The sequence below is a fragment of the Desulfosporosinus metallidurans genome, from assembly GCF_001936615.1.
GTDB classification, from domain to species: domain Bacteria; phylum Bacillota; class Desulfitobacteriia; order Desulfitobacteriales; family Desulfitobacteriaceae; genus Desulfosporosinus; species Desulfosporosinus metallidurans.
The window spans coordinates 1-57,671 of the sequence record NZ_MLBF01000011.1 but is presented as its reverse complement, the minus strand read 5'-3'; the positions used below and the strand labels follow the sequence as shown (position 1 = coordinate 57,671).

Sequence of the window (57,671 nt, the reverse complement as noted above, 5' to 3'; positions counted from 1 at the left end):
CATTGAGGTGGTGAGAGTTAGATTGACCATGGCCATCAGTTTTTCGTACTTTTGCTGTTCAACAAAGTACGCTTTGATCAGGGGATATTTATTCATAAGACGAATTTTAAGATCGAGAAGTGCTAAGGATTCTTTTTCGGGTATAACTTTACTGAGCATTTGAGTGGTTACAAGTCCGCGTTCTTTTTCTTGGTATTGGCCAAAGGCCTCTTGGCTTAGGGGATCGGCCATAATGGCTGTTTCAGCTGCTTTTAAGGCCTGAATTTCGGGGGTTTGGGACAGGGCTTCCCCCAATTCGCGAGCCTTGTCAATGTAACTCATAAGGTGACCTCCTTTTTTCCTTATACAAATTATGCTCTAAAGGGCGCACTGGTGTATGATATGGTCATCGGATGAAGAAGGAAAGTCGTGGATGGTGTAGAATATTTATAAATGAAAGGGGGGATTCTTATGCGTACGTATCGTTTGCTAATTCGTTTGATTCAAGTTGCTTCTGCACTTGCTTTTATTGTACTGATCGCTGGTTTTCTGGGATTATGGGGGCAAGGCGGCAAAGTACCTGAGACAGGAACTGGGGGAAATACTCAAGGAACGTCTGCGTCCTCTAATTTAACCCAACCATTGAGCAATCCGAAGATTGTCGCCTTAGGAGATTCATTTACCCTAGGATATCCCTTGGACCCTGCGCATTCTTGGACTCAGCGGACGGCGGAAGTTCTCCAAGTCTCTGTGGTTAATAAGGGGAAAGTTAGGCAGACGGCCAAAGACCTTTTGTCTCGCTTTGACGCGGATGTGGTGGCTGAGAAACCAGGTCGGGTCATTATCTTTGCAGGAATTGGAGATGGGATACAGGGGGTAGCTCTCAAAGAAGTTCAAACCAATATCCAAGCGATGGTCGAAAAGGCGAAATCGAATCACATTGTTCCAGTGCTGGCTCTGCCGATCGGGTACCCTGGGGCACAACAAAACATTAAAGAAACTAGGGATTGGGAGGTAGGTTATGCCAAAAAGGAAGCTATCCTGACCTTGGATTTTTCTTCGGTGTTGTTTGATGCAAATGGGAAATATTTAAGTGGGTTATCCGGAGATGGAAAGTACCCAAATGCTAAAGGGTATGAAACCATGGGGGATTATGCTGCGCGAGTACTTAAGTGAACATTAGTAGAGAGTTGACAATGGCTAGTGAATAGTGGCTAATAGATTAGAATGTGATCGAGTCGTGCGAAAATGATTTAGCCCATAGCAAAGGGGATACTGAAAATTCGGTATCCCCTTTGCTATGGGCCAGTTGTTGTTGGGGCTAAGTTGTGTCTTGGACGGTTTAAGCAGGGAGCAGAAGACTGATTAACGTAAAGAGGATAAAGCCGACAGTCCCTCCGAGCAAGGCGTAGTGCGGGTGCCGTTCACGGGAGAGGGGGATGAGCTCGGCAAAGACGAGAAACGTCATGGCACCTGCTGCAAAGGACAGAAAGAAGGCTAGGGAGTTTTGCACACTTTCGAGGGCGAAGAGCCCCAGTAAGGCGCCAAGAGGGGTGAAAAGGGCGATTCCGATGTTGAGTAGAAGGATCTTCCAACGACGAATTTTGGCCATTTTTAAGGGTGCTGCTGTGGCCATTCCTTCAGGGAGATTGTGTAACGCTATGGCTATGGCTATAAGGAAACCGAGGCTGGGGGCAGTTTCTTGGCTAACGGCTATGGCCATGCCTTCCGGGATATCATGTAAGGCGATCCCAGCTGCGATGAGAAGTCCGGTTCTCTTGAGACGTTGACGTCGAGAGAGGGGAAGGGTGTTCGAGGAAGTATTGAGACGTTGGTCGGCAAGGAACATGAAGAGAAGGCCCAGGGCAAACCCAACTCCCACTTGAAGTGGCGGCCCAATCTTCCAGGCACTCGGAAGCAGATCGACGCTCACGACCGCCAGCATTACCCCTCCGGATCCGGCCAGGAGGGAGGCAAGGACTCGTTCTTGTGGTTTTCCAAACAAGAGGACAAGTAGGCTACCAAGCGTTGTGGCCAATCCGGCAATTGTACTAATCCAGATGATTTCGAACATGTCGTGCATGAGGGTCTCCTTTCTATAAACTACCGATATCCATATCTATGCTCGAAGGAACCCTTTATACAAAAAAGACTTGGGATAACTCATGCAAATTTTAAGGTCTTCTGTACTATTTTTGGGGACAAAGCATAGGTTTAAAGTGAGAATAAGCAGGGCTGGATGGGAATAAATCTGGGGAAGGGGCTAGGATTATGAAAATGCGGATGTGGAACAGTTTACTCATGGGGGTTGCTCTCTTCAGCCTAATTTTTCTTGCAGGCTGTGGAACACTGGAGACGTTGGTGAATAAGGATGGAAACACGACTTTAGGCAATTTTATTGGTGGAGATAAAACCGCTCTCCCAGCGGCGACATCAGCGTCAACAGGAGAAACAGCGGCAACCTCTGCGGATCCCATGGTGATTTCACTGTACTTTGCGGATTCAACAGGAAAGTATCTCATAAAAGAAGAACGCATGTTGCCGAAAACGGTGAGTTTGGCGAGAGAAACAGTGACTCAGTGGCTAAAAGGTCCCGCAGTTGTTAAAGGGACGAGTGCTCAGGCCCCTGTTTCCACGGCGACAGTGCTCTTGGGTATTGCCATTAAAGATAACGTTGCCATCGTAGATTTAAGTAAAGAATTTCTGCAACCCAATTCCAAGGTTTCTCCCGAAGTCGCTCTGTATGGACTTGTCAACACATTGACCCAGTTTTCGACCATCAAGCAAGTTCAAATTCGGATCGAAGGAAAACCCCTGACCAAGTATGGGACGATCGATGCTACAAAGCTGGTTAATAAAGCAAGTCTGATTAAAGGGGCCACTTCCACGAACCCAATCTTCCCAAGCTCGGGCACAGGAAGTAGTACGGGAAATAGTAGCACAGGAAATAGCAGTACTGCACTTCCCAATTCCCCAAGCTCCATTAACCTCTTCAATTACCCACCTAGTTCTACTTAACGTGCGTCAGTTTTTTGCCCTTTCGTACACTATTCGTTTGTGGCCAAGGCAAACGTGTCACGAGTAAAGCTCAACAGTCAGTATACCTGGCAGTTGGGCTTTTTTAATGCTTGGACGTGGAACTATAATGTACCCAGGGAGTTGAATGCAAGTCAGCGAATAGCAATGCAGCGTGTACATTTTTATGCTAAAATAGATCTACAAAGAAAATAAGGAAGGAGGCTAGAGGATGCCACCAACCGAAGAATTGAAAAAACAGTTGGAGGAGACCTTAAGGCGCGCCAATACTATCTTGTTTAAGCGTGGTCGATCGATTCTTAATGGTATGGAAATTTCGGCACTTCAGTTCAGTGCACTCTTAAGCATTCGAGAATTTGGACCCATGACGATGGGGGAGTTGAGCAAACATCTTTTTACCGCGTGCAGTACGGCGACAGATCTGGCAGATCGAATGGAACGTGTGGGGTTAGTCCAACGAATTCGAGATGACAAAGATCGGAGGCTGGTCAGGCTGCACTTATTGACGAGAGGGACTGAAGCCCTTGACGCGGTGATTGCAGAACGTCAAAGCTTTGTTGGCGAGGTTCTTAAGGAGTATACGATGGATGAATACGAGGAATTGTTGCGTAGTTTGGAACTGTTGGCACAGAGAATGGAATTAAAATAATTAATATGCCCCCACTTAGGATATCTTAAGTGAGGGTATTCTTTTATTATGTAATCTCCACAAAATCTTGAGGATTTTCCCAAATGCATCTCAAACGTAAGCGGTATACTGAATTATAAATTATAAATTATAAATTATAAATTATAATTCGAACGGGACTCTTTTCGTTGTTTTTATAAAAGTTAATGAGAGATTACAAAAGAAGGGATAGAAGACGATGAAAATCATCTTAGTCGATGATGAACCGGAAATTCTAACTCTCGTTAGAGATTACCTCTCACGGGAGGGATTTAATGTTCTTACGGCGGTCAATGGAAACGAAGGTATGGAGCTGATTGACCGGGAAAAGCCAGACCTAGTGCTGCTGGACTGGATGCTGCCGGGAATGAGCGGGTTAGAAATGTGTAAACACTTGCGTGAGACGAGTACGATTCCGATTATTATGCTCACTGCAAAATCAGAGGAAATCGACCGAGTCCTTGGTCTGGAGTTCGGGGCGGATGATTATATTGTCAAGCCGTTTAGTCTGCGGGAACTGGCTGCGCGAATCAAAACCGTGCTACGGCGTTCCGCCGGGACAGTTCAGGAGACTAATTCTTCAATTCTAATTCGTGGGGAACTGAGCATTGACAGCACAAGCCACAAAGTGGCAAAACGAGGGCAGGAAATTTTTTTAACCCCGACTGAATTTAACATTCTCCATTTGCTCGCGACTCGACCGGGAACGGTCTATAGCCGTCTTCAACTTTTGCGTCAAGCTATGGGAGAAGAATACCTCTACTATGAACGTTCTATTGACACCCATGTGTCTAATTTGCGCAAGAAAATTGAGGACAACCCGAGTGAGCCAAAATATGTAGAAACCGTATTTGGCGTAGGGTATCGGTTCGGAGAAGGGCTATGACGTTGCGGCGCAAGTTTATTTTGGCACTTATCGGAATGGTTTTTTTCATGGCGATTGTCTTTACCTCCATCGCCTTAACGTCAACCCAAGCTTTATTGAGCCATGCTGAATCCTACGTGCAGCAGGCCTTTGGCGAGCGCTTGAGTCAGCTCGTGAGTGTATACTATGAAAACCACGGTGGCTGGGGTGGGGTTCAAGACTATATTTCGAAAGTCCTTGAACCGGACCAGAAATTAGGTCGCCCTCCCCATGACTCCCAACGTTTTTTGGTATTTGATCAAGAAGACAAAGTTGTGGCAGATCCCTCAAATAAAGATCTTGGCAAGCAGTTAACACAGTTTCCATCAGACAATAAGATCTCAAAACAGTGGCAGGGGATTAAGGTAAAAGGGCAAATAGTAGGGCATTATTGGCAAGAGCAACGTCCTAGTGTTATGGATGGTCGATTGGCAAAAACTATTGGGACCTCGATTATTCAGGCTATGCTCATTGGGTTGATTCTGACGTCCTTGGTGGCGTTAGTCTTGGGACTCTTGTTAACAAGTCATTTCACGGAACCTTTAAATCGTCTCATGGAGGCCGTGCGGAAGGTAGGAAAAGGGGATCTTTCTTCACGGGTCGAGGTGGAGGGAAAAGGGGATATTGCGCTCTTAGCCCAAGATTTTAACCGCATGACCGAACAATTGACTCGCAATGAGGAAGTGAGACGCAATATGGTCGCCGATATTGCCCACGAATTGCGCACTCCATTGGCGGTTATCCTCGGAAAACTGGAATCAATTCAGGAAGGGGTGCTCCCTTCCACTCCGGAGACCATTCTTCCAATTCAGGATGAGACGTTACGACTGATCCGCCTGGTGCGAGATCTTCAGCAGTTAAGTCTTGCGGAAGCCGGTAAATTGCCGATGAATTTAAAGCCCGTCAATCTCAGACAGATTGTGGAGAAAATCACAGAGCAATTTGCGATTGAGTTCGAAGAACGGGGGCTTCATATCGAAGTGATTGGGGATGTACCTGAGGTGATTGGGGACCCAGATCGGTTAACCCAGGTTTTTGTAAATTTAATTGGGAATGCTCTCTTGCATACTCCTGCCGGCGGATCTCTGAGCGTGTTGTTGGCGGAGGCAGAAAGGCCTCTAGAAGACGCCCTGATCGATGATGAGACTAGGCGCCGTTTGCGGGATGTCTTCCGGCGCAAAGGGGAAAAAGCCGAAGAAGCGAATCGCAATCGCAGAGACGATAACGGTCCAAGCGAAGTGCGATCTGACGGTTGGGTGCAAGTAACGGTGGTGGATTCTGGAGAAGGAATTCCCGAGGAAGAACTTGATCATATTTTTGATCGTTTTTATCGTGTCGATAAAGCGCGAGAACGGGAAAGCGGTGGAACGGGCTTAGGGCTTGCGATTGCCAAGGAGTTTATCCAGGCCCATGGGGGTTCGATTCAAGTGAAAAGTAAACCTGGTGTGGGAAGCTGTTTCTGGATTTCATTGCCGATAAAACCAAATGCCAGTACGAAAGGGAATACCTTAACAATATCTTAAGGAGTCCTTCGCTGTTTGATCATAATCCTGTGATAGTCTTAGTGAGGAATTATTTCAAAGATTGTGATGAGTATTTCATTTTTAAGGATCAAAAGGGGAGAAAAGGAGCACGAGTATGAACAAAAAATGGGTCACCATCGGGGTCATAGGCGTTTTGGTTTTAGGGGGCGGTTATTGGGGGTATAAAAAGTTTACGACAAAGCCTGTGGTTGCCACTAATATCACCGCGAAAGCAAAAATGGGAGATGTCAATAAAGTGATCACCGCGACTGGAACGGTTAGCTTCCCTCATTCGATTCCGCTGACCTTCCCTAGTCTGGGACGCGTGGTGGAACTCAATATCCAGCCTGGTGATACCGTGAAAGCTGGGCAAGTTCTTGCTAAGATCGACGACACGAAACTTCAGACGGCCGTATTGCAACAGCAGGCCAACTTAACGTCCGCTCAAGCTAAACTGCAAACTCTTGAAGAAGGGTACAATGATCAAACGCGTGCTCAGGCGCAGGCATCCTTGGCAAGCGCGCAACAGGCCGTGGCTACTTCGCAGCAGAATGTAACCACAGCCGAGCAGAATGCGCAACCTAGCTATTTAGCTAACCAAGTTTTGCTGGCTAAACAGACAGTTAATCAGGCTAGTGATGCTTTGGCCAAAGCGCAACAGAGCGGAAATACGGCCTCCATACAACCCGCCCAGAGTACGCTAAACCAGGCTCTAATAGCCTTAACCAATGCTGAGAATGCCCAGAATGGTGGAGCTGCTCAAGCCTTAGCTTCGGCCCAGGCCCAAAGTCGTTCTGCTCAGGCCAATTTAACGGCGGCCCAATATCAAGTGGCTCAGCAAGCTCAGGGCCCAAAATCAGGAGACATTCAATCGGCTCAAGCCAGTATTGCCATAGCGCAGGCCCAGCTCGCCAGCGCACAAACGGATTTAGCGAATGCTACGATCATAGCCCCAACAGATGCAGTGGTTGTCACCTCACCACTACAACTTTACGAATACACAACACTGGCCTCAATCATTACTCTCACTCCAGTAGCAAGTAATCTTCAAGTTGATGCCTCAATTGATCAAGCGGATATTTCACAGATCAAAGCAGGACAGAAAGTGGATATTACCCTCGATGCCTATCCAGATGAACACAGCAGCGGAACTGTGACCTTGGTGGCACTTCAAGGGACGACTGCTTCGAATGTTACAACGTTTAAAGTTACCGTGACGGTAGATAAAGCCAGCGATAAGCTTCGTTCAGGCATGAATGCTAATATTAACATTGTTGTGGCGGAGGCTAAGAATGTCTTAACGGTTCCCAGTGAAGCCATCAAAACCAGAGGAACTAAAAAAGAAGTTACAGTGCCCGTGGCAACAGGTGCTAACAGTACAACAAGTGCCAATACTACCAATAAAGTGGATCAGGCTGCCCAATCGAGCACTAAAACAAACTCTGGCAGTGGAAAGACTGCGGCCAATGTTCAATATGTTCCAGTGGAAATCGGTTTGGATGATGGAACAAATGTAGAAATCAAAAGTGGTTTAAAAGAAGGGCAAGAAGTGGTCATCGGAACTCGTTCCTCCACCACGACGACTAAATCTACTTCGGGATTTAGTTTGGGCGGCGGGAACAGAGGATCTGGTGGTGGGAATGCAGGTGGTCCTCCTAACTGAGTTTAGGATAGAGAATTATAGCAATTCGGCGAATACGTCAGGAGGGATGCCATTTGATAGATCTCAAAGGGATCAAAAAGATATATTCTAACGGTGATATTCAAGTTGCGGCTTTAAATGGGGTGGACCTTCATGTGGGAGCAAATGAGTTTGTCGCCATTATGGGTCCTTCCGGGTCAGGCAAGTCATCGATGATGAATATTTTGGGGTGTTTAGATACCCCAACTGAGGGCGAATATTATCTCGACGGAACGGATGTGGCAAAGGCCAGCGGGGATGAATTATCCGTGATTCGTAACCGCAAGATTGGATTTGTTTTTCAAGGCTTTAATCTGCTTCCTCGGACCACGGCGTTAGAAAATGTGGAACTTCCTATGCTTTATGCAGGGGTGGGGGGGAAAGAAAGGCGGACTCGAGCGATCGCCGCATTGGAATCCGTTGGCCTTGGCGGGCGGATCCATCACCGTCCTAAAGAACTTTCGGGTGGGCAGCAACAGCGGGTAGCCATTGCACGCGCGCTTGTCACAGCCCCTTCGATTATCTTGGCGGATGAGCCCACTGGGAATCTTGACAGTCGGTCTAGTGAAGAGGTCATGGCGATCTTTCAGCACTTGCACGCCTCGGGAAACACGATTATTATTGTCACTCACGAACCGGATATTGCAGAGTTTACCGAGAGGATTGTACGTTTCCGTGACGGCCATATTGAAAAGGATGAAATGGTTGAAAGTCCACGTAAGGCCCAAGCACAGGTCCTGGAGGAGGGGGTAGCAAAGTGAATATATTTGAAAGTATCCGGGTCTCTCTCCGGGCCTTGCGTGCCAATAAACTGCGGTCAGTATTGACTATGCTCGGGATAATTATCGGAGTGGCAGCTGTCATAGCCATGGTTGGGATCGGAAATGGAGCAACCGCTTCGATCACTTCCCAAATCCAGGGCATGGGCTCAAACCTTCTTACAATTAGCTCGGGTCAATCCAATTCCGGCGGGGTCAAGGGTGGGGTCGGTAGCTTAACCACCCTTAGTATGACGGATGTATCTAAGATTCAGATAGGAGCTGCTGTGAAAGCAGTTGCCCCTGTTTCGGGTACCAATGCCCAAGTGGTCTTGGGTTCTGGAAATACTTCGACAAGTATAACAGGAACGACAGAGGGCTATGAAACGATTAAAAATGTCACAATGGCCCGGGGCCGTTATCTCACAAAGGAAGATGTTAGCAGCGGTGCAAGAGTCGCTGTCCTTGGCCCGACCGTTGTGGAAAATCTTTTAGGGGACGCCAATGCTTCTATCATTGGAGATATTATTAAAATTAACAACGTTCCCTTTCAGGTCATTGGTGTGACAACGGCCACAGGGTCAACTGGCTTTCAGAGCAGTGACGATATGATTACAGCACCCATCACAACGGTTCAGGCTCGCTTGATGGGGAAAAAGACGTTGCGTAATATTCTGGTCTCGGCTACGTCAGCGGACATGATGCAAACAGCCCAAGATGAGATTACAGCAGCTTTGCATAAAGCTCATAAAATCCAGACTGGCAAAGCGGATGACTTCAGGGTCCAGAATCAGGCGGATATGTTGGCAACCATGACATCGGTAACGCAAACGTTGACCATGCTCTTGGGTGGAATTGCAGGAATTTCCTTACTGGTCGGGGGAATTGGAATCATGAATATCATGCTCGTTTCGGTCACTGAACGAACAAGGGAAATCGGAATTCGGAAAGCAATCGGAGCTAAAGGTATGGATATTCTATTGCAGTTCCTGATCGAGGCCGTCGTGCTCAGTATCTTAGGAGGAGGGATTGGGATCGCCTTAGGCTATGGAGGATCTAGCCTGGCCGGAAAGGCCTTGTCGATGAGTACCAGTATTTCCATGACCTCAGTGTTCTTGGCCTTCGGCTTCTCTGCCGCAATCGGCATCATCTTCGGGGTTTTCCCGGCACGAAAAGCCGCTGCTATGGATCCTATTGATGCTTTAAGGTACGAGTAATTTGAATGCAAGACCGAGGGACGGTTCTTGACTTGCATCATAGAGAAAGGGAAAGCATATCGCTTTGTGTTCACATATCTGTAAGTTTAGAGAGGAGAAATATACGTGGGGAAAAAGAGACAGACGCGATCGGTTTTGGGTGTTCTGTTGATGGTGTTTTTAATGATAGGTATGATCCCGGGGGTAGCTTCAGCGACCACAAGTGATGGAAGTACATGGCTCTCATGGCTCAATTTTGCGACCAGCGCAGACTCCACACTAATTGCTGGAGAAACAAGTAATATAAATGTTCAACTTTGGGATAACAAATCGGATCCTTTTACGGGATCTGTAGGTAGCGCTACCATTACAGACTCAAAGGGGGTAGCAAAGTTATTTCAAGTTTCGGGATCTGCTGGAGATTATACAATTTCTAACGTGATGTTAGATGAAGCAGGAGAATATCAGTTGGTCATACGCCAAGGAGCTTCGGGCACAGCGTTAGCCGCAGGAACTATTAATGTCCTGAATGCGACAACCATCATTACAGATTCTCTCGTCATCAATACGACTAATACCATAAGGGTTAAGGTGACGGATTCTGCTGGGAATCCTTTGGCTCGGAAATCTGGAACTGTAGACGGAACGATGATCGGGGCAACAGCCCTATCTTATACAACTCTTAGTGATGGGACCTTTACGTTTATGATGGCACCAACCTTGTATGGTAGCGCCAACATTGTTTACGCTGGACATGTGATTGGTACAATTCCGGTTCGTCCCGCCTATACGCAAAATGCGCGAATCGGAGGGACAGCGGAGGATAACGTGGCCCTCTCAGTTGAGATTGCCAAAAGTGGTTGGACAATGGGGGCGCCTTATGTGATCTTGGCAAGAGATGATCAATTTTCGGATGCTCTAGCCGCTGCCCCTCTCTCTAAAAAGCTTGGTGCGCCAATTCTAATGACGAATTCTAATAAATTGGACGATCGAACGCTCGCAGAGATTCATGCATTGGGCGCAAAGAATGTTTACATCGTCGGTGGAACAGTTGCTGTTTCGCAAAGTATCCAAGATACTCTGAGTGGTGAGTTTACGGTTACTCGGGTCGCCGGACTCCAAGCCTATGATACGGCTGCTATGATCTCCTCTAATGTGGGGATTGATCCCACCCATACCGTATATATTGCTAATGGGTATGCCATACCGGACGCTATCGCGATCAGTGCTTTTGCCGCCGAGCAAGGAAGCCCAATTCTACTTACAGATCGAGATGTATTACCGGCTTCTACACTGCAGGCTCTGACCGATCTCAAGGCGAATAACGTCGTCTTGCTTGGTGGGACTGCGGTTATTGGCACTCAAGTGGAAAGTCAATTAAGTTCTAAATATTTGGTCAAACGCTGGGGTGGATTTGATCGCTACGACACCCAATCGATTATCTTCCAAAATCTTTTTAACACCCAAGCTCCCCAATCCCCACTCTACTTTACATCTGGGCTTGTTCGTCAAGATGATGTCAGTGCAGGGAATCCCTATGCCGATGCCTTATTGACGGCCGCTCTGGCTGCTAAGAATGGTGGCTTTGTGGCCATGCTTCCGAAGAATACCCTTCCTTCGAGTTTAAACTACTTCTTGTTATTTAATAAAGGGTATATTTCTAAAGCAACCGTAGTGGGCAACAACAGTGGCGTTTCACAGGATTTGGAGCAACAGCTTAGGCAAATGTTGAGTCGTTAATCTAGTCGTTAAGTGTTTCGTTAGTAATAGCGAGTGACGAAGATGATCGTGGTTCGTTGAATACGCAAAGAAGACCTGTTACAAATTGTGACAGGTCTTTCTTTAGTGCCAGTCAGAAAGTATAACTTTCGGATAGCAAAAGTGCAACTAAAATAATCTATTCATACATACATATAGAGAGGCAATGCCTAATTGATCTCAGACAGCGATACTCGAAATTAGAATAAATTAACTAAGGTGGTGACAAATGTATAAAAGTTGTAATCTGAAAGAAGGTAAAATGTGGATGTTGGCGAATATAATAATTGAAGTATTTTATGGCTAAAGACAACCTCTTAAGATTCTAATTTTTTAAAAGAAGGGGGCGGGCTTTTTCAAAAGGTAATATAGAAAGGATTGATGGAAATTGCTAAGGAAGATTCGGCGTTTGAACATTTTGGTTGTTTTTATGCTCCTTTTACAATTAGCGGTTTATCCTGCAAATACCCTCGGAAACGAGAACCCAAACCCAGCGGTTAAGCCCTCCCTCGCAAAGCCTACTATTACGGCCGAGCAGGCTGTGCAGAAGGTCAAAGACAACTTTACAATTCCTGAGAACTATGTACAACTGTCTACTGGATATAACGATTATAACAATCGTGCCACCTATTCTTTAAATTGGAATGCAGTAAATCAACCGAGCGGGAGTTTTCATGCCGAGGTCGACGCAATGACCGGTGACATCTTAAATGTTGGTCAATGGGAGGGGCCGCTCAAGCCAGTTTTTAGGTTACCTGTCCTGTCCGCAGGTGAGGCAGAGAAAATAGCTACAGATCTGATTTCAAAATTAGCGAGTAAGCATCAGTCAGAAATGCAACTTGTCAAAGATGAGCAACAAGTTTTTGCATTAAACAACTCTCAACCCTTTACGTACAATTTCCACTGGATCCGCATCGTAAACGGTATTCAGTTTCCTGGCAATGGAGTGAATGTGAGTGTCAGTGGAGACAACGGACAAATTAGAAACTACAACTATAATTGGACGCAAGATCTTGTTTTTCCTGAGGCAGCAAACGTTATTTCGCCTGAAAAAGCGCGTCAGGTATTCACAGATACTCTGATGATCCAATTACAGTATTATTTACCCCAGATGATGAATCCCCAAAAACCGGAACCCCAGCGCGTACTTCTCGTGTATCAGTTAGCCAATAAATACAATGGGGGAGCTATTGATGCGTTGAGTGGGAAGCCGGTGACTCTTGACCCACAGGTTGGCATCTATCGGTCCATGAACTCAGTGAGTGGTGTTCCGGTTGGGACAACGACGGAGGCTACCTCTCCTGTGATAAAAGCGACTGGCCCGGATGCCAAAGGAAATAACCAACAAATTAGCCGGGATGAAGCAGTTGACGTGCTTAAGAAAGTGGTTGAAATTTCGAGTGATCTCGTCCTCCGTAATTCTAGCCTGAACCCGGATTGGCAAAATCCCAGTGAACAAGTCTGGAATTTAAATTGGAATAGTGAGTCCTCCAATATGGGAGAACAACGTTACCTTAATGCTCGCGTGAATGCTAGGACAGGGGATATCGTTGGTCTTAGTATGTCTAATGCCAAAAACCCTGACGATAAGTCTAATCCCCTGGATCGTGAAGGTGCGCAAAAATTAGCGGAGGACTTCCTCAAACGCCTACAGCCTGAGCGTTTTAAGCTTGTTAAAATGGAATCGGAAAACGTCTATGGAGGAAAAATGCCTCCCAATATTCAGGTATTTAATTATGTTAGGGTCGTCAATGGCATTCCAGTTTCACGCAACGGGATGAACATCATCGTGGATACGGTTGCCAAACAGGTCAACAATTATGATTTGAACTGGTCTAACGTGGAATTCCCCGGTTCCTCTGGTGTGCTCCCTCTTGACCAGGCCACAGAACGGTTTTTAAAAGCACGTCCCTTGGAGTTGAATTACTCCCTGAATTTCCAACAGAATGGGCAACAGGAAGTCCGCTTAGTCTATCAACCTAGTACAGACTACAGCATGTACATTCCTGCGATGCTTGATGCCAAAACCGGTGACCCGATGGATTGGTATGGCAAGTCGCAGTCCCAATGGTCTAAGCCCCACAACTATACGGATATTAAGGGGAATTATGCAGAAAAAGAAATCGGCATTATGGGCCTGACGGGGGCCTTTGGGGAATACGGAGAGACCTTCCGTCCGGATGAAAAAATCACCGCTGGTTCGCTTTTACGGGCAATGATTATGGCGGAAGGAAATAACCGGGACCGTGTTTTGACCGATGACGATGTTTTGAAGATCGCTAAAGAGCGTGGTTGGCTTCATGAGGATTTAAAACTAGGGTCTGAATTGAGGCGAGATGATCTGTCTAAAATGATGATTCGCCTCATCAACATGGAAACGTCAGCGCAGGTAAAAGGCATCTATGCGGTTCCATTTAAAGACGCGAATACGATTGAGCCCGATTCACTGGGCTATATTGCTCTCGCCTGGGGACTGGGTATCTTGAAAATTGATGAAAATACCTTGCAGCTAAACCAAACCGTAACAAGAGCAGAAGCCGCCTACGCTTTAGTCCATGCCTATGCAGTGGAGCGACCACAGAATGTTTACATGAAGGGTTAGAGCGAAAGAAGTTAAAGAATTTTTCAAGCCGTTGTGCGAATGGACACGTCGAATAAGTCCAGGACCTGTCATGTTATGTGACAGGTTCTTTATTTTAATCGTCTTGCCCTCTATTTTTTTGTCCAGGCATAGATATTAACATTATTTTTTATAAATACTAAGATGAAGAAGGAAAATCTGAGAAAGGGTCGAATAGTATATTACATAAATAATTGGACTGGTTAACCGTGCCAATTAGGATTGATCCAATTCTGGGACCTAAAGGGATTGCGAATTAACTTGCTGGGATGGGGAAGAGAGGGTTTGGATGGATCTAGATCGCCAAAGTGGTGTGCCCTATTATATTCAGCTTAAAGAGCAGATTCGGCGCAAAATCACCCAAGGGGTGTGGGCTGCAGGAACGAAGCTGTTAACAGAGCGGGAGCTGGCTGTACGGTTAGCGGTGAGTCGCAATACCGTGAGCCAAGCCTACAAGGAATTAGAGAGTGAAGGGATCTTGAGTTCGGTGCGAGGGCGAGGGACCTTTGTGGCAGATACGTTCTTGATTATGCAGCAAGAAGGACGCAAGGAGAAGGTCTTGCGCATCGTGGATGTGGCCATGGAAGAGGCGGTGGGGCTAGGGTTCTCGATTGATGATTTTGTCTCCTTTGTGCATGTGCGCGGGATGGAAAAGAAAGATCTTCTTTCCCGCCGGAAAGTAATCTTTGTGGTTGGGAATCCCGAACAACTCGCGGAAGCCAATTGGAACCTCGGTCCAGGTGTGAGTTTGTTGCCGTTTTTGCTTTCCGAACTTCAGGAGTCACCTAGAGTGCAAGAACGTTTAGCAGGCATGGATATGGCTGTCACAGGAGTGAATCACCTTGCAGAAGTTAAAACTCTGTTAGATAAACTGTCCCTTCCGATTTTGGGGATTTCACTGCAGCCCAAGCTTGAAACGATTGTGCGCATTGCCAAATTGACTATGGGCCGGGAGTTGGCGCTGGTGTGTGAAAGCCATCAATTCGCCGAAAACGTCAAACTTGCCTTGAATCAAGCCGGTTTGTACCCGGCCTTGAGAACCATGATTCAGCCGAAAGAGACGGAGTTGCGTGAAGCTTTGCTGGAATGTGGGGCAGTGATTACGGCTCCTAAGCTTCGATTCCAGGTTGCAAAGGTACTTCCGGAAAATATGGAATGTATTGAATTTCGGTTTGAACCGGATGCTGGGAGTTTGAATTTACTTAGAGGCGCCTTACTTGAATTAAAGGGGGAGAAACGTTGAAGAAACAACGCGTAATCGGCCTGTTCGACTCCGGAGTGGGTGGACTTACGGTGATGAAAGAAATTCTCGAGCAACTGCTCGATGTTCGAATTGTTTATTTTGGGGATACCGCACGAGTTCCGTATGGTAATCGTACTCGCGAAGAGTTGATTCGTTTTGGGGAAGAGATTGTCACCTTTTTGATTGGACAAGGGGCAGAGGTGATTGTTGTAGCTTGTAATACCAGTTCGGCAACCGCACTTCCAGTGTTGCGGGAACGCTTTGACATTCCGATGATTGGCATGGTCGAACCAGGGGCTCGTTTGGCGGTTGAAAAAACTATAGCGGGCAGGATTGGGCTGATTGCCACAGAAACCACGGTGCGCAGTAAGGCTTATTCGTCTGGGGTGAGTCGTGCGTTAGCCAAAGGGAGCATACCAGAAGATGCGGAGCTTCGGGGGGCTTGGCAACAAGGAGAACAAGCCATTAGTGTCGTTAGAGCACAGGGTTGTCCACTCTTTGTGCCTTTGATAGAAGCTGGGTTGGCCAACTCCGCTGAAGCTCGAGGGATCGCCAAAACTTATTTGGCACCCCTCAAGGATGCTGGAGTGGATGCTCTTATTTTGGGGTGTACGCATTACCCCTTTCTTGAGCCAGTCATTAGGGAGATCTTAGGAGAAGATGTGGTAATCATAGACCCGGCTTTGGCGGTTGTGCAGGAGCTCGAACTCTTGCTGGAACAAATGGATGAGCGGGAACAAACGGGATCAGTAGGGAATGCTGGAAAACCAGAAACTATTGGACTGGCTGCCGCGCCATCTGCTTTGGTGCTGGGGAAAAGTCATTGGCGAACTCGCTACTTTGTGAGTGGTGACCCGGGTCTTTTTCGACAAGTCGGCAATACGCTGCTGCAAGAGCCGATCGACCTTGTGGAGCAAGTAACGCTAGGGGATTAAAAAACAACCAGGAGGAATTCATCGTGGAACAAAAGACCTTAGTTTTAGGGGTTATCGGAGCAGATGTCCATGCTGTGGGGAACCGAATTTTGGATTATGCGTTCACTCAAGCTGGGTTCAAAGTAATTAATATTGGTGTGCTGGCAACTCAGGAAGAATTCATTCATTCAGCGATTGAAACGAATGCGGATGTTTTGATGGTCTCATCCTTGTATGGACATGGGGAGATGGATTGTCGAGGGTTGCGGGAGAAATGTCAGGAAACAGGAATTGGCAACATCCTGATGTATGTCGGCGGTAACTTGGTGGTCGGCAAACAAGACTTTGATTCCGTCGAAGAGCGGTTCCTAGCTATGGGGTTTGACCGAGTTTATCCGCCTGGGACCATGCCGGAGACGGCGATTGCCGATTTGCGTAAGGATTTAGGGATTGAGTAAAGGATTCGAACAGAACAAAAGGACTCGAACAGAGTCTCAAAATGACCAACGGAAATTAAAGGGGGAATGGACCTTGCAAGCAGTCCTTCTCATTGATTTTGGCAGTACGTATACCAAAGTGACGATTGTAGATCTCGATCGTGAGGAGATCATCGGGACGGCCCGAGCGGGTACGACCATCGAAACTAATATCATGGATGGGTTGAAGGCGGCGTTGGCTCAGATTCCTGAACCGGAGGGGGGCTGGAATTTTGTCCGCAAGCTCGCCTGCAGCAGCGCGGCCGGTGGGTTGAAGATGATTGCCAGCGGTTTGGTTAAAGAATTGACCGCTGAGGCGGCAAGACGAGCGGCCTTGGGAGCAGGTGCTCGAGTGCTCCAAGTCTTTAGTTATGAGCTGACTCCCCAGGATATCGAGAAAATCACAGCCTCTAAGCCGGATATTCTTTTGTTAGCGGGTGGAACGGACGGCGGGAATAAAGAAGTTCTCCTAAAGAATGCAGAAATGCTTTGTTCGCTTCCTATCAGCCTTCCGGTCGTGGTTGCGGGAAATAAAGTGGCGTCCACACAGGTTGCAGATAGTTTGAAAAAGCGACATGATCCCGTAGTTGTGGCGGACAATGTGATGCCCGAGCTGGGCGTTTTGTCCGTGGAATCTGCTCGTATGGCAATTAGGGACGTGTTTTTATCTCATATTATCAAAGCTAAGGGATTAGACAAGGCGGAAGAATTTCTGGAGCGGATCATGATGCCAACGCCGGCAGCGGTGCTTGCAGCGGCAGAACTTCTGGCTCAGGGACATGGTTCTGAACGGGGAATCGGGGAACTGATGGTTGTGGATGTCGGAGGGGCCACGACGGATGTACATTCGATTGCCAAGGGCGACCCGAGCAAACCCAGCGTGATGCTTAAAGGCTTGCCAGAACCCTTTGCCAAACGAACAGTAGAGGGGGATCTGGGCATGCGTTACAGTTCGGAGGCTTTAGTGGAAGCATCTGGACGTCGTTTGTTCGACTATCTCGGTTGGACTGACGAACAAGTAGCGTATCAATTGGAATTATGTAAAGAAGATCCTTGGCGGGTCCCTCAAACGGAAGAGGAAGCCAAGTTCGATGTGGCTATGGGCCGAATGGCTGTAGGTTTAGCGGTGGATCGCCATGTGGGAACGATTGAGGTTGTTTATACTCCGTTCGGAGCGACCTACGTCCAGCATGGGAAGGATTTGACTCCCCTGAAGGTGGTTATCGGGACGGGAGGAGTGCTTCTCCATCATCCGGATGTCGAGGAAATTTTACAGGGAGCAGTCTTTAATTCGGAGGAACCCACGATTCTCAAGCCACAAAGCCCCGCTTTTTATTTGGATAAAGACTATATTTTAGCAGCAATGGGTCTGCTTCGTGAAGTGGCGCCTCAGGTCGCGCTTCGGATGATGAAAAAATATGTGGTCAAATTATAGGAGGGTTTTGCAATGGAGTTAACAGTCCGACAAATGGACGTCGAAGAGTTTCAACGCCAGCGGCAGGAAGTCTTGGGACAATGGGAGACGGGCAAAGAGGTCAACTTTGAAGATGCAGTTGCGTATCATAAAGCCTTACCGAAGAGCAAGATATTTGCCGAAAAACTCGCTGAAGGAAAAGCCAAAGGGATTACGTTTGCTCAACCGCGCGCTGGAGTAGCCCTGCTCAATGAGCATATTGAGTTGTTGCGTTTTCTGCAAGACGAAGGTGGGGCAGACTTTCTACCATCTACGATTGATTCCTATACTCGTCAAAATCGTTACACTGAGGCGCAAGCGGGTATCGAAGAAAGCGCCGCGATCGGGCGCTCGATGTTGAACGGCTTTCCAGCTGTAAACCATGGAGTTGCGGCTTGCCGTCAAGTGGTGGAAAGTGTTCAAGTGCCTGTACAAGTGCGCCATGGGACTCCGGATGCCCGTTTACTGGCGGAAATTACGATCGCCGGTGGATTTACGGATTACGAAGGGGGCGGAATTTCGTATAACATTCCGTATTCCAAAGACGTTTCTATTGAAAGTACGATCAAATACTGGCAGTATGTGGACCGCCTCATCGGTTTGTACGAGGAGCAAGGGGTCAAGATTAACCGTGAACCGTTTGGTCCGCTGACGGGGACGCTGGTTCCCCCCGCTATTTCCCATGCTGTAGCGGTGATTGAAGGAATTCTCGCGGTTGCTCAAGGGGTGCGCAGCCTGACACTCGGTTACGGACAATGCGGAAATCTCCTGCAAGACGTCGCCGCCCTGCATACCCTTCCGGTTCTCGCGGAGGAGTACTTGGCAAAACTAGGCTATCCCAAAGTGATGATCACGACGGTCTTTCACCAGTGGATGGGTGGTTTCCCGCAAGATGAAGCAAAGGCATTTGGGGTTATTTCCTGGGGCGCGGTAACCGCAGCTTTAGGCAAGGCTTCAAAGGTTATCGTGAAAACGCCGCATGAAGCTCTAGGAATCCCAACTAAGGAGGCCAATGCAGCAGGTATTCGTACCACGAAGCAGGTCTTAAGTATGTTGAAAGACCAAACCTTGCCCATGACGAAGGAACTGGCCTTAGAAGAGGAAATGATCCTGGCGGAAACGAGGGCCATTCTTGATCGAGTTCTCGACCTAGGGGAAGGAGATACGGCGGTCGGCGTTGTTCGGGCCTTCCAAGCGGGTGTCATAGATGTCCCCTTCGCGCCAAGCCGTTATAATTCCGGTAAAATTCTCCCGGCCCGCGATACCACGGGAGCGGTACGATTGTTGGATTTCGGGAATATTCCCTTTGACGAGACGATTAAGGAGTTTCATCGAGAGCGCATTGCTCAGCGTGGACGGGATGAGGGCCGAGATCCCTCCTTCCAGATGGTGATTGATGATATTTATGCGATTGGAAAAGGGATGCTCGTTGGGCGGCCAAGGGGCTAGGAAGCACAGGGGGGAAGCAAAGGGACGGTTCTCTTGCTTCCCCTAGTGGAAGCAAGAGAACCGTCCCTTTGCTTCAAGATAAGTTGAAAAATCAGGGAGGATTTATTTTATGAAAATTGTTGATGTTATTGCTTCGCCGGGGCTTACTGGTTTTTATTTTGATGATCAACAGGCGATTAAGGCTGGAGTTGGGCATGACGGTTTCACTTATACCGGGGAAGCGATGACTCCGGGGTTTAAGGCAGTTCGCCAGCGTGGGGAGTCTATTTCTGTGATGCTTATTTTGGAGGATGGACAAGTTGCTTCAGGGGATTGTGCGGCTGTGCAGTATTCTGGGGCTGGTGGTCGGGATCCACTATTTTTGGCGGAAGATTTTATTCCTATCATATTAGAAGAGATTGCGCCCAAACTGGTGGGTCAAGAACTGGATTCCTTCCGCCAATTGGTAGGTCTTGTGGAAACTTCAAAACGACCGAATGGGGAGCGTTATCATACGGCGATTCGTTATGGTGTGAGTCAAGCGATTCTTGATGGAGTGGCTAAAGCTAAGAAGAAGACGATGACAGAGGTTATTCTTGAGGAATATGAACTTCCGATGATTCTTGAGCCGGTCCCCATTTTCACGCAAACTGGGGATGATCGCTATGATAACGCAGATAAGGCGATTATTAAACGCGCGGGAGTTTTGCCCCACGCCTTGATCAATAATGTGGAGACGAAGCTAGGAAAAGATGGAGAACTGCTCTTGAAGTATGTGGAGTGGTTGAGAAATCGGATTCTGACGCTTGGAGGGGACGACTATCGTCCGGTCTTGCATATTGATGTTTATGGCACGATTGGGATCGCTTTTGAAGATAATACGGAGCGGATGGTCGATTACTTTGTGAAGTTAGAAAAAGCAGCTGCACCACTCCACTTAAGGATCGAGGGTCCGATGGATGCGGGAAGTGTTGAGGGGCAGATTCAGCAACTGAAGTCGTTGCGTGACGCCTTGAAAGCTCGGGGCGTTAAAGTGGAAATCGTTGCGGATGAGTGGTGCAACACGTATGAAGATATCGTCAGGTTTGTAGATGCTCAGGCTGCAGACATGGTTCAAATTAAGACACCGGATTTGGGTGGGATTCAAAACACGATCGAAGCGGTCATCTATTCTAAGAAGTTCGGTGTGGGTGCCTATGTTGGAGGATCCTGTAACGAGACGGATGGTGGAGGACGGACAGCGGTGCATGTATCTCTAGCTACTCGACCGGATCAAATGCTCGCCAAACCCGGCATGGGTGTTGATGAAGGGTATATGATCGTGCACAATGAGATGAATAGGACGCTGGCAGTGTTGAAGAGGGCCGCAAGGCAGTAGCTCAATCCTGCGCTGTATCATAGAAATCAAAGAAAGGTCCTCAGAGTCTGTTGTTTCTCTGAGGACCTTTCCAAGAGGTACGTTCACGAGGGAACCCCGAGGATGTATCAAATTGTCTCAAATACGGGCTTTAATTCGACTGTTAAGTCGGGGAAAACTGACACCTTTATCATGTCTGTTTCTATAAAAGTTTCTGGCCTTCCATATCTATTATTGGACTGTAGGGTATACACGCTAATAAACTTTCCGTCCGGTTCCACTATCCAGTATTCTTTAACACCGACTTTTTCGTATTTGTTAAATTTCCAGATTTTATCGGTTCTTGCCGTTGAAGGGGAGGAAATCTCTATCACAAGGGTTGGAGTACCATAATAGCCCGTTCCTTTAAGCCCTTCTTTATCACAAACAACTATGATGTCAGGTTGCACAACAAAGGTGGTTTCCTCATCTTCTTCATTCGTTTCGGGAAGTCTTAAATCAAAGGGAGAAGCGAACACTTGACAAGGTTTTTCTTTGAGATAATTGTTAAATTGAGTTAAAAGCTCCCTTGATATAGCTTGATGTTGCCAAGTAGGCGCAGATTGCATATGGGGTACTCCGTCAATAATTTCCCAGCGTTCATTTTCGGGCCATGTTAAATAATCAGCGAAGGTATATCTCTTGTTTTCTTGTTGCAATGGCATAAAACAAAGCCTCCTCAAAACAAGTGAGATTCTTTAGTTACTATAATCTTAAGAAAAAAATTGCGTTCTCTGACTTATGCCGATTATACCATTTTATGGGCATAGTGTCACGGCGTTGACTTGTATCCCCAGCTACTTAACATTTTGGGCTTGAACCTATAAAATAGAGGGGAGTCCAATAAACAAGGTAAGTAAGGAGCAGATAGCAATAATGGGTAAAATCGGCTTAACGACAACGGTGCCTGTTGAAGTAATTTATGCAGCGGGGGAAACGCCGGTTGATTTGAACAATATTTTTATCACAAGTTCGGAAGCGATGCGTCGAGTGGAAGAGGCGGAGTTGGCGGGTTTTCCAAGGAATGTTTGCGGTTGGATTAAGGGATTGTATTCGACGGCTTTGCTTAATCCGGACATTCGGTGCATTGTCGCTGTGACCCAAGGAGATTGCAGTAATACCCATGCTCTAATGGAGACATGGGAGGTGGAAGGGATCAAAATTATTCCCTTCGCTTTTCCGTATGATCGGGATCCAGACATGCTTCGTCTCCAAATGGACAAGCTAATTAAAAGTTTGGGCGCAACCTGGGAAGGTGTGCACGTACAAAAGGAACGACTTGATCGGGTCCGAGCCTTAGCGTGGGAAATAGACCGACTGACTTGGGAAGAAAACCGTGTGAGCGGGTTTGAAAATCATCTTTACCTTGTTTCTTGTTCGGATTTTAACGGCGATCCTGAGGGCTTCGCCCGGGAGATGGAGGAATTTATTCAAACGGTACGCGATAGGGAGCCTTTTCCTGAGAGGGTGCGTTCCAAAGCGCGCGGGAAAGGGCGGGAAATTCGCCTTGGCTTTATCGGTGTACCACCTATTTTCCCTGAACTGTATAATTTCTTGGAAGAACATGGGGCCCGAGTTGTTTTTAATGAAGTACAAAGGCAGTTCTCGATGCCTTTCGAGACGGATGATGTGGTCGAGCAATATCGTTTATACACCTATCCTTATCAAGTGTTTCAACGGATTGAGGATATTGCTCGGGAGGCGGAGCGCCGCCAACTCGATGGGATCATACACTATACACAAAGCTTTTGCTATCGCCAGATTGAAGATTTAATTATTCGTAAGAAATTGGAATACCCGATCTTAACCTTGGAAGGGGAAAATCCAACAGGGTTGGATGCACGGAGTAAGATGAGGGTGGAGTCTTTTTTGGAGATGCTCAAGTGAGAGGGTCACGACCCTCTTTGAGGTCTATAGGGAAAAGGTTCTGAAAAATGGAAGGAGGGCGTACATGTCTGGACAACAAACCATTTGTGGAATTGATTTGGGAAGCCGGAGTGTGAAGATCGCTCTCATGTTACAGAAGGCGGGGGAGGATCGTTTAGAACTCCTGAGGCTAGAAAGTTTGGATACGATCCGTTTTTACCGGGAGTATGGGCGAAAGCAGGGAGAAAAACTAGTCGTGGACTTTGAGGCCTTGGGATTGCCTGTGGTGGATCACTTAATTTCTACTGGCTACGGTCGGAATACTCTGGAGCTAGCTGGTGGTGAGGCTATACCTGAACTTAAAGCTCATGTTTTGGGTGCGATTTATCAGACGGGGCTAACAGATTTCACCTTGGTCGATCTGGGCGGACAAGACAGCAAAATCATCCAGGTTCGCAAAGGCAAGATGGTTGATTTTTTGACGAATGATAAGTGTGCGGCCTCTTCGGGTCGTTACTTGGAAAATATGGCGAGCATTCTCGACGTGTCACTAGAGGAACTTGGGCAATATGCGGATGCTCCTGTAGAGTTGAACTCCACGTGTGCTGTGTTTGGCGAAAGTGAGCTCATTGGTAAAATCGTGGAAGGTTTCCCTATAGCTGAACTCGCGGCAGGGGTAAATGCCACAATTGTTAAGCGTATTTTGCCTCTACTGCGTTCGTTCGCCGGCGAGGTTCTGGTCTTTACTGGGGGTGTCGCGCACAACCGTGCTGTGGGTAAGCTCTTAGAGGAGGGAACGGGTCGAAGGATTGTAATTCCGCAAGAGCCTCAGTTTAATGGGGCGATCGGATGTTGTGTGAGAGGGTCGGGAGACACTTCGTTCAGTCCTGCGTTAAACAAGCAGATTTGACCGAGTTTAGCTACGACTCGCGCAAAGGATTTGGGCCTTGTCATTGCTACCCTATGGGCTGGATTATTTTATAGTACGTTTAATTGCCCTCACAGCTATGGTATAATATGGTTATAGTGTTTTAGAGAGGGTGATTTGGACTTCATGGATTCTCAGGAAAAGTTTAAGTATTGGGAAGACAAAGCAACTTACGATCTCGAAACTGCAAGAGTTATGATGAGAACGGGAAGATATCTATATGTAACGTTTATGGCTTAACAAGCTACTGAAAAAATTGTTAAGGGTCTTTATGTTTTATACCTTGATCGGGAACCGCCACGTACGCATAATATATGGTCCATTTTCAAGGGTTTAATGGATGTAGAGCAATCTGAATTTGAAGTTGGAAATCGTATAAAGTCGCAGGACTATAAACCTTTTTTTTCCGATCTTTTGTTTTATTACATTGCAGAGAGATATCCTGATTATAAGCAACAGATGTCCTCAAATGTCACAGAAACAAGGGCAAAAGAGGTGCTTAATAAGACGGAGGAGGTATTCATATGGCTTCAGTCCCTCAGCCAATACAAAACATGATAGCCGATTATTTGCAAAGGGTTGGTAATCAGATCAAAATTAATAAGGTTATACTTTTCGGCTCATATGCAAATGGACAATTTACGAGCAACAGCGATATTGATTTGGCAGTTTTTTCAGATGACTTTCTAGGGATGGAGCCTATTGAGCGATTCAGGTTCTTGTTTTTACAAGCGGCGGATTACGAATTAGATTTACAACCATTGGCGTTTACCATAAGTGACCTTAGTGAACCAGCTGGGATTGTTGCAGAGATATTAAATACTGGATTAGAAATAGCCATCACAAATTGACAATTCAACGGATTTAAGACCTTGCGTGATAGTTTATTTGCATAATAAGAGGGGCAGTAATCGCTCCTCTTATTATGCTAGCGGACTTAAATAAACCTTGTCATTGCTACCCTATGGTGTTAAGGCTTGTATTTAATTGTAAAATGAGGTGAGTAAATGAACATTACTAAGGTTGCCAAAGCAGGTACGCTTGAATCGAATGATATTCTTATCATGGTCATGCCTAATGATTCGGGAAGGGTCGAGCTTGAACTGGAAAGTATCGTTATGCCGCAGTTCGGCGAGGTGATTAGGCAAGTGATTTTAAATAAGGTGCAGGAAATGGGGATTGAGGGGATTACGATTAAGGCTCAAGATAAGGGAGCCTTAGATTATACAATCGGTGCGAGGGTCGAGACAGCCATTAAAAGAGCAGTGTAGCCTTAGATTAAGAAGATAACAGAGCTAAGCAAACTACGCGTGCAGTATAAACTGAGGTGAATATTATTGGATAAGTTAAGAAGAACGATGCTTTTTATGCCAGGCAATAATCCGAGCATGCTTCAAGATGCGGCGATACTTGGGGCGGATTCCATTATTCTGGATTTGGAGGATGCTGTTAGTCTCACTGAAAAGGACAGTGCTCGAATTTTAGTCAGGGAGGCTATTAAAACCATAGACTATTCACAAGTTGAAGTAGTGGTTAGAGTCAATCCTTTGGATACTGAATTCGGGGCTCTGGATGTGGATATGATTGCGAGGGTTAAACCGGATACGTTGCTGATTCCGAAGGCTGACGAAGAGGAAATAAAACTTGTCGCTAAAATGCTGGATGCCATTGAACAAGAGGAAGGTTACAAGGCGGAGAGTATCAAAATCATGCCCTTGGTCGAAACCGCCATCGGACTTGAAAATGTATATAACATCATTAAGGCTTCAAAACGAGTGGTAGGAGTTTTATTGGGTGGGGAAGATTTAACCTCAGATTTAGGAATTAAGAGGACAAAAGAAGGAGAGGAAATCTTTTATGCCCGCAATAGGGTGGCAACAGCATGCAGAGCATTAAAGGTAGACTCTTTGGATACCCCCTTCACAGATACGAATGATTATGAAGGCCTTGAACGGGATACTGCTAAGGCTAAAAGTTTGGGACTGACTGGAAAGGCCGCGATTAATCCTAGACAAATTGACGTGATTCATTCGGTTTTTGCACCGACTGAAGCGGAATTGAAACATGCCCTGAGGATTTTGGCTGCCATGAAGGAAGCAGAAAAAGAAGGAAAGGGAGTCTTCTCCTTAGATGGCAAGATGGTTGATGCTCCAGTCATCAATCGAGCAATAACCACGGTGGGGCTTGGTCAGAGGCTAGGGCTTATATCATGATAATAAGGAGAAAGATGGAACTAAAAGCAGGAGAACGACAAAAATGATAAATAAAATAAAACCAATAAAAATGATTAAGACGATTCTAGGTCGGGAACTTCCGGACTATATCGAGGGATACGGCGTAGTCAAACCGTTCCAAGGTGCGTTCAGTGATGTTGGACAAAAGTCCAGAAAAGCGGTTTCGCTATCAAGTGTGCCCCCCAATGAGCGAAAGGTTCTAAAGAACTTGGCAGAGGCTTTAGATAAGCTTAAGATTCGTGATGGCATGACAATTTCATTTCATCATCATTTGAGAAATGGAGATCATGTCCTAAATATGGTGCTGGATGCCTTGGCCAAACGGGGGATTAAGGATTTGACGATTGCTGCTAGCTCTATTTTCCCTATTCATGCCCCCCTTGTAGAGCACATGGAAAATGAAGTGGTAACTGGACTAGTTGCAAACTATATATCGGGTCCTGTAGCGGTTGCGCTATCTCAAGGCAAATTAAAAAAACCAGCCATCATGCAAACGCATGGGGGACGAGCAAGGGCCATAGAAAGCGGGGATTTGCCGATTGATGTTGCCTTTCTTGCAGCACCTACGGCGGATACCTATGGTAATATTAATGGAGTGCACGGTAAGTCGGCCTGTGGTACGTTAGGATATGCTGTTTCAGATGCCGAGTATGCGGCTAAAACGATCGCTATCACGGATAATTTAGTGCCTTATCCAGCCTGCCCAATAGAAATAAACCAGATTTTTGTGGATTATGTTGTTGAGGTTGAATCCATCGGCGACCCCAAGGGTATCGTTTCAGGGACCACAAAAATCACGAAGGACCCTGTGGCTCTGAGAATCGCTAAACTGGCAGCTGAGGTGATGGAATCTTCCGGTTTAGTAAAGGACGGAATGTCCTTTCAGACAGGTGCAGGGGGAACCTCCCTGGCAGTCGCTGCAGAGCTAGCAAAGATTATGAAACGTGATGGGGTAGTTGGAAGCTTTGCCGCCGGTGGAATCACGGGCTATCTGGTAGAAATGTTGGAAGAGGGGCTTTTCAGAAGTCTATTTGATGTGCAATGCTTTGATCTAAAGGCGATAGAGTCGTATCGGGATAATGCCAGGCACCAATTCATGTCCGCTTCGATGTATGGAAATCCTCATACTAAGGGAGCAGTCGTTAACAACCTGGATATCATGATCTTGGGGGCTACGGAAATCGACACGGATTTTAATGTCAATGTCACGACGGGTTCAAATGGGGTGATCATGGGTGGTTCAGGTGGGCATAGTGATACAGCTGCAGGTGCTAAACTCGCGATTGTCGTAACAAATCTTATGAAGGCTAGGCTTCCGATCATCAAGGACAAGGTGACGACGATTACAACTCCAGGAGAAAACGTTGATGTCATCGTTACAGAACGAGGAATCGCTATAAATCCCAGAAGAACGGATTTATTGGATAAACTGAGCAAAACAAAGCTTCCTCTGATGAGCATCGATGAATTAAAATCTGTAGCGGAAAAAATCACAGGAGTGCCCAAGGCTATTGAAACCTCAGAGGAGATCGTGGCTATCGTGGAATATCGAGATGGCAGCGTCATTGATGTCGTGAGGAAGGTTCTTTAACGTGCAAGTTGGGGACGGTTCTTTGACTTGCATAAATGCCCAGTAAATTTTCTTTTGAGTCGACCAGGGGATTTAGTACGGAAGGGGATGAAAAACTATATGCATGACTATAGCCCCGAATGGGTGAATCTCAACGATCGGCTGGAAAGAGAAGAAGTAGAAACCTTTCTCGAGAGTTTCGGCTTAATCTTAGATCATGATGTGGATTACACGGTCGTTATAAGGGATGGGGCGTCAAATGGAGCATTGAGCGGAGCGCTATCTCCGATTATTGCCACTTGTTCCAAAGCCAAGAATGTTTTAAAATGCTTTGCGGTAACTGAGGAGCTCAGGGGAGAAGGGATAACCTCCGTCTTAATTTCCACCCTGCTCGATAAACTCTTCAGTCAGGGCATATATCATAGCTTTATCTTTACCAAACCCGCTAATGCCCATAGTTTCGAGGCTCTTAATTTCAAACTTATCCATAGTAATGCCGACGTTTCGCTTTTGGAAAATGGTGTTTACGATATAAATAAAGCGTTAGAGGACATGAAAAGGAAATACAACCTTGGAGATGCAGAAAAGGCAGCCTTGGTTATGAATTGTAACCCGTTCACTCTTGGACACCAATATTTGATTGAGGAAGCAGCTAGGAATAATGACGAAGTGCTTGTGTTTATTGTAGAAGAGGATCAATCCCTGTTCCCCTTTGAGGTGAGATATGAACTGGTTCGCAAGGGAGTAGCGCATTTAGAAAATGTTAAAGTCTTACCAAGTGGAGAGTATATCATATCCTCTGCCACCTTTCCTTCTTATTTTTTAAGAGAAGAAGGGGAAAGGCTCAGGGCTTATGTGGAGTTAGATTCCTCGATTTTTGGCAAGTATTTTGGCCAGTGTTTTAATATAACTAAGCGGTATGTGGGGGAAGAACCTTTTTGTAAGGTTACGAAGGCTTATAATGAGGCCCTTAAGATCGTACTCCCCAGCTATGGAGTCGAGCTGCACGAAATTGCGCGCAAGTCCCATGGAGATGTCGCTATTAGTGCATCAAGAGTGCGCGAACTGCTGAAAGAAGGGGATGCTCGGTCTCAACTTGATCAGTTGAGGAATCTTCTGCCCAAAGTTACTTTGGAGTTCCTCGCGACTAGCTTTGGAAGGGAGATTGTGGAGAGAGGATGAGGGAATACACGGCCGATGAACTCCTTGAAGCCAGGGAAGAACGAGTGGACCTCATAAACCAACTCTTAAAACGCTATAATACTCCTCTGTTAGTTATGCGAGTGAATTTCCCCGGGCTTAAGAAAACTAATGAGGTGACCTTGAGTATTATCCAAGATATGAGCGCTTTGATTTGCACGATATTAGGGGATAAGGTATGTTTCAAGTCGTTGCGACAAGGGGCAGAGGGCCCGGTTTTCTTGGCTGCAGTAGAGGAAGACGTTTTAGCGTTAAAGAGGGCAGCTATTGATCTGGAAGAAAAGCATGCACTCGGACGTTGTTTAGATCTCGATGTGTATGATAGCTTGGGTCGAAGCATAAGTAGGCAAGAACTTGGGTATCCCAGAAGAAAATGTTATCTCTGTGAGGACTATGCCCAGCATTGCGTAAGAGCAAGACGACATAGTGAGCGTGAGGTTATAGACTATATTGAAGACAGGTTTAGGGAATATAGGAAAACAAGGTGAGATAGGGAAACCATTTAATAGTAGGGAAAAATGGAGAAATCAGATGTTTATAGTAGGAGGGGACAGTAGCATAGATGACCAAGCAATCAACATAGCGAGTCTTGCAGTACAAGCAATCCTCTATGAGGCTTCCTGTAACCCATCGCCTGGGCTGGTTTCTAAAGTATCTAGTGGCGCACATAGTGATATGGATTACTTCACCTTTCTAGATAGTGCCACCGCTCTTATCAACCCTTTGATTCATTGCGCGGAGGCGGGGCTTTCTTCCAATAGCCCCAAAGAGATTTTCAGGCACATTAGGCAGATTGGGCAACTGGGTGAACGGCAAATGTTTCATAAAACAGCGGGCGTCAATACCCATAAGGGAACACTTTTTTTACTGGGAATCTGCTGTGCCGCTGGAGGAAAAGCCTTACACTCGGGTGCTCTCTTCTCATCACTGCGGGGTATTATTCAAGAAATGACCGAAGGTTTAGTGGAAAGAGAATTGAACTCAAGAGTGAGAGAACTGGAAAATTCCCCGGCATCAGCGTTGTCGCACGGTGAAAGACTCTTTTTAACCCATGGAGTTGAGGGCATCCGGGGAGAGGTTCAACGAGGATTACCCGTGGTTTTTGACTTTTCTCTGGCGTTTTATAAGGAAAATCATGAGTTAGGCCACAACTATAGGTTGGTGCAAACACTGTTAGCTATTATGCAGTTTTGTGAGGATACTAATATTTTGCACAGGCACTCTTTTGAAACGTTAAAAGAAGTTCAGGAAAGGGCTAAGCAGATTATTTCTTTGGGGGGTGTGAGAACGCCCGCAGGGATCAAAGCAATCGAAGAAATGGATGAAGATTTTTGTCGACGCAAAATAAGCCCCGGTGGGAGTGCGGATTTATTGGGAGTTACTGTTTTTCTACATCTTTTAGAGGGCTATATGCGCCGCTGCGAGACGACGTCTAAGCAAACAAAACAAAGCTAGAAGTATTATCTTCTCTAGCCTTGTTTTGTTTGCTTATAACCATTCGCAGTTCATTGCGAAACTTTTCCTTAGTCTAAGGAGCTTTGAATAGCATCTTCTTGAGCCTGAGTAAGTGTTCCATCTGTAACAAGACCATCTAGAACGGTTTTAAACCCTCCGTTATCTCCTCTTTGAACGTTAGCTGCGCCTAGCTGTGCATGAGAAAATTTTGGCATTTGTTTTTGACATTATCTGTTTTTTCAACAGAGTGTTAAAGGAAAGTACTAGTTAGACGTAGAATAGTAAAAAAATAGATGTCAACCTAGTTTTCTTTGCAAATGAAGGACTTACGAAAATATGGTTAAAAATAGGGGGAGATAACTAAGATGAAGAAACTCAGTCTAAACTTAATGGCCATAGTCTTATGCATCTTGATTACCACAATAACACTTCCGAGAAATACATACGCCTCAAGCGTCCCATCTGCACCGACGAATCTTACTGCGACTGTGGCAAGCTCCAGTCTTATCTACCTGAAATGGGATCCTGTAAGTGACGCTAGTTACTACTATGTCTATCGAGCATCCTCTTCTTCTGGAACTTATACCAATATCGGGACAGTTACAACCACCAATTATTCTGACGCCTCCCTATCCATCGATACCACCTACTATTACAAAGTTAAAGCCGTCAATAGTTCTGATTCGAGTTCGTTTTCCGCTAAAGCCTATGCAACCACTTCCCAGCCTGACGGCGTTCCAGACACCCCAGCAGACCTGACTGCTACGGCCGCCAGTTCCACCCAAATAGACCTCACATGGGACCCGGTTAGCTATGCAGTTTACTATTATGTGTACAGAGCGACCTCTTCTTCCGGAACGTATACTAATATTACTACCGTAACCACCAGCAATTTTTCAGACACCTCAGTGTCGGTTGGTACTACTTACTATTACAAGGTTCAGGCTGTCAACAGTTTTGGCTCAAGCTCTTATTCCTCGAAAGTCTCAGCCAATACGACTGACTCGGTCGGCGATTTATCAGCTCCGACAGCTCTTACTGCCACGGTCGTTAATTCCACTCAAATTAACCTGACCTGGAAAGCAGTCAGTAGTGCCCTTTACTATTATGTGTACAGATCAACCTCTTCCTCAGGAACTTATACCATGATTGGTACTTCAACTAGCGCCAAATATAATGACACCTCCATCTCAATAGAGGACACATATTACTATAAAGTCAAAGCAACCAATGGTTCTGATTCAAGTTCTTATTCATCGGTAGCCTATGCGACCACTTCCCAGCCTGAAGATGTTCCAGACGCCCCAGCGAAACTGACTGCTACGCTCGCTAGTTCCTCTCAAATAGACCTTACTTGGGACCCTGTGAGTTTTGCGACTTCTTATTATGTGTATAGGGCAACATCTTCTTCGGGAACTTATACGAATATTTCCACAGTAACAACCTCAAGTTATTCAGATCTCGCCGTATCCCTGGCAACCACCTATTATTACAAAATTAAAGCAGTGAACAGTTTCGGGTCAAGCGATTATTCCTCGAAAGCGTACGTTAATCCTGATGATTATGTAAGCACTTTGTCTGCGCCGACGAATCTTACGGCAACAGTCGTTCGTTCCAGTCAAATCTACTTGAACTGGGATCCTGTAAGTAACACTACTTATTACTATGTTTACCGGGCCACTTCTTCTTCCGGAACATATTCCAATATTGGCACTTCTGTAGCCGCCAATTATTCAGACGCTTCCCTCTCGGCAGATACCACCTATTATTACAAAGTTAAAGCTGTCAATGGTACTGATTCTAGCGCTCTTTCCTCTAAAGCCTATGCCACAACTTCCGAGCCTGACGATGTTCCAGCCATCCCAACGGGACTGACCGCAAAAGTCACTAGTTCCACCCAAATAGACTTAACTTGGGAACCGGTTACTTACGCAGTCTCCTATTATGTATACAGAGCAACCTCTTCTACAGGAACTTACACCAGTGTTGCTGCGGTAACTACCAATAATTTTTCCGATACTTCCGCAGCGGTCGATACCACCTATTATTACAAAATCCAGGCCTATAATAATTATGGTACAAGCTCTTATTCCACGAAGGTTTCTGCCAACACTGCTGACGTTAGCAGTGATTTGTCGGCACCGACCAATCTGACGGCTACGGTCGCTAGTTCCACTCAAATTGACCTAACTTGGGAACCGGTCAGTAATGCGACTTCCTATTATGTTTACAGGGCAACTTCTTCTGCTGGAACTTATGCCAATATTGCTACAGTAACCACCACAAATTATTCAGATTCCAACCTGTCGCTAAACACTACCTATTATTACAAAGTCCAAGCCATAAACAGTGCCGGCTCAGGCCCTTATTCATCAAACACCCAGGTGACGACTTCTAATACTTCAACACAAATCCCGTCCGAGCGATTAGCGGGGGCAGACATGTATGAAACGTCTGCAGAAGTTGCCAAATCAGGATGGAAAACTTCTTACTATGCCCTTATAGTAAGTGGGGAGAATTTTACTGATGCTTTATGCAGTGCCCCACTTGCACAAAAGTATAATGCTCCCTTATTACTAACGTCAAAAGATACCTTGAACGAACAAACAAAGACTCAACTTTCACGTTTAAAGGTGAAAAATGTTATGATCATAGGTGGAGTAGGTGTTATCTCATCTGTAGTTGAACAAAGCATAAAGAACATGGGAATAGGAGTATCAAGGATTGCGGGAAATGATCGTTACGAAACATCGATTAAAATTGCTCAATCGATGGGACAATTTACTCAAGCAGTCATTGCCAGTGGCGACACTTTTCCAGATGCTCTGTCAATTGCCCCCATTGCTGCAATGAAAGGAATCCCGATCCTCCTGACCCCTAAAGACAGCTTGCCCGATGGCTTAAAGGCATACTTAACAAAAACTGTACAAAGTACCTATGTTGTCGGTGGGACTGGAGTTGTAAGTGAGAATGTTCTTAAGCAACTTCCATCTCCTAAACGGCTTAGCGGGATAAATAGATATGAAACAAACATTAGTATTATTAACGAATTTGCGAATGAACTTGATTTCGACACTTGCTACGTCTCAACCGGGGAACAGTTCGCTGATGCTTTAGCTGGTTCAGCATTAGCTACGTTATCTAATTCACCTGTTATCTTAGTTAGCAATCCTGTCGACCAGTCAACCATAGACTTTTTTAGAGGTAAGATTAGGAGTATTAAGAAAGTAACTGTTTTTGGAGGAACAGCCGTTGTACCTGAAAGTAGTTTAGAAAGTCTTAACGGAACTACCGGTGGGTCTGATGCGCCGTCCACCCCGACAAATATCACCGCAACAAGCGTAAGTTCCAGCCAAATTAACCTTACTTGGGATTCTGTAAGTGGTGCAACCTCCTATTATGTGTACGGGGCGGCCTCGTCTTCCGGAACTTATACCCATATTGCCACGGTCACAACCACTAGTTTAATAGATACCGGCCTTAGCGCAGCTACCACCTATTATTACAAAGTGCAGGCAGTAAACAGTGCCGGTTCAAGCTCGTATTCACCTATAGCTTATGCAAAAACGAATGAGTCATAGAGGCGTTGCGTTTTAGTTAAGCGAGAAAAGGAATTCTCAGTGGAAAACAGGATCTTGTTTTGGGATTGTTTTAGGAGATCCTTTGGAGTAATATAAGACGTAGGCGGAAATATTTAGATTATCATGAATATTCTAGAAACTAGAATCTATAACTGGGAGGTCAGATGGAATGAAGGAATTACTCGCGGAAGACATTATTTCTGCAGTTGAAAAGCTTTGTATTGATTCAAATTATGATCTCGGTCCAGACATCATGGCGAGTTTTCAAAAGGCTTTAAAGGAGGAACGTTCTCCTTTAGGACAAGAGGTGCTCGAACGTCTTATCGAAAATGCCAACATTGCGCACGATGAGAGGGTTCCCATGTGTCAGGATACTGGGATGGCGGTAATTTTTGTGGAACTAGGTCAGGATTTGCACGTCGTTGGTGGGGGTCTTACTGAGGCCATCAACGAAGGTGTGCGTCGTGGGTATGATAAAGGATATTTGCGCAAATCCGTGGTGAAGGACCCATTTGAGCGAGTGAATACGGGGGACAACACTCCAGCGGTGATTCATTATGATATTGTTCCGGGGGATTCTCTCCACTTGGTTGTGGCACCCAAAGGGTTTGGTAGTGAAAACATGGGGGGTTTAAAAATGTGCAAGCCTTCTGAGGGCTTAGAGGGTGCGATGCAATTTGTCGTGGATACGGTTGATCGAGCGGGTGGTAACCCTTGCCCCCCGATTATTGTGGGGGTCGGCGTGGGTGGAACGATGGAAAAGGCCACTTTTCTAGCCAAAAAGAGCTTACTGCGTGAAGTAGGAAACCATAATCCAGAAGAGCGTCTGGCGAAGATTGAGGAAGAGTTATTAGAGCGTGTTAATCGCTTAGGTATTGGTCCCCAAGGGTTCGGCGGCGTGACAACCGCATTGGCTGTCAATTTAGAAGTGTATCCGACCCATATTGCAGGCATGCCTGTTGCAGTAAATATTGGTTGCCATGCCACTCGGCACAAGGAAATCACCTTGCAAGGGAGGGAAAGCTAATGAGTGAAGCCATCCGAATTGCAACTCCCCTGACTCAAGAAAAACTTAAGGGTCTGAAAGCTGGAGACAACGTCTTGATTAGCGGTGTGATATACACTGGACGCGATGCAGCCCATAAAAAAATGGTCGAGGGAATGGAGCAGGGTCTTGACCTTCCTTTTGAGCTGCAAGATCAAGTGATCTATTTCGTAGGACCAACGCCTGCCAAGGAAGGGCAAGTGATTGGCTCGGCTGGACCAACGACGAGCGGACGGATGGATGCTTATTCACCCAAGCTGATTGCTAAAGGGTTAACAGGCATGATCGGCAAAGGGCTTCGCTCTTCGGAAGTGATTGAAGCGATGAAGAAACATGGTGCGGTGTACTTCGGAGCGATTGGTGGAGCAGGTGCCCTAATTGCAAAGCGCATTGTTTCGGCGGAAGTGATTGCCTATCCGGAATTGGGACCGGAAGCGGTACGACGCCTAGTCGTAGAGGATTTTCCAGTCATGGTGATCATTGACCATGAAGGAAACAATCTTTATGAAACCGGAAAAGCACAGTATAGAAGGGTGTAGGCGGAAATAGACACAAAAGCTTCACAATTTCTTAAGGAACTGTTAAGGGTTTTACGCTATAATGTAGATAATCTTGGAAATCCTTAAATAGGAGTTGGCTTGAAGCATGAATAGTTGCCCAATATGTGGTTCGCGTGAGGTCGGCCGAATTGGCCGCGAGCGTTATTACTGTGGCGAATGTTGCCACGAGTGGACGAAGGGAGGCGGAGAGGTTAAAATTTATGAAGTTTTGTCGGATGGATCAATTGAACCTTTAACAACAGTACTTGAGATCGAGCCCTTCTCCCGTATAGTATCCCATCCCATACCCCGCCGCCGCGCCGGATGAAGTATTACTGCGTAATTGGTAAAGCGGGTTACAGCTTGTAGGGCTTAAACGTAAAAACATACAAATTAGTTTAAAGAGAGCCTTGGTCATATTGATCAGGGCTCTTTTTTGGTGTTTTTTTGCGACATAATATTTTATATTAGTGCAGGATTTCCTCAATAAGTATAGAAGTTAACAAATAATAATTACTTTAAAGTAGAGGAGAGGTTTCATGACTGAACTTCAACAAGACAGTAACTTTCAATGGACCGGTGAGGGCCTGGAATGTGAGAGTGGTATTCACTGGGCCATTGCCGAACAAGCCAATGGAATTGTGGCGATTATCGTGAATTCACCCGGCGGGATCTTGACAGGCAAGCAGGTACGTGTACTAGCTGAAATTGTAGGAGAGGATGGGGTTATCAAGAACACTCGTCGCATGACCTCGCTGCTCCTTATCCCCAAAGAGAAAGTAGCTGCGGCCTTGGAACAGCTCCAAGCAGTTGGTCTCCGCGTAGCCAATTTACATAAGAGCGTTCGTAATATCGCAGCCTGTCCCGGCAAGGGGTTTTCACCGAACTCTCGTGGCGATACCTTAGAACTTGCTAAGATGCTGGATGAAGAATTTTACGCTACGATTTTACCATGGGATTTTAAAATTGGGATTTCCGGCTGTCCACGTAATTGTACGGGTGTGCAGTGTCATGATCTTGGATTGATGGCTGAGCCGCGTGGCAAATATTCGCTTTGGATCGGCGGCACAGAATCGGGAATGAACCCTAAACATGGGACTTTGGTGCGCAAAGGTATTTCTCGAGACCAGGTTATCCCGGTTGTGAAACGGATTTTGGAGACCTATACGGCAGGGGCCGAGGAATTCGGACTAGAACTCGGAAGCAAGGCCCGTCTTTATCATGTCCTAGAGAAAACTGGCTTGGAACGCTTTAAGCAGGCGATCGAAGAAGTTCTGAGCACGACAAGCATTAAGTAAATAGGAATTACTAGTTGACAGTGACAGAGGAGTGGAGAGATGGCGACGACTCAAGGATTCAGTAAGCTTAGTGCCTATAAGGCCTTTTCCAAGATGGATAAATCTTGCGCACAGGGGTGCAAATGTTCGGCACTTTGCCAATTATTTATGGCGAAGGAATTCCTTAGCTTATCCGCTCAGACGGGTGAAAAATTCAACGATAAGATCCCAGAGGATATTCTGGAGATGTTCAGGAGCGTGCCTTTAATCTCTGAACGGTATAAAAACATGGAGCTTCAAGAAGCCTTTAGTGAGGTGCAAAGCATTTGTGATGATTGTGCAACGGATGAGCACGATTCTTTTTGTACAGTAAACGTGGTCCTTACAGCCTTGGGAATTTTACTTGAGGGTAAAAGCTATGTTACGGACAAAGATAAGGAAATAGGAAACTGAGAGAGGATGAATTTCGTTGATTCAACTACACCAGTTTAGCTTAGATGAATCGGTTCGCTTATTGAGAATGGATGCTGAACAGTTAGCCCTTCTTAAAGAGGTTCACTTGGTTATTGAGAAGGATGCAGAGGAAATTGTTCGAAATTTCTACGCCCATGTGATGACACTTCCGGGGCTTAAAGCCATTATTGATCAATTTTCAACGGTAGAAAAGTTGAAAATTACCATGAAGAAGTACTTGCTTTCTCTCTTTCCGGATAAGATTGATGAAGAGTTCATGCAGTGGCGCGTTACGATTGGGGAGGTCCATAATCGGATTAATTTACCACCCTTTTACTATTTGAGTGCTAATCAGTTCTTCTGCGACGAAATCATACCGCGGATTTTTAAACACTATCGTAAAAAAACGGATCAAGCCATTCGTGCCAGTTTAGCCTTTCAGAGACTCTTGAGTTTTGACCAGCAAGTTGTTATGGCTAGTTACATTCAGTCCTATATGACAGAAATCGACAAGAAGGCTGAATTAGAGAAAGCCTTGGTTGAGATTGATAGCTTGCAGCGCAGTGTCAATGAGGCTAGTCAGGCCTTGGCGGCCACTTCGGAAGAGACAGCGGCTTCTGCAGCAGAGATGAATGATGCGACAGCCCAAATCTCCAACAATGCTTCTGAAGCTGCCGAATTCTCCCGACAAGTGGATGCCTTGGCGCAAGAGGGTGCCCAGAAGATTCAAAAAATTGCCGAGACGATTTTAAGTTTGGCTAGTATGACTGAACAAATGCAAGGGAAGATGACTGAACTTGACATTAGTTCCGCGCGCATTGCCTCTGTTACAGACGTAATTAAGGAAATTGCGTCACAAACGAATCTTTTAGCGTTAAATGCCGCCATTGAAGCAGCGCGCGCAGGAGACAGCGGCCGAGGCTTTGGAGTTGTGGCGGAAGAAGTCAAGAAGCTCGCTACCCATTCCGAACAGTCTGTCAAAGAGATAAGCGAGTTGATTGCAATTACGAAGCAAAACACAATTGCTGTGAACCAGTCCATTGCCCAAACAACAGGGGCCATGCAAAGTGCTGCAGCAGAGGCGGGGGAAGTGGTGACCCGCTTCGGAGAAATCATGGCTGCGATTAATTCGAGTATCCAGCAAGTTCAGGGAATTGCCCAGCAGATCGACGCCTTATCTTTGACTGCTAGCCAAATCGGAGCTGCATCTGAGGATGTAGCTAACTCGGCAACGTCACTGGCCCAAATGGGATTGCGGGAGGGACTTGTGTGACACAGCGCTCGGTGTTACGACGCAGAGCAAACTAGCCGTTCAAGCTCCCGGCTTTGGGGAGCGGGGTCCCCGCCAAATGCACCCTCCTTGGCGCAATTGGCGGCAGTGCACCTCCTTGTGCACTGCCCCGTATCTGGGGTCGGTCGCTTTCACGGAGTTTGCTAATCTGCTTACGTAAATACGTCGCGCTCGTGTCACACTGCGTCCCGGGCCTGGGTCGGGGGACGGAGAACGGGGACAAGGACCGATTGGGGTGGACGGCACATTTCATGTGCACCGTCTGGGGAAGCGAAGGGACGGTTCTCTTGCTTCCACAAGGGGAAGCAAGAGAACCGTCCCTTTCGCTTCCCTAGAACAAGGAGTAAGTTTAATTGGAGGAGAGGAAATTGTTTGAAGATGCCTCCTATATCCGCCGGATGTGGAGTTTCTCTCGTGCACTTGATTTGGGTTTAGTTGATGAAGAAATCGAAAAGGGATTACAGGTTTCACTAGGGCATCGGCACGGAGAACGTGTGGCCTATATCGCTATGAGTCTGGGGCGGTTCTTAGGGCTTAGTAAGGAAGATTTAATTCATGTTACGGTGGCTGGGCTGTTGCATGATATTGGGGCGCTCGGCTGTTTCCGAGCGTATCATGGGGACCCGCGTATCATGGTAAAACATTGCATTGAGGGAGCGGTAGCAGTCGAGCGTTTCACGGCGGGTTCAATTCTTGCCCGAGCGATCAAGTATCACCATGAAACTCCAAATCCCAAGCACAGTGCTTTACGTGCGCCTTCCGAAGATGTCCCGTTGATGGCCCGCATTTTGTCCTTAGCCGATAAGGTTGATCTTCGTTTGCCGCGGAGACTACATAGCCGCCAGGAACGAGACGAGATTCTAAAATGGATCGCGGTGGAAAACGGGACATTATTTTACCCCGAAGTTGCCGAAGCGTTCAAACGGGTCGCTCAAAAAGAAGCATTTTGGTTGGATATTGAACAACCAGATCTACTCCAGATTGCTTTAGGGCTCTTGTGCGGACAGTGGCACCTTCCTGCTACGTGTGAATTAGAACTTGGATTTACGGATGACTTAGCAGCCACGTTTGCCGATCTAATCGACCAGAAGAGCCAGTTCACAGCACGCCACTCCCGATCGGTGGCTGAAACCGTGCAACGTTTGGCGAGGGGACTAGGCTGGAAAGAGGATCGACTGCATGAAATCTACGTGGCAGGTTTACTCCATGACTTGGGTAAGCTTTCTATACCCAAAAAGGTCTTAGATAAACCGGGGCCACTTGACCCTTCTGAAATTGAAATTATCCGAACGCATACGTACTATACGCATCGCTTATTGACAGAGGCCGGGTTTCCAACTCGGATGGCGGAATGGGCTGCCCATCATCATGAACGTCTTGATGGCAAAGGATATCCCTTTGCCCTGGCGGAGAAGGATCTTGATGAGGGGGCCCGGCTGATGTCGATTGCCGACATTTTCGCAGCACTGACCGAAGATCGCCCCTATCGTCTGGCAATGACTCCAGGGGAAGCTCTAGCCCTGATACAGCGCGGGGCCGGGACCATGGTAGACGCGAATTTGGTAGACTTGGCGAAACGTGTACTATGAATCATCATAAAAAAGTATGCTTCTTTCTGTGTTTTGTTTGGCGATAAAACGATATCATTGAAAGTGCATACTTTTGCTTTGTGCAATTTAAAATAAATTTCTAACCCAATTTTCCGCTAAACATGGCTTAAACCCTGTTATGTCTCACTTCTTAATTTTAATTCTGACACTATAACCTTCTACCCTTCAGTGACTGGTTTCTCTTTAGCGGGTCTTTTATATTCAACAAACGATAAATTTCCTTATGTTCGGATTCCGGTACCCCTGAGGAACGAATGTGATGGATTTGGTCATTATTGTCCGTCATGATGACGGTTGTTCGTTGGTGGGTTAGATATACATCCTTGATCGTGGACCATCGACGATGATCGCCACTGTTCCGAAGCTCACGTTCAATAAGGATGAGCAGGTGGTAAGCTAGAACCGATATAAAAAGATGAGCTTCCGTTCGCTCGGCTAACGTGAACCGGTCTGAACCCAAATCGGTTTTTAAGTCACGGAACGCTTCCTCTACTTTTTACTAAGGTCGTATAGAGCCGCCAAATCTCCTGGGCACCAATATCTCTATGACTGGTTTCCATCACATAGCAACCGGTTAATGTTGCACTTTTCTCCCGACTGGGCAACTTCACCCAGGAAAGACTAACCACCTTTTTCTGTTTTTCATTAAGTTCAAGCGATATATCGTAGTACTGGGACATGGAGGGATAACGTTCTTTAATTCGACCCACTCGCTCGGCTACTTTAGTGACCAAGAGAATACCCTTCTTACTATCGGACGCTTTCAGACGTTCCAGATCTTCCAAAAATCGTTTTTCCTTTAAGGTATCCATCGTCCGTTTTTTCTGCTTTCGTCCTTCACTCCAAGCACCCGACAAGCATCCTCCGTCATGATCTTTTTAACATAGACGGCAGAAGTGTCTTCTTTGGAGCCAGCCTCTATTTTGTCAAACGTATCCTTAGCAAGGGTAAACTCTTGAACATAATCCTTTTCAGTCGCTCGCATCTCTACCACGATATAGGGATAATCCTTTTCCTTGAGAAGTTCAAGATTACTTTTGGTAGCAATTCCACGGTCCATCACAAGGGTGGGTAGCGTCTCCTTAAAAAGGGTCTCGTCCTCTGCATAAGTCGCTTCAGAATCTCGTCTAGTGTCTCAGGTTCCGACTGGTTTCCTTTGTAAATCTGGCTAAAGATCGGAAAACCTCGGTTATCCACGACCAAAGCGAGCGTGACCAAGGGACAATCGCTTCGTTTTTCCTTGGAATGATCTTGCATAGCCGACGTATTCTTTGTTGTACCACCTTCAAGGTAAGTATTCGTTAAATCATACAGGAACAAAGCATGTTCCTGGGGAAAAAGGGCCTCTTCCTGTTTCCTGAGTTCTTTCTCCATGCAATTTAAACTTGGCATAAAGAACATCACTGTTTCTCCTGTGAGATGGTTTGGACTCGAACATACGGATGTTAAAATTGAACATGTTCCATTACGTATAGGAACCACCAGGCAAATCAAACTTAAGAGAGAAACTATATGAGCAAAAAATTTAATTCAATATTGAACCTCCCCTGGGTTGAATGATGGGGATTATTCTTTACCGACTTAGAGTTGGACTGGATGATTTATTTGAAATCTATTTACATTAAACAAAGAAACTGTATTAAAGCAGTTTCTTTGTTTATATAGGTTAAGGACTCTAGCCTAGAAAAAGTTCTTTAAAGCCCATCTTTGACAGTATCTGAGGAACAGCAAGAATTTGTGGGTACAGTTTTGCAATATACAGCAGCATTTTAGCCTTGCTGATCGAGGAGCAAAGTTTGTTCGGGTTTGGTAGGGGCTGGAATTCTTGGCAGATCTGTCTACCCTCTATATGAGGCCGCTTTGTCTACAAAAATGTCCGGGGTTATTATGGTTATGTTTATTGGCACAATCTTAGCTTGTATGGCCAGTGCGAATGGATGCATCAATGATGCTAGCAGAGCTTGGTTTTCGATGTCTAGAGATACTTTGATTCCCGAAGCTTTTTCTGCAGTTCATCCCAAGTATAGAACTCCGTATCGGGCAATATTGTTTATATTGCCTATATCGATGGCGTTTGGGTTTACTGGACTTTTGGATCAGGTGATTACATTTTCGATTATGTCAGCATTATTAGTCTATTTATTTATGGCCTACATGATGTTTAAATTTCGAAAGATGTATCCGATGGGTTCAATCCAACACGGGTATGTTGCCCCATGGCACCCGTTTCCTGCCATCATATTACTCGTATTGACTTTAACAACCTTAACCGGGATGTACTTTGGATATTGGGTCAATCTTTTGGCTGGTCTGTTATTCTACTTTTTAGCTTCACTATGGTTTTCCTTGCATCCCTATAAATTTGTCGATACCAAAGCGTTTCTTAAAGTCGATGCAACCCGCTGGCCAAGGACGCGTGGGTATTAACTATTGACATTAAAGCAATCTAGTAAATGTGCTGCGTGATTTTTCAATGGCAAGCTTCCGTTTGATTTAGTTCACGGAAGCTTTTTTAAGTCTCAGTTAATAATGTGTAACAATGATTTAGTGGGTAGACCTTTAATTAACTTAAATTGGCATGCTTCTTGCAAATAAATATTGATTATTCTGAAAAATAATATTACGCAGATTTTAAAGGGGGGATGTCTATGATTAAGTGAACCCAGATGGTCAATACTCATGAAGAAGAGACTAAGGGAGGAACTATGAATGAGTGACAAGAGGAGTTTTCTTGGCAAAGTTGATCGTCCCATCTTTTCAATTTCTGTGATCATAATGGTTGTCTTTGTTCTCTGGACCCTGCTTCAGCCTAAAACAGCGGGCGATACTTTCAACGCGGTACAGAAATTCATTACGGATAATTTTGGCTGGAGTTACTTATTAGGTGTGACCTTTTTCTTAGTATTTGCTTTGTATATTGCGTTCAGTAAATATGGAAATATTACCCTGGGTAAAGACGGAGAGAAGCCGGAACACAGCACTTGGAGCTGGTTTGCGATGCTCTTTGCAGCTGGCATGGGGATTGGCCTTGTTTTCTGGGGAGTTGCTGAACCAATGGACCACTTTACAACTCCTCCCTTCGGAGCACCCTCCACTATTGAATCAGCCCAAACTGCTATGCGCTATACCTTTTTCCATTGGGGTTTGCATCCTTGGGGGATCTTTGCCGTTGTAGGGCTATCTATGGCCTATTTTCAGTTCCGTAAGGGCTTACCAGCTACGATGAGTTCCTCACTTTATCCGATACTTGGCGAAAAAGGTGTCAATGGTTGGATTGGTAAAGCAGTCGATATTCTGTCTGTATTCGCAACGATATTTGGGGTTGCTACTTCACTGGGATTAGGTGCTATGCAGATCGCTACCGGATTACATTTCGCCTATGGTCTTCCTACAGGTATGACGACAACGATCATTATTATCGTAGTGATTACAATCTTATTTATTATATCTGCAGTAACCGGAATTGAAAAAGGAATTAAGTTCCTTAGTAACATAAATATGGTGATAATTTTTCTGATTTTGGCTTGTACGTTAATTGTTGGGCCGACACGATTTATTCTTAATGGCATGACCGAAACTATCGGGTCTTACCTTCAAAATATTGTTCAAATGAGTTTCTGGGCGGATACCTTCAATACTAATCCTGGTTGGGTAGGAGGCTGGACCATTTTCTACTGGGCATGGTGGGTTGCCTGGGGTCCGTTTGTAGGTGCGTTCATCGCACGAATTTCTAGAGGCCGAACGGTAAGAGAGTTTATTGTGGGTGTAATAGTTGCTCCCACAGTAATGAGTTTCCTATGGTTGGCGGTCATGGGCAATAGTGCACTGTTTATTGAAATATTTAATCAGGGTACTATTGCTGCCCAAACAGCTAAAGACTCAAGTACAGCCATTTTTGCCATGTTCCAGTACATGCCGTTAACTGGAGTTCTAACTACCCTGACGACATTAATCATAGCAATCTTCTTTATTACCTCTGCTGACTCGGCAACCTTTGTTATGGCTATGTTCACTTCAGGTGGGGAATTAAACCCTGGAGCTGGGCTGAAGATTACTTGGGGTGTGATTGAGGGAGCTGTAGCTATTGCTTTAATGCTAGCTGGGGGATTAAGTGCGCTACAGACTGCCTCTATTGCTGCAGCATTTCCATATATGATAGTTATGTTTGCGATGGCCGTGGCACTAATAAAGGCATTTAAAACTGAATTTATAAGTATTGAATCTCATAAGGTTGCTAATTTTAAAACAACCGTAAAACAAGGAGGCAAAACAGTCTAAAGTTTAGCTTATATTTAATCTACATTATAATATGTTCCGATCTGAAGACCCCACATCAAAGGCGGGGTCTTTACTTTTAATAAATTTTGTAAATTCTTAGGCACCGCTCTTTATGAAGAGGTATTCTTTTTTAGACCTTGGTGCAAAGATATCTGACCAAAAGTCAATACTGTAATGCAGTTCATGTGTTAAAATCCTAAAAAGAGACTGTTATATCCTATAATGGGATCATAGAAATAGGCTTTTCATAAGCATTCAGAGGTTCTTTAAAAACAATATCTCAAAGTAGGATATATTACCGCCTATCAACAAAATCCAAAATGGACTTTTGTGGTTGCTAAACCGAAAGTGAACTAAAGCTCATTTCCAATTTATTTTTAACTTATAATTTTTTAAGGTTTTTTAGTGCCATAAAGTAGTCCTAAAATGAGACTATTCTTTAACAATACAACGGGGGATAAAATCACAATATTTTCATGATATTGAAAATTTACGTCCAGAAATGAGACGAGAGAGTTTGAATTTTGGACATCAAGCCTTAAATACTAGGTTATCAGCACCGTTTGGAGTTGGCATAACAATTGCAATAAATGAACTCCAGACAGAGTGCAAGGTGCAAATCGTCAATTTAAAGAGATTCAAATGATCAAAGTATCTTGAAGGAGGTGCAGGAATGCCTGAGGTCTACGATATTCTTATTGTTGGCGGTGGCCCGGGCGGGATGGCCGCAGCGATTTACGGATCTAGATCGCGTTTAAAAACAGGAATTTTAGAAAAAGGGAAGCTAGGGGGCCAAGCGGCTACGACGGAGGAACTAGAGAATTATCCTGGCTTTTCCCGGGGTCAGACAGGCCCAGCTTTAATGGAAAGTATGGCTGAGCACGCGGTTAGTTTTGGAACAGAAATTATACGCGAAGAAGTTGTTGAGTTGGAATTAGGAGGAGATATTAAACGGGTTAAGACAAAAAGTGGTCATGAATATCAATCAAAAACTCTAGTTCTTGCCACTGGGTCTGAACCAAAATCCTTAAATATCAAAGGGGAGCTTTCCCATAGAGGCAAAGGAGTATCTTACTGTGCCACCTGCGATGCCGATTTCTTTGAAGAATTGGATGTAGTGGTCGTGGGCAATGGGGATGCAGCCGTCGAAGAGGCCATGTACTTGACTAAATTTGCTGAGACGGTAACCCTTATTGTGAGACGTGATGAAGGAAACTTAAGATGCAATAAAACAAGTGCGGAAAGGGCCTTCGCTAATCCTAAAATTAAATGGGTTTGGAATTCAGTCCTTGAAGAGATTAAAGGGGACGGTCTGGTGGATAGTGTTGTCGTTAAAAACATAAAAACCGGGGAGCTTTCTGAAATGGAAACCAACGGTGTGTTTTTCTTTGTAGGAACTGTCCCAAAAACTAATATATTACAAGGCAAAGTAAACCTAGACGAACAAGGTTATATAGTAACCAATGAACTGATGGAAACGTCAGTGTCCGGTGTATATGCTGTTGGCGATGCTCGGGTGAAATTTCTTAGACAGGTAGTTACAGCCACCAGTGATGGAGCCATTGCAGCTGTTGCCACAGAAAAATACCTTGCCGAAAAGGAAGGACATTAAATAGTCCTTGAAATACACGATTTGGAAAAAAGTACAGTTTGAGGCGATAAGGTATAAAGGGATCATTGGCGTCGTTTATATTAAGGAGGGGATAAAATGTTGGCGCTTTCGAAAGAGAACTTCGAAGAAGAGGTTCTAAAAGCGGATAGTTTAGTACTCGTAGATTTTTGGAGTGAAAAATGTGAACCTTGTAAAGCTCTAATGCCCGCAGTTCATGAATTAGCTGAAAAGCATAAAGAAAAGGCCAAATTCTGCAGTCTGGATACCAATGGTAACAAGAGATTGGCGATGTCTCAAAAGGTTTTGGGTTTACCAACGATACTCTTTTATCGAAATGGAGAAATAGTTGCTGAATTGACCACGCAAATTTCCATCGAAGATGTCGAAGCTAAACTTCTTGAACTGGCATAGATAAAACCAAAGATGTCTTAAATTATTGAAAGGAGAAATGCACAGATGTTGAAGGGAAAAAAAGTAGCCATTCTTGGAGACCGTGACGGAATCCCTGGCCCGGCTATCGAAGAATGTATGAAAACAAGCGGTGCGGAGGTAATATTCTCTACCACGGAATGCTTCGTTTGAACTGCGGCTGGAGCAATGGACCTAGAAAATCAAGCGCGTATTATGGGTTTTGCGGAGAAATACGGTAAAGAAAATCTAATCGTAGTTTTAGGGGGCGGGGAAGCAGAAGCTTCCGGTCTGGCTGCGGAAACCGTATCTACTGGTGATCCCACGTTTGCTGGCCCATTAGCTGGAGTCTCGTTGGGACTCAAAGCCTACCACATTTTTGAACTGAAGGATGAAGTTGATGCAACGGTCTATGATGAGCAGATTAGCATGATGGAAATGGTTCTTGATGTAGGCCAAATTGTTGATGAAGTAAAGACCTATCGTAAATAGTTAAAATGGCGGTTTGAGGAGTATTTAAGAGGTAATAGTTCACGTTAACGGGTAATGGATATCAGTTTTTTGCGTATATCCGTTACCCGTTGCTGAAATATGGAGGTGATTTCATGAATTTTCCAGTTATAAAAGGTGCTGCCTACGGGTTGATCCATGCTAATAACATGCTTGTTCACCAAGGTACTACCCAAACCATGGAACGAGCCAAAGATGTTAACTCAGAACATCTTGTAAAGCTTTCAAAACACTTAAGAAGTTTTGAACAGGCGGTCGGATATCCTCCGAACCAGGTGTACATTGGAAATATGACACCGGATGAATTAAAAAACGTTCCTCGTCCCTGGTATGAACAATCAGTTTCCGGCTTAAGTCGTGACGGAAAGTACGGCGAGATTATACCGGAAGATGAGTTTATTGGCCTAATGAAAATTGTTGATGTCTTTGAATTGGTAGTTCTAGAAGAGAAGTTTCAGTTAGGTGTGAAAGAAAAAATAGTGGCTCACTCGGTTCTGGGAGCTATTAAAGATATTAATAAACTTGACAAAAATTCCGGGACTGCAGAAGAAATTCAGAAATTAGTTGATAATCATGTAGCGCAGCCAATGTTCTTTAAGGGCAATTTAGTAGGATGTGTGAAGAGAGCTCATGAGTTTGATGAGGCGTTGTCAAACCATGTAATGTATGAAAACCTCGTGGGTAAAGCATCCTCTGTTTTTGCGTTACAACTTCTTCTAAATAAAACTGATTTAAAAGCTGAAGATGTCGAATATATCATTGAGTGTTCTGAAGAAGCTTGCGGTGACATGAATCAGCGGGGGGGCGGTAATTTCGCCAAATCCATCGGAGAGATGTGTGGCTGTGTGAATGCCACAGGTTCCGATACCCGTAGCTTCTGTGCCGCTCCCGCCCATGCAATTGTGGAGGCAGCTGCTCTTGCTCAGTCCGGAATTTACAAGAATATTGTGGTGCTGGCTGGTGGTGCTTCGGCAAAATTAGGCATGAATTCTAAGAATCATGTCGAAAAGGGAATGCCTGCCCTTGAAGACATGTTGGGAGCCTTTGCCATTCATATAGGAGAAAACGATGGAGTCAGCCCGGTGATCCGTACCGATGGAGTTGGTCGGCATAGAATTGGATCTGGTTCCTCGCCTCAGGCCGTAATGACTGCCATAGTAGCCGATCCGTTAGACAGGATTGGGTATAAAATACTTGATGTTGATCGTTATGCAGCAGAACTACAAACCCCTGAAATTACCGAACCTGCCGGAGCGGGTGATGTGCCCATGGCTAACTACAAAATGATTAGTGCTTTGGGGGTAAAAAGAGGGGAATTAGCCAAAGCTGATCTGCAGAAAGCGGTTGACAGTTTTGGTATGCCAGGATTTGCTCCTACGCAGGGACATATTCCTTCTGGGGTTCCTTTCATTGGACATGCACTAGATATGATCCTGTCAGGAAAGATTACTCGGACTATGATTATCGGTAAAGGGAGCCTTTTCTTAGGAAGGTTGACCAATCTTTTTGATGGTGTCTCCTTTATTATTGAAAAGAACAGTGGAATTGTTGATGCTGGATTTAACAAACAAGAAGTACGAGTGATGCTAGCCGAAGCAATGCGAGATTTCGCTAAGACTTTTGGCAAAGAATAATCTAGGCATCACACTTGTCCCCATGGGAGGTGAAATTATGGACAAAAATCCTATTAGTGCAGCTATCGCGGAAGTTTTTGAGGACATGGCTGAAGCTATAGAAACAGGTAATTTTGGCAAACGAATTAGGGTAGGCCTAACAATTTTGGGCAGTGAACACGGACCTAAAGAACTTGTTTACGGGGCAGAATTGGCTCAGAAACAGAATCCGGATATTCAAGTCGTAGTTATTGGCAGTGGAGTGGAAACTAAACTGGAAACAGTGCCTGCATTGGATGAAAAAGAAGCTCATACAACAATGGATGACATGTTGTTAAACCATACTCTGGATGCAGCAGTAACTATGCATTACAATTTCCCTATTGGAGTATCTACGGTGGGTAAAGTAATGACTCCGGCCAAGGGGAAAGAGATGTTTCTGTCGACGACTACGGGTATGTCGGCTACGGAACGGGTTACGGCTATGCTTAAGAATACTGTTTACGGTACTGCTGTAGCCAAAGCTTGTGGAAAAGACAACCCTACAGTCGGCATATTAAACATTGAAGGTGCGCGGCAGGTGGAAAGGGCCCTGAAAAAGCTTAAGGAAAGTGGATACCCCATCGATTTTGCGGAATCTTCCAGAGCCGACGGCGGTGTAGTAATGAGGGGTAACGACTTACTCATGGGCGTACCGGATATTATGGTGGATGATAGCCTAACTGGAAATGTCTTCATGAAGGTATTTTCCGCATTCAGCACAGGAGGAAATTATGAAGCGGTAGGATATGGTTATGGTCCAGGGGTGGGCGAAAATTATGACCGAATTATTTGTATCGTTTCTAGAGCATCAGGAGCACCCGTGATTTCTGGAGCCATCAAATATGCTGCAGATTGTGCTAAAGGGAATCTGATAGAAAAGGCTAAAGCCGAATTTTCCGCTGTTAAGAAAGCCGGTTGGAATGATTTAATTAAATCATTTAGTGCTACTGTAACACCTAGCAGTAAAGATGAAGAGGGAGAAGCAACCCCTCCTCCCAAAAAACCTGTTGCCGATTCTATACCTGGGGTAGAAGTGATGCAGTTGGAAGACGCAGTTCAGGTGTTATGGAAAGCAAACATTTATGCCGAATGTGGCATGGGCTGTACCGGACCTATCGTAATGGTCGCTTCCGAAGATAAGGAAAAGGGATTACAGTTACTGAAAGAGAAGGGGTACTTGTAAGAACAGATCAATTGGTACCAGTAGAAGAAATATATCGCAAACCATTATATGTTCGATTATATTTTCCAAGGTAGGTGCTTAATGAAAAACATGATCATCACGAATAACCCGGCAGTAGCAGAAAAAAAAGATAACGTACTTTTTGTGGATGGTTCCGCAGAAGAGACATTGATCAAGGTTCGAGATTTAGTGCATCAAGGATACGAACTAATCAGTCACCCATTAGCCGCCAGTTTAAGGATGATGTTTTCCCCGTTTCGCTCCGTAATCTTAGGAAAGAAGTCGGAGAAAATGGATGTTTTCTCTACTGAGATTATCGAGGATAGCATTATTAAATACAAGATGCACATGGATTTTCGTAAAAGAGACACAGCCAATGATGATGATTATCAGATGATAGACCTGATACTTTTGGAAGCGGCTTTACATGAACAATCAGCGACTTGGTGACAGGTTGAAAATCAATAGGGGGTGAACGTATTGAAACTGGAAATTGGACGGATATACATTAAGGACATTCAGTTAGGCAATGAGTCATCAGTAAAAGACGGAGTATTGACGGTTGATAAGGAGGGCTTAATAGCATATCTGAAAGAAGACGAAAGAATTAAAGATATATTAATTGATGTTGCAAAGCCAGGCGAAAAAGTGAGAATTATTCCGGTGAAAGACGTGATTGAGCCTAGGGTAAAAGTCCAAGGCGGAAATAATGGATTTCCTGGAGTTACGTCAAAGCAAGCTCAGTGCGGGGAAGGTAAAACCAATATTTTATACGGAGCTGCGGTTGTAACAGTTGGAGATATTGTAGGCTTTCAGGAAGGTGTCGTTGATATGTGGGGAGAAGGGGCTAAGTGGACGCCGTTCTCCAAAACATATAACTTAACAGTAGATATACAAGTGGTAGATGGGTTGGATCCCCATACTCATGAAGAAACCGTTAGGATAGCTGGCCTGCGTGCAGCAGAGTATGTTGGGCTGGTAGGAAAGGATATAACTCCAGATGAAGTGCTCACCTATGAAACGGGTAACATTTTTGAAGAAACAGCAAAATATCCGAACTTACCAAAAGTTGTTTATGCAGAGATGAATATTACACAAGGATTACTTCACGATACGTATATTTACGGAGTTAATGAATCGGCGATTCTACCTGCCTTGCTTCATCCCAATGAGGAATTAGATAATGCTGTAATCAGTGGGAACTGTGTTGCTGCATGCGATAAGATTACTACGTACCAGCATCAAACTAATTCCGTAATTAATGACCTGTATGCCCAACATGGTAAGGAAATTAATTTTTTAGGGGTTATTATGGTCCCCGAACATACTACTTTAGCTGGAAAACTCCGCGCTTCAGACTATACTGTGAAGCTCGCAAAAATGCTGGGGGCTGATGCCGTGGTTGTATCCGAAGAAGGCTATGGCAACCCTGACTCTGACCTTTTAATGATTTGCAAAAAGTGTGAAAAATTCGGTATTAAGACAGTATTAATCACCGACGAATGTGCGGGAAGAGATGGCATGTCTCAACCATTAGCCGACACGGCTGCCGAGGCTGTAGCCGTTGTTTCCGGTGGAAATGTTAGTCACGTGGTGACTTTGCTTCCTGCTGATAAGGTTATCGGAAATGCGGCGGCTATTGCAGTATTGGCCGGTGGCTGGGAAGGTTCACTCCTAGAAGACGGTACTTTGATGTGTGAATTAAATGCTGTGATTGGTGCCACGTCAGAAATAGGATTCCACAATGTGACCTGTAGGCTCTATTAAACTAATAATGAAAGGGGACTATCTAATGTCAGAAAATTTTAAAGTCCTTTACTACGTAAACCAATTTTTTGGTCAAGTAGGTGGGGAAGATAAAGCTGGTATGCCGCCTGATTTTAAACCGGAAAAGATTGGTCCTGCTGTAGGTTTTGACGGATTTCTTAAGGGAGAGGGAACGGTTGTCGGCACCATTATCTGTGGTGATAACTACTTCAATGAGAACACAAATGATGTTCTGCCTATTATATTGAATATGGTTAAAGAAGCTGCTCCGGATGTGTTTGTCGCCGGACCCGCCTTTAATGCCGGGCGATATGGAGTAGCCTGTTCTGAAATTTCCAAGGCTGTTGCTCAACAGTTGAATATCCCGGTGGTCACTGGTATGTATATTGAAAACCCCGGTTTGGTTAGCTGCAAAGAGGTTGCCTACGTAGTCGGTACGAGTGATTCCGCTGGCGGAATGCGTAAAGCATTACCCTCGATGGCGGCTCTCGCGTGTAAATTGGCCAAAGGAATCGAAGTTGGGTCTCCTGAAAAAGAAGGATATATTGCCCGCGGTATGAGAAAGACTCTCATTGTGGAAAAAAGAGGTTCACAAAGGGCTGTGGAAATGCTTCTTTCCCGCTTAAAAGAGCAGCCTTTCGAAACAGAAATGCCGATGCCTGTGTTTGATGTCGTTAATCCTGCTGAGCCAATTAATGATTTAAGTAAGGCCACAATTGCTTTGTGCACCTCTGGCGGTATCGTACCGGCAGGAAATCCGGACAAAATTCAGTCGGCCAGTGCCCAAAAATGGGGTAAGTACGATGTTGGCGGAAGAGCGGCTCTTGATGCTTCTGACTTCTATACCACTCACGGTGGATATGACCCGATTTATGCCAATGAAATCCCAGATCGGGTTGCTCCCCTTGATATTCTGAAGGAATTTGAAAACGAAGGATATATTGGAAAGGTCTTCAACTGGTTTTATACGACGACTGGAACTGGAACGGCAGTGAGTAAATCGAAGGAATTTGGTATACAGATAGGAGCAGAATTAAAAGCTGCGGGTGTAGATGGTGTTATCTTAACCTCGACATGAGGGACCTGTACTCGTTGCGGCGCAACGATCGTAAAAGAAATCGAAAGATATGGTATTCCTATTGTTCATATGGCTACTATTACGACAATTTCCGAGTCAGTGGGTGCGAATAGAATTGTTCCGACTGTAGCTATACCTCACCCGGTGGGAAATCCAAAGCTAAACAAGGAAGATGAACATACGCTTCGTAGAGCTTTAGTTAAAAAGGCTTTGGATGGTTTAGCTATCGCAGTTACCGAGCCGACTCATTTTGAGTAAGTATGACTTTTTTACAGGGACCGCGCACCAAGGTGCTCGGTCCCTTAAAGGCATAATAATTCTCAATTTCAGATAAAGACTAGATTAAGCACACGATCAACAAATTTAGATTGAAAATTGGAGGGGTGGATTTGGCATCATTTGCTCTAGTTGTTTTCGTTATCACTTACATGCTCATTATGTCAGAGAAGGTTCACCGTGCGATAGCGGCCCTGCTGGGAGGCATGATCCTCATTATAGGGGGAGTTCTCTCACAAGAAAAGGCTATTGAACATATTGATTGGAACACACTTGGACTTCTTATCGGTATGATGATCATTGTTGGCATAACCCGGCGGACGGGAGTTTTTCAGTATCTTGCGGTCAAGGCAGTCCGGATAGCGAAGGGTGAACCAATTCGGATACTTATAGCCTTGGCAACCATTACGGCGATTCTTTCAGCTTTTTTAGATAATGTAACAACGGTTTTACTGATTGTACCGATTACCTTTACGATTGCCGATAGTATGGATTTGAATCCAGTACCGTTCCTAATGAGCCAAATTCTAGCCAGTAATATTGGAGGAACAGCTACTTTAATCGGCGACCCCCCCAATATCATGATCGGCAGTCAGACACACTTGGGTTTTGTAGATTTCCTTTTAAATCTGACACCAATAATTATTGTTATTCATATCGTCACCATGGTAGTTTTTTATTTTCTCTACAGAAATAAATTTAAAGTCACAGATGAGATCAAAGCTCAGGTGGTCCAAGTCAATCCCCTCGATGAGATAAAAGATATTGCACTCTTAAAGAAAAGTGGATTTATCTTAGTCTTGACGATCCTTGGTTTTATTCTCCATCAGGCTTTTCATCTGGAATCGGCAACTATTGCTTTGACAGGTGCTGCTCTACTCATGTTAATAGCTCGAGAAGAGCCGGAAGATATCCTTTTATCTGTCGAATGGCCGTCAATTTTCTTCTTTCTGGGTTTATTTATTGTAGTTGGTGGACTCGTTGAAACAGGTCTGATCGACCAAATGGCCAAATGGGCTATGGAAGCCACAGCAGGGAATTTCAAACTAACAGGAATGTTAATTCTATGGTTATCCGCAATTGCCTCTGCTTTTGTTGATAACATTCCGTTTGTAGCAACGATGATACCTTTGATTCATCAGATGGGGAATCTGGGTGGGATGTCCCCTCAGGCCTTGGAGCCTCTGTGGTGGGCCTTGTCGCTTGGAGCCTGTTTAGGTGGAAACGGTACGATCATTGGAGCTTCGGCTAATGTCATCGTGGCAGGATTAGCTGAGAAAAATGGATATAAGTTATCGTTTCTAGGGTTTATGAAGTTGGCTTTCCCGTTAATGCTTCTGTCCGTTGCTATTGCTATGGGCTATCTCTTGGTTTTCTATTTTTAGTCAATAACCAAAAGAAGAGACTACATTTCGGGTAGTTTCTTCTTTTGGTTGGGCGCCCAGTAGGGGCACAATCTCCAGAGCGAAATGTCTGAATCGAGAATAGTCGTATTCGTAGCCGGAGGCAAATCAAAATTCATAATTATTGGGAAAATTTAAATTATATTGATTTTAGTTACAAAAAGTTTAAAATTAAATAATAGATATTTTGAAAATGAAGGATATTAATTCTATTAAGGCGTTTATGTCCCATACATCCTAATTTTGACGTAAGGTTTTGCCTTTAAATATATGTCGCAGGGGGATACGGGGAGGTAATAGCTTGGGGAAAAATGTCACAATATCCAATCTTAAGTCAGTTCAAGATTATATCCAAAGCGTAGCAGATGCATTTGCAGCCGTACTGGATTATGAGATTGCCATTATGGATGAGTACCTAGAAGTCATAGCGGGGACCGGAAAGTATAAAGATAAAATTGGAATTATTTATGGTTCAGGATCAATAAGTTATCAGTTACGATACACACAGAAGAGTTATTTGGTATCCGGTCGGATGAAATACCATCTGTGTCAGAATTGTGAGCTCAAAGAGACCTGTAAGGTATTGGCGGGATTGTCGTACCCAATTAAACTCGGAGATAAGGTAATTGGTTCAATCTCATTATATGCCTTCGATGAAACACAAACTGAAAATCTCGTAAAATACTGCGCCAAACTCGAAACTTTTTTACAGCACTTAGTTGAATTAATATCAGGGAAACTTCATGAAATGGCCCTATATAAAGAATCGAAGAAGGCGGCGGAACAATTTAACACCTTGATTAATTCTGTACGTGAAGGCATTGTGGCTGTAGATTACGATGGCAAAATAACTCATATTAACCGCTCTGCCGAAAATCTTCTTTTGGTAGAAGCTAATCTAATAAGTGGAAGACAGGTCGAAGAAGTCTTTTCGGGAATTACGATGAGTATGCTGCTTAAAATGAATAAACCTTATGTAGAGCAAGATATTTTTTTTAAGAACAGACATCAAACAGTGCATTTAATGAGTACTATTACGGAAGTAAAGTATGGAGAAGTGGTAAGCGGATTCGTTCTTTCTATACGCTCGATCGGGGAGATGCGTAAGCTGGCTGGGCGAGTTATGCGGGAAGAACGCAAGTATACTTTTGATGGTATTCTTGGACAAAGTACAGCAATCACTGAAATTAAGAAGAAAATGTGTAGAGTAGCGACAACAGATTCAACGGTTCTTATCACGGGTGAAAGTGGTACGGGTAAGGAGCTTTTTGCGCGTGCGATACATCAAGAAAGCCTACGGAAGAAGGGCCCTTTTATTGCACTTAATTGCGGGTCTATCCCTGAGAGCTTACTTGAGAGTGAGTTATTTGGCTATGAAGAAGGAGCTTTCACAGGAGCACGACGCACGGGCAAACCCGGGAAATTTGAATTGGCCAATGGTGGAACTATATTGTTAGACGAGATCGGTGACATGCCGTTACATTTACAAGTCAAACTATTGCGCGTACTTCAAGACTTTACAATTGAGCGAGTAGGTAGTACTAAATCATTAGTCGTGGATGTTCGAGTTATCGCTTCTACGAATAAGAACTTGGAAGAAATGATACAGACTAACCAGTTCCGTAGTGACTTATTTTATCGATTGAGTGTTCTTCCTTTCCATATTCCTCCATTGAGGGAAAGGAAGGAAGACATGGAGTTGCTTATTCACTGTTTCATTGAAAGGTACAATTTGATTCTAGAAAAGAATATCCAAGGATATACAAATGATGCTCTAAAGAAAATGTTCGAATACCCCTGGCCGGGTAATGTTCGAGAATTAGAAAATGCCATTGAGTACTCTATTAATATCTGTACAGATAATATTATTGAGGTAAACTACCTACCGGATCGAATTATTAAACATGTTCTGACTGTACCAATCACACAACACCAAGAGCAAATTCAATCAATAGCTGATTTAGAGAGAAATGCTCTAATTGATGCAATAAATAGGTTTGGTCCAGGTAGCCGTGCCAAAGAAAAGGCTGCGAGATCACTGGGAATGAGTCGTTCAACACTCTATAGAAAAATAAAAGAGATGGGTTTAGATGCTCAGTTTAATTAAAAACGGACGAAATTGATAGCTTTTCAGGTGAAAGGTTTAACAATAAAAAGAACTTACCCAATGGGGTGGGTTCTTTTTTTCCCTTGTTTCAAAGATGATAAGATATATCCTAAAATGACACAAACGTGAATTGAGCTATTTGAGGTGGTTTTCTTTAGATTTCATCCTAATTTGAGACAGCTGTTCTGAAGATAGCAAATCTTCTTCCCATTTCGGGCGACCTAGAGCAAATAATTAACGGTTTACAAGTTGGCATAATTCTTGCTAATACTTAGTCTTATAAAGGAGTGATTGATCGTGATAATAGTGGGAGAGTTAATCAATGCGAGTCGTAAACCCATTCGACCGGCAATCGAGGCACAAGACAAAGCTGCAATTCAAAAAGTGGCAGTAGATCAATTAGAAGCGGGAGCCGATTATATCGATGTTAACGCTGGAATTTTTGTAGGTAAGGAGGCCGACTATCTAAGCTGGCTTGTAGAAATTGTACAGGAAGCCACTGATGGTGCTCCCTGTTGCATTGATAGTCCGGACCCAAAAGCTATAGAAAAGGCGCTTTCCGTACATAAAGGAATCGCTATGATTAATTCCATTTCTTTAGAGAAAGAACGCTACGAAGCTCTCTTACCTTTGATCGCAGGTACAGAACACAAAGTTGTAGCCTTATGCATGAGTGACGCAGGGATGCCTGAAACAACGGATGCAAGGCTCTCCATCGCGGATAAACTAATCAATGGCTTAGTACAAAATAATATTTCCCTGGATAATATTTATGTCGACCCGCTTGTACAGCCGGTTTCTACAAAAGATGCTTTTGGAGTTGAATTTTTAGAAGCGGTTGAAAAAATTATGAAGACTTACCAAGGGGTTCACACGATGTGTGGTTTGTCAAACATTTCTTACGGTTTACCCATCAGGAAACTATTGAACCAGTCGTTTGCAGTAATGGCGATAGCGAGAGGCTTAGACGGCTTAATTATTAATCCTTTGGATAGGCAGATGATGGCCAATATTATAGCAGCGGAGACCATCGCAGGGCGCGATTTCTATTGCGCGAATTATTTGGGCGCGTACCGGGGAGGCAAATTGGAGTAGGGTTTTTCGAATATCCTAAAATAAGACGGGTTTTGCTTTACTAAGACGGCTTAAAATCGCTTTAATAAAGTCTCTTGCGATTGACGTCCGGAATTAGGATGTATTTGGTGAGAAATAATCCATTTTTTACAGTTGAAAGCGGGATTTGGGATTGGCACAACATTTGCAAGTGAAATATAACAAGAGATAAGTATTAAGTTGAAAGGAGTCAAAACAAG

At 44.9% G+C, this 57,671-nt stretch carries 53 protein-coding genes (1 of these 53 running past the window's edge); 47 read left to right on the top strand and 6 right to left on the bottom strand.

What is annotated here, in order from left to right:
- A protein-coding gene (locus tag DSOL_RS09555; RefSeq protein ID WP_075364641.1) for a YlbF/YmcA family competence regulator crosses the window boundary here: on the bottom strand, positions 1-321 show its 5' portion. Its footprint begins 168 nt before the window's first position; 321 of the gene's 489 nt are visible here — the first part of the coding sequence; it begins with the start codon at positions 319-321; its stop codon lies off the left edge, out of view.
- A gap of 129 nt (positions 322-450) precedes the next feature.
- On the opposite strand from DSOL_RS09555, the gene DSOL_RS09550 reads away from it, so the two are divergent.
- Complete coding sequence (locus DSOL_RS09550; protein WP_075364640.1) at positions 451-1,155, top strand: GDSL-type esterase/lipase family protein; 705 nt, start codon at positions 451-453, stop codon at positions 1,153-1,155.
- A gap of 166 nt (positions 1,156-1,321) precedes the next feature.
- Here DSOL_RS09550 and DSOL_RS09545 read toward each other — a convergent pair whose 3' ends face one another.
- Entirely contained in the window at positions 1,322-2,062 is a 741-nt protein-coding gene (locus DSOL_RS09545) for a ZIP family metal transporter (RefSeq protein WP_075364639.1), read from the bottom strand.
- A gap of 188 nt (positions 2,063-2,250) precedes the next feature.
- On the opposite strand from DSOL_RS09545, the gene DSOL_RS09540 reads away from it, so the two are divergent.
- From DSOL_RS09540 to DSOL_RS09470, 15 genes are all read left to right on the top strand, one after another.
- Complete coding sequence (locus DSOL_RS09540) at positions 2,251-2,997, top strand: GerMN domain-containing protein (protein ID WP_075364638.1); 747 nt, start codon at positions 2,251-2,253, stop codon at positions 2,995-2,997.
- Between the two features lie 229 nt (positions 2,998-3,226).
- Positions 3,227-3,664, top strand: a complete 438-nt coding sequence (locus DSOL_RS09535) for a MarR family winged helix-turn-helix transcriptional regulator (protein ID WP_075364637.1) — start codon at positions 3,227-3,229, stop codon at positions 3,662-3,664.
- A 217-nt stretch (positions 3,665-3,881) separates the two neighbouring features.
- Positions 3,882-4,568, top strand: coding sequence for a response regulator transcription factor (locus tag DSOL_RS09530; protein ID WP_075364636.1), 687 nt, complete (start codon positions 3,882-3,884; stop codon positions 4,566-4,568).
- Positions 4,565-6,109: a sensor histidine kinase gene (locus tag DSOL_RS09525; RefSeq protein ID WP_075364635.1), complete on the top strand. Its 1,545-nt coding sequence runs from the start codon at positions 4,565-4,567 to the stop codon at positions 6,107-6,109. Before DSOL_RS09530 ends, DSOL_RS09525 begins: the two co-directional genes overlap by 4 nt.
- A gap of 115 nt (positions 6,110-6,224) precedes the next feature.
- Positions 6,225-7,772, top strand: coding sequence for an efflux RND transporter periplasmic adaptor subunit (locus tag DSOL_RS09520; RefSeq protein ID WP_075364634.1), 1,548 nt, complete (start codon positions 6,225-6,227; stop codon positions 7,770-7,772).
- 53 nt (positions 7,773-7,825) lie between these two features.
- A complete protein-coding gene (locus tag DSOL_RS09515) occupies positions 7,826-8,551 on the top strand; it encodes an ABC transporter ATP-binding protein (protein ID WP_075364633.1) in 726 nt (241 codons plus the stop codon).
- Positions 8,548-9,765 (top strand): ABC transporter permease, encoded by a 1,218-nt coding sequence (locus DSOL_RS09510; RefSeq protein WP_075364632.1) that lies wholly within the window; start codon positions 8,548-8,550, stop codon positions 9,763-9,765. The genes DSOL_RS09515 and DSOL_RS09510 overlap by 4 nt, the downstream gene beginning before the upstream one ends.
- A gap of 105 nt (positions 9,766-9,870) precedes the next feature.
- A complete protein-coding gene (locus DSOL_RS09505; RefSeq protein WP_235838755.1) occupies positions 9,871-11,484 on the top strand; it encodes a cell wall-binding repeat-containing protein in 1,614 nt (537 codons plus the stop codon).
- 448 nt (positions 11,485-11,932) lie between these two features.
- A complete protein-coding gene (locus DSOL_RS09500; protein ID WP_170871480.1) occupies positions 11,933-14,104 on the top strand; it encodes a YcdB/YcdC domain-containing protein in 2,172 nt (723 codons plus the stop codon).
- Positions 14,105-14,411: 307 nt separating this feature from the next.
- Entirely contained in the window at positions 14,412-15,365 is a 954-nt protein-coding gene (locus tag DSOL_RS09495; RefSeq protein WP_075364630.1) for a GntR family transcriptional regulator, read from the top strand.
- Positions 15,362-16,300 (top strand): glutamate racemase, encoded by a 939-nt coding sequence (locus tag DSOL_RS09490; protein ID WP_075364629.1) that lies wholly within the window; start codon positions 15,362-15,364, stop codon positions 16,298-16,300. Before DSOL_RS09495 ends, DSOL_RS09490 begins: the two co-directional genes overlap by 4 nt.
- Positions 16,301-16,323: 23 nt before the next feature.
- On the top strand, positions 16,324-16,737 hold the full coding sequence (glmS, locus tag DSOL_RS09485; RefSeq protein ID WP_075364628.1) for a methylaspartate mutase subunit S: 414 nt from the start codon (positions 16,324-16,326) through the stop codon (positions 16,735-16,737).
- A gap of 73 nt (positions 16,738-16,810) precedes the next feature.
- Complete coding sequence (gene glmL / locus DSOL_RS09480; protein WP_075364696.1) at positions 16,811-18,190, top strand: methylaspartate mutase accessory protein GlmL; 1,380 nt, start codon at positions 16,811-16,813, stop codon at positions 18,188-18,190.
- 12 nt (positions 18,191-18,202) lie between these two features.
- Positions 18,203-19,657 carry a methylaspartate mutase subunit E gene (locus DSOL_RS09475; protein ID WP_075364627.1) on the top strand — a complete coding sequence of 485 codons (1,455 nt, stop codon included), beginning with the start codon at positions 18,203-18,205 and terminating at the stop codon, positions 19,655-19,657.
- 109 nt (positions 19,658-19,766) lie between these two features.
- A complete protein-coding gene (locus tag DSOL_RS09470; protein WP_075364626.1) occupies positions 19,767-21,014 on the top strand; it encodes a methylaspartate ammonia-lyase in 1,248 nt (415 codons plus the stop codon).
- A 107-nt stretch (positions 21,015-21,121) separates the two neighbouring features.
- Here DSOL_RS09470 and DSOL_RS09465 read toward each other — a convergent pair whose 3' ends face one another.
- Entirely contained in the window at positions 21,122-21,697 is a 576-nt protein-coding gene (locus DSOL_RS09465; protein ID WP_075364625.1) for a Uma2 family endonuclease, read from the bottom strand.
- A 211-nt stretch (positions 21,698-21,908) separates the two neighbouring features.
- Here DSOL_RS09465 and DSOL_RS09460 point away from each other — a divergent pair, with 211 nt between their 5' ends.
- From DSOL_RS09460 to DSOL_RS09375, 18 genes are all read left to right on the top strand, one after another.
- Entirely contained in the window at positions 21,909-22,919 is a 1,011-nt protein-coding gene (locus DSOL_RS09460; RefSeq protein ID WP_075364624.1) for a 2-hydroxyacyl-CoA dehydratase family protein, read from the top strand.
- Between the two features lie 64 nt (positions 22,920-22,983).
- Entirely contained in the window at positions 22,984-23,808 is an 825-nt protein-coding gene (locus DSOL_RS09455; RefSeq protein WP_075364623.1) for an acyl-CoA dehydratase activase, read from the top strand.
- 273 nt (positions 23,809-24,081) lie between these two features.
- Positions 24,082-24,384, top strand: coding sequence for a HEPN domain-containing protein (locus tag DSOL_RS29975; RefSeq protein ID WP_083642400.1), 303 nt, complete (start codon positions 24,082-24,084; stop codon positions 24,382-24,384).
- The gene (locus DSOL_RS09445; protein WP_075364621.1) at positions 24,351-24,677 is read left to right on the top strand and encodes a nucleotidyltransferase domain-containing protein; all 327 of its coding nucleotides are present in this window, start codon (positions 24,351-24,353) and stop codon (positions 24,675-24,677) included. Before DSOL_RS29975 ends, DSOL_RS09445 begins: the two co-directional genes overlap by 34 nt.
- 156 nt (positions 24,678-24,833) lie before the next feature.
- Positions 24,834-25,097: a citrate lyase acyl carrier protein gene (citD, locus tag DSOL_RS09440; RefSeq protein ID WP_075364620.1), complete on the top strand. Its 264-nt coding sequence runs from the start codon at positions 24,834-24,836 to the stop codon at positions 25,095-25,097.
- Positions 25,098-25,163: 66 nt separating this feature from the next.
- Complete coding sequence (locus DSOL_RS09435) at positions 25,164-26,039, top strand: HpcH/HpaI aldolase/citrate lyase family protein (RefSeq protein WP_075364619.1); 876 nt, start codon at positions 25,164-25,166, stop codon at positions 26,037-26,039.
- Between the two features lie 73 nt (positions 26,040-26,112).
- On the top strand, positions 26,113-27,651 hold the full coding sequence (gene citF, locus DSOL_RS09430; protein ID WP_075364695.1) for a citrate lyase subunit alpha: 1,539 nt from the start codon (positions 26,113-26,115) through the stop codon (positions 27,649-27,651).
- A gap of 99 nt (positions 27,652-27,750) precedes the next feature.
- Positions 27,751-28,812 carry a [citrate (pro-3S)-lyase] ligase gene (citC, locus tag DSOL_RS09425; protein WP_075364618.1) on the top strand — a complete coding sequence of 354 codons (1,062 nt, stop codon included), beginning with the start codon at positions 27,751-27,753 and terminating at the stop codon, positions 28,810-28,812.
- A complete protein-coding gene (gene citX / locus DSOL_RS09420; protein WP_075364617.1) occupies positions 28,809-29,318 on the top strand; it encodes a citrate lyase holo-[acyl-carrier protein] synthase in 510 nt (169 codons plus the stop codon). Before citC ends, citX begins: the two co-directional genes overlap by 4 nt.
- Positions 29,319-29,361: 43 nt before the next feature.
- Positions 29,362-30,285: a triphosphoribosyl-dephospho-CoA synthase CitG gene (citG, locus tag DSOL_RS09415; RefSeq protein WP_075364616.1), complete on the top strand. Its 924-nt coding sequence runs from the start codon at positions 29,362-29,364 to the stop codon at positions 30,283-30,285.
- A gap of 365 nt (positions 30,286-30,650) precedes the next feature.
- Positions 30,651-33,866, top strand: a complete 3,216-nt coding sequence (locus DSOL_RS09410; RefSeq protein WP_075364615.1) for a cell wall-binding repeat-containing protein — start codon at positions 30,651-30,653, stop codon at positions 33,864-33,866.
- A 169-nt stretch (positions 33,867-34,035) separates the two neighbouring features.
- Positions 34,036-34,893, top strand: a complete 858-nt coding sequence (locus DSOL_RS09405) for a fumarate hydratase (protein ID WP_075364614.1) — start codon at positions 34,036-34,038, stop codon at positions 34,891-34,893.
- Positions 34,893-35,450 (top strand): Fe-S-containing hydro-lyase, encoded by a 558-nt coding sequence (locus DSOL_RS09400; RefSeq protein WP_075364613.1) that lies wholly within the window; start codon positions 34,893-34,895, stop codon positions 35,448-35,450. Before DSOL_RS09405 ends, DSOL_RS09400 begins: the two co-directional genes overlap by 1 nt.
- 106 nt (positions 35,451-35,556) lie before the next feature.
- Positions 35,557-35,778, top strand: coding sequence for a hypothetical protein (locus DSOL_RS09395; protein WP_075364612.1), 222 nt, complete (start codon positions 35,557-35,559; stop codon positions 35,776-35,778).
- A 211-nt stretch (positions 35,779-35,989) separates the two neighbouring features.
- Positions 35,990-36,748, top strand: coding sequence for a nitrite reductase (locus DSOL_RS09390; protein ID WP_075364611.1), 759 nt, complete (start codon positions 35,990-35,992; stop codon positions 36,746-36,748).
- Between the two features lie 39 nt (positions 36,749-36,787).
- Entirely contained in the window at positions 36,788-37,180 is a 393-nt protein-coding gene (locus tag DSOL_RS09385; protein WP_075364610.1) for a nitrite reductase, read from the top strand.
- A 16-nt stretch (positions 37,181-37,196) separates the two neighbouring features.
- A complete protein-coding gene (locus tag DSOL_RS09380; RefSeq protein WP_075364609.1) occupies positions 37,197-38,453 on the top strand; it encodes a globin-coupled sensor protein in 1,257 nt (418 codons plus the stop codon).
- A gap of 386 nt (positions 38,454-38,839) precedes the next feature.
- On the top strand, positions 38,840-40,060 hold the full coding sequence (locus tag DSOL_RS09375) for an HD domain-containing phosphohydrolase (protein WP_139314424.1): 1,221 nt from the start codon (positions 38,840-38,842) through the stop codon (positions 40,058-40,060).
- 494 nt (positions 40,061-40,554) lie between these two features.
- Here the strand turns inward: DSOL_RS09375 and DSOL_RS09370 are convergent, their stop codons facing one another.
- The 3 genes from DSOL_RS09370 to DSOL_RS09360 are packed head-to-tail and all read right to left on the bottom strand — an operon-like array spanning position 40,555 to position 41,482.
- The gene (locus tag DSOL_RS09370) at positions 40,555-40,893 is read right to left on the bottom strand and encodes a hypothetical protein (RefSeq protein ID WP_075364608.1); all 339 of its coding nucleotides are present in this window, start codon (positions 40,891-40,893) and stop codon (positions 40,555-40,557) included.
- The gene (locus DSOL_RS09365) at positions 40,881-41,144 is read right to left on the bottom strand and encodes a hypothetical protein (RefSeq protein ID WP_170871478.1); all 264 of its coding nucleotides are present in this window, start codon (positions 41,142-41,144) and stop codon (positions 40,881-40,883) included. The genes DSOL_RS09370 and DSOL_RS09365 overlap by 13 nt, the downstream gene beginning before the upstream one ends.
- A complete protein-coding gene (locus DSOL_RS09360; protein ID WP_170871477.1) occupies positions 41,141-41,482 on the bottom strand; it encodes a hypothetical protein in 342 nt (113 codons plus the stop codon). Before DSOL_RS09360 ends, DSOL_RS09365 begins: the two co-directional genes overlap by 4 nt.
- Positions 41,483-41,887: 405 nt before the next feature.
- Here DSOL_RS09360 and DSOL_RS09355 point away from each other — a divergent pair, with 405 nt between their 5' ends.
- The 13 genes from DSOL_RS09355 to DSOL_RS09290 all read left to right on the top strand — a co-directional run bounded on the left by DSOL_RS09355 (position 41,888) and on the right by DSOL_RS09290 (position 57,453).
- Positions 41,888-42,508 carry an APC family permease gene (locus DSOL_RS09355; RefSeq protein ID WP_282433540.1) on the top strand — a complete coding sequence of 207 codons (621 nt, stop codon included), beginning with the start codon at positions 41,888-41,890 and terminating at the stop codon, positions 42,506-42,508.
- Positions 42,509-42,790: 282 nt separating this feature from the next.
- A complete protein-coding gene (locus DSOL_RS09350) occupies positions 42,791-44,359 on the top strand; it encodes a glycine betaine uptake BCCT transporter (RefSeq protein WP_075364605.1) in 1,569 nt (522 codons plus the stop codon).
- 673 nt (positions 44,360-45,032) lie between these two features.
- Positions 45,033-45,971: a thioredoxin-disulfide reductase gene (gene trxB / locus DSOL_RS09345; protein WP_075364604.1), complete on the top strand. Its 939-nt coding sequence runs from the start codon at positions 45,033-45,035 to the stop codon at positions 45,969-45,971.
- 96 nt (positions 45,972-46,067) lie between these two features.
- On the top strand, positions 46,068-46,382 hold the full coding sequence (gene trxA / locus DSOL_RS09340; protein WP_075364603.1) for a thioredoxin TrxA: 315 nt from the start codon (positions 46,068-46,070) through the stop codon (positions 46,380-46,382).
- A 45-nt stretch (positions 46,383-46,427) separates the two neighbouring features.
- Positions 46,428-46,871, top strand: a complete 444-nt coding sequence (gene grdA / locus DSOL_RS09330) for a glycine/sarcosine/betaine reductase complex selenoprotein A (protein ID WP_083642398.1) — start codon at positions 46,428-46,430, stop codon at positions 46,869-46,871.
- A 113-nt stretch (positions 46,872-46,984) separates the two neighbouring features.
- On the top strand, positions 46,985-48,523 hold the full coding sequence (gene grdC, locus DSOL_RS09325; protein WP_075364600.1) for a glycine/sarcosine/betaine reductase complex component C subunit beta: 1,539 nt from the start codon (positions 46,985-46,987) through the stop codon (positions 48,521-48,523).
- Between the two features lie 37 nt (positions 48,524-48,560).
- Positions 48,561-49,727, top strand: coding sequence for a glycine/sarcosine/betaine reductase complex component C subunit alpha (gene grdD / locus DSOL_RS09320; RefSeq protein ID WP_075364599.1), 1,167 nt, complete (start codon positions 48,561-48,563; stop codon positions 49,725-49,727).
- An 81-nt stretch (positions 49,728-49,808) separates the two neighbouring features.
- Positions 49,809-50,177 carry a GrdX family protein gene (locus DSOL_RS09315; RefSeq protein ID WP_075364598.1) on the top strand — a complete coding sequence of 123 codons (369 nt, stop codon included), beginning with the start codon at positions 49,809-49,811 and terminating at the stop codon, positions 50,175-50,177.
- Between the two features lie 30 nt (positions 50,178-50,207).
- Positions 50,208-51,494, top strand: a complete 1,287-nt coding sequence (locus tag DSOL_RS09310) for a glycine/sarcosine/betaine reductase component B subunit (protein WP_075364597.1) — start codon at positions 50,208-50,210, stop codon at positions 51,492-51,494.
- Between the two features lie 7 nt (positions 51,495-51,501).
- Positions 51,502-52,830: a glycine/betaine/sarcosine/D-proline family reductase selenoprotein B gene (locus DSOL_RS09305; protein WP_486598766.1), complete on the top strand. Its 1,329-nt coding sequence runs from the start codon at positions 51,502-51,504 to the stop codon at positions 52,828-52,830.
- 116 nt (positions 52,831-52,946) lie between these two features.
- Positions 52,947-54,233: an ArsB/NhaD family transporter gene (locus tag DSOL_RS09300; protein ID WP_427854387.1), complete on the top strand. Its 1,287-nt coding sequence runs from the start codon at positions 52,947-52,949 to the stop codon at positions 54,231-54,233.
- A 319-nt stretch (positions 54,234-54,552) separates the two neighbouring features.
- Entirely contained in the window at positions 54,553-56,358 is a 1,806-nt protein-coding gene (locus DSOL_RS09295; protein ID WP_083642393.1) for a sigma-54 interaction domain-containing protein, read from the top strand.
- 297 nt (positions 56,359-56,655) lie between these two features.
- Entirely contained in the window at positions 56,656-57,453 is a 798-nt protein-coding gene (locus DSOL_RS09290; protein WP_075364595.1) for a methyltetrahydrofolate cobalamin methyltransferase, read from the top strand.
- Positions 57,454-57,671 lie beyond the last annotated feature (218 nt).

What these genes read in the sequence shown, in the direction of transcription:
- grdD (WP_075364599.1), top strand. Translation starts at nt 48,561, where the DNA reads ATGGACAAAAATCCTATTAGTGCAGCTATCGCGGAAGTTTTTGAGGAC.
- DSOL_RS09475 (WP_075364627.1), top strand. Translation starts at nt 18,203, where the DNA reads ATGGAGTTAACAGTCCGACAAATGGACGTCGAAGAGTTTCAACGCCAG.
- DSOL_RS09470 (WP_075364626.1), top strand. Translation starts at nt 19,767, where the DNA reads ATGAAAATTGTTGATGTTATTGCTTCGCCGGGGCTTACTGGTTTTTAT.
- DSOL_RS09360 (WP_170871477.1), bottom strand. Translation starts at nt 41,482, where the DNA reads ATGTTCTTTATGCCAAGTTTAAATTGCATGGAGAAAGAACTCAGGAAA.
- DSOL_RS09535 (WP_075364637.1), top strand. Translation starts at nt 3,227, where the DNA reads ATGCCACCAACCGAAGAATTGAAAAAACAGTTGGAGGAGACCTTAAGG.
- DSOL_RS09405 (WP_075364614.1), top strand. Translation starts at nt 34,036, where the DNA reads ATGAAGGAATTACTCGCGGAAGACATTATTTCTGCAGTTGAAAAGCTT.
- DSOL_RS09370 (WP_075364608.1), bottom strand. Translation starts at nt 40,893, where the DNA reads ATGGATACCTTAAAGGAAAAACGATTTTTGGAAGATCTGGAACGTCTG.
- DSOL_RS09445 (WP_075364621.1), top strand. Translation starts at nt 24,351, where the DNA reads ATGGCTTCAGTCCCTCAGCCAATACAAAACATGATAGCCGATTATTTG.
- DSOL_RS09350 (WP_075364605.1), top strand. Translation starts at nt 42,791, where the DNA reads ATGAGTGACAAGAGGAGTTTTCTTGGCAAAGTTGATCGTCCCATCTTT.
- DSOL_RS09455 (WP_075364623.1), top strand. Translation starts at nt 22,984, where the DNA reads ATGTCTGGACAACAAACCATTTGTGGAATTGATTTGGGAAGCCGGAGT.
- citC (WP_075364618.1), top strand. Translation starts at nt 27,751, where the DNA reads ATGCATGACTATAGCCCCGAATGGGTGAATCTCAACGATCGGCTGGAA.
- DSOL_RS09395 (WP_075364612.1), top strand. Translation starts at nt 35,557, where the DNA reads ATGAATAGTTGCCCAATATGTGGTTCGCGTGAGGTCGGCCGAATTGGC.
- citD (WP_075364620.1), top strand. Translation starts at nt 24,834, where the DNA reads ATGAACATTACTAAGGTTGCCAAAGCAGGTACGCTTGAATCGAATGAT.
- DSOL_RS09385 (WP_075364610.1), top strand. Translation starts at nt 36,788, where the DNA reads ATGGCGACGACTCAAGGATTCAGTAAGCTTAGTGCCTATAAGGCCTTT.
- DSOL_RS09460 (WP_075364624.1), top strand. Translation starts at nt 21,909, where the DNA reads ATGGGTAAAATCGGCTTAACGACAACGGTGCCTGTTGAAGTAATTTAT.
- DSOL_RS09520 (WP_075364634.1), top strand. Translation starts at nt 6,225, where the DNA reads ATGAACAAAAAATGGGTCACCATCGGGGTCATAGGCGTTTTGGTTTTA.
- DSOL_RS09540 (WP_075364638.1), top strand. Translation starts at nt 2,251, where the DNA reads ATGAAAATGCGGATGTGGAACAGTTTACTCATGGGGGTTGCTCTCTTC.
- DSOL_RS09545 (WP_075364639.1), bottom strand. Translation starts at nt 2,062, where the DNA reads ATGCACGACATGTTCGAAATCATCTGGATTAGTACAATTGCCGGATTG.
- DSOL_RS09410 (WP_075364615.1), top strand. Translation starts at nt 30,651, where the DNA reads ATGAAGAAACTCAGTCTAAACTTAATGGCCATAGTCTTATGCATCTTG.
- DSOL_RS09525 (WP_075364635.1), top strand. Translation starts at nt 4,565, where the DNA reads ATGACGTTGCGGCGCAAGTTTATTTTGGCACTTATCGGAATGGTTTTT.
- trxB (WP_075364604.1), top strand. Translation starts at nt 45,033, where the DNA reads ATGCCTGAGGTCTACGATATTCTTATTGTTGGCGGTGGCCCGGGCGGG.
- DSOL_RS09530 (WP_075364636.1), top strand. Translation starts at nt 3,882, where the DNA reads ATGAAAATCATCTTAGTCGATGATGAACCGGAAATTCTAACTCTCGTT.
- DSOL_RS09315 (WP_075364598.1), top strand. Translation starts at nt 49,809, where the DNA reads ATGAAAAACATGATCATCACGAATAACCCGGCAGTAGCAGAAAAAAAA.
- DSOL_RS09465 (WP_075364625.1), bottom strand. Translation starts at nt 21,697, where the DNA reads ATGCCATTGCAACAAGAAAACAAGAGATATACCTTCGCTGATTATTTA.
- DSOL_RS09390 (WP_075364611.1), top strand. Translation starts at nt 35,990, where the DNA reads ATGACTGAACTTCAACAAGACAGTAACTTTCAATGGACCGGTGAGGGC.
- grdC (WP_075364600.1), top strand. Translation starts at nt 46,985, where the DNA reads ATGAATTTTCCAGTTATAAAAGGTGCTGCCTACGGGTTGATCCATGCT.
- trxA (WP_075364603.1), top strand. Translation starts at nt 46,068, where the DNA reads ATGTTGGCGCTTTCGAAAGAGAACTTCGAAGAAGAGGTTCTAAAAGCG.
- citG (WP_075364616.1), top strand. Translation starts at nt 29,362, where the DNA reads ATGTTTATAGTAGGAGGGGACAGTAGCATAGATGACCAAGCAATCAAC.
- citX (WP_075364617.1), top strand. Translation starts at nt 28,809, where the DNA reads ATGAGGGAATACACGGCCGATGAACTCCTTGAAGCCAGGGAAGAACGA.
- DSOL_RS09500 (WP_170871480.1), top strand. Translation starts at nt 11,933, where the DNA reads ATGCTCCTTTTACAATTAGCGGTTTATCCTGCAAATACCCTCGGAAAC.
- DSOL_RS09400 (WP_075364613.1), top strand. Translation starts at nt 34,893, where the DNA reads ATGAGTGAAGCCATCCGAATTGCAACTCCCCTGACTCAAGAAAAACTT.
- DSOL_RS09550 (WP_075364640.1), top strand. Translation starts at nt 451, where the DNA reads ATGCGTACGTATCGTTTGCTAATTCGTTTGATTCAAGTTGCTTCTGCA.
- DSOL_RS09495 (WP_075364630.1), top strand. Translation starts at nt 14,412, where the DNA reads ATGGATCTAGATCGCCAAAGTGGTGTGCCCTATTATATTCAGCTTAAA.